46 protein-coding genes, 2 tRNA genes and 2 pseudogenes (1 of these 50 only partly in view) are annotated in these 57,498 nt (G+C 69.9%); 15 read left to right on the forward strand and 35 right to left on the reverse strand.

What is annotated here, in order from left to right; all coding sequences use genetic code 11:
• Positions 1-2,143, forward strand: a 2,143-nt coding sequence (locus tag D7Y21_RS42630) for an Ig-like domain-containing protein (protein WP_370038471.1), incomplete at its 5' end; no start/stop codon positions are given.
• 54 nt (positions 2,144-2,197) lie between these two features.
• Here the strand turns inward: D7Y21_RS42630 and chrA are convergent.
• Both chrA and D7Y21_RS11805 read right to left on the reverse strand, forming a co-directional pair.
• A complete protein-coding gene (gene chrA / locus D7Y21_RS11800; protein ID WP_121713218.1) occupies positions 2,198-3,358 on the reverse strand; it encodes a chromate efflux transporter in 1,161 nt (386 codons plus the stop codon).
• A gap of 187 nt (positions 3,359-3,545) precedes the next feature.
• Complete coding sequence (locus tag D7Y21_RS11805) at positions 3,546-4,325, reverse strand: DsbA family protein (RefSeq protein ID WP_121713220.1); 780 nt, start codon at positions 4,323-4,325, stop codon at positions 3,546-3,548.
• 99 nt (positions 4,326-4,424) lie between these two features.
• Here D7Y21_RS11805 and D7Y21_RS11810 point away from each other — a divergent pair, with 99 nt between their 5' ends.
• From D7Y21_RS11810 to D7Y21_RS11830, 4 genes are all read left to right on the forward strand, one after another.
• The gene (locus D7Y21_RS11810; protein ID WP_120568326.1) at positions 4,425-5,264 is read left to right on the forward strand and encodes a LysR family transcriptional regulator; all 840 of its coding nucleotides are present in this window, start codon (positions 4,425-4,427) and stop codon (positions 5,262-5,264) included.
• Positions 5,265-5,551: 287 nt separating this feature from the next.
• On the forward strand, positions 5,552-6,013 hold the full coding sequence (locus D7Y21_RS11815; protein WP_147443433.1) for a hypothetical protein: 462 nt from the start codon (positions 5,552-5,554) through the stop codon (positions 6,011-6,013).
• Positions 6,014-6,933: 920 nt separating this feature from the next.
• Positions 6,934-9,303 (forward strand): Ig-like domain-containing protein, encoded by a 2,370-nt coding sequence (locus tag D7Y21_RS42640; protein WP_233612067.1) that lies wholly within the window; start codon positions 6,934-6,936, stop codon positions 9,301-9,303.
• Positions 9,304-9,746: 443 nt separating this feature from the next.
• Entirely contained in the window at positions 9,747-10,736 is a 990-nt protein-coding gene (locus tag D7Y21_RS11830; protein WP_233612068.1) for an alpha/beta fold hydrolase, read from the forward strand.
• Positions 10,737-10,813: 77 nt separating this feature from the next.
• Here the strand turns inward: D7Y21_RS11830 and D7Y21_RS11835 are convergent.
• The 4 genes and pseudogenes from D7Y21_RS11835 to D7Y21_RS11850 all read right to left on the reverse strand — a co-directional run.
• Positions 10,814-11,293: pseudogene (locus D7Y21_RS11835) on the reverse strand (RCC1 domain-containing protein); the annotation flags it as partial.
• A gap of 52 nt (positions 11,294-11,345) precedes the next feature.
• A pseudogene (locus tag D7Y21_RS43615) lies at positions 11,346-11,453 on the reverse strand (hypothetical protein); the annotation flags it as partial.
• Positions 11,407-13,110, reverse strand: a complete 1,704-nt coding sequence (ltrA, locus tag D7Y21_RS11845) for a group II intron reverse transcriptase/maturase (RefSeq protein WP_233612069.1) — start codon at positions 13,108-13,110, stop codon at positions 11,407-11,409. The pseudogene D7Y21_RS43615 and the gene ltrA, both read right to left, overlap by 47 nt.
• Positions 13,111-13,949: 839 nt before the next feature.
• A complete protein-coding gene (locus tag D7Y21_RS11850) occupies positions 13,950-14,150 on the reverse strand; it encodes a hypothetical protein (protein ID WP_121713224.1) in 201 nt (66 codons plus the stop codon).
• Between the two features lie 157 nt (positions 14,151-14,307).
• On the opposite strand from D7Y21_RS11850, the gene D7Y21_RS11855 reads away from it, so the two are divergent.
• Complete coding sequence (locus D7Y21_RS11855) at positions 14,308-14,865, forward strand: hypothetical protein (protein WP_120567921.1); 558 nt, start codon at positions 14,308-14,310, stop codon at positions 14,863-14,865.
• 3 nt (positions 14,866-14,868) lie between these two features.
• Here D7Y21_RS11855 and D7Y21_RS11860 read toward each other — a convergent pair whose 3' ends face one another.
• The 14 genes from D7Y21_RS11860 to D7Y21_RS11925 all read right to left on the reverse strand — a co-directional run bounded on the left by D7Y21_RS11860 (position 14,869) and on the right by D7Y21_RS11925 (position 28,472).
• Entirely contained in the window at positions 14,869-15,750 is an 882-nt protein-coding gene (locus D7Y21_RS11860) for a DUF3014 domain-containing protein (protein ID WP_121713226.1), read from the reverse strand.
• A gap of 69 nt (positions 15,751-15,819) precedes the next feature.
• A complete protein-coding gene (locus D7Y21_RS11865; RefSeq protein ID WP_120567923.1) occupies positions 15,820-16,875 on the reverse strand; it encodes a hypothetical protein in 1,056 nt (351 codons plus the stop codon).
• 20 nt (positions 16,876-16,895) lie between these two features.
• On the reverse strand, positions 16,896-17,771 hold the full coding sequence (locus D7Y21_RS11870) for a ribonuclease H-like domain-containing protein (protein ID WP_120567924.1): 876 nt from the start codon (positions 17,769-17,771) through the stop codon (positions 16,896-16,898).
• On the reverse strand, positions 17,771-18,208 hold the full coding sequence (locus D7Y21_RS11875) for a (deoxy)nucleoside triphosphate pyrophosphohydrolase (RefSeq protein ID WP_121713228.1): 438 nt from the start codon (positions 18,206-18,208) through the stop codon (positions 17,771-17,773). Before D7Y21_RS11875 ends, D7Y21_RS11870 begins: the two co-directional genes overlap by 1 nt.
• Entirely contained in the window at positions 18,205-19,344 is a 1,140-nt protein-coding gene (locus tag D7Y21_RS11880) for a PQQ-binding-like beta-propeller repeat protein (protein WP_233612070.1), read from the reverse strand. The genes D7Y21_RS11875 and D7Y21_RS11880 overlap by 4 nt, the downstream gene beginning before the upstream one ends.
• Before the next feature lie 46 nt (positions 19,345-19,390).
• Complete coding sequence (locus D7Y21_RS11885) at positions 19,391-20,200, reverse strand: tol-pal system YbgF family protein (RefSeq protein WP_370038482.1); 810 nt, start codon at positions 20,198-20,200, stop codon at positions 19,391-19,393.
• Between the two features lie 95 nt (positions 20,201-20,295).
• A complete protein-coding gene (der, locus tag D7Y21_RS11890) occupies positions 20,296-21,705 on the reverse strand; it encodes a ribosome biogenesis GTPase Der (protein ID WP_120567927.1) in 1,410 nt (469 codons plus the stop codon).
• A 70-nt stretch (positions 21,706-21,775) separates the two neighbouring features.
• Positions 21,776-22,729, reverse strand: a complete 954-nt coding sequence (era, locus tag D7Y21_RS11895) for a GTPase Era (RefSeq protein ID WP_120567928.1) — start codon at positions 22,727-22,729, stop codon at positions 21,776-21,778.
• A gap of 83 nt (positions 22,730-22,812) precedes the next feature.
• On the reverse strand, positions 22,813-23,370 hold the full coding sequence (locus D7Y21_RS11900; RefSeq protein ID WP_120567929.1) for a peptidylprolyl isomerase: 558 nt from the start codon (positions 23,368-23,370) through the stop codon (positions 22,813-22,815).
• Entirely contained in the window at positions 23,367-24,035 is a 669-nt protein-coding gene (locus D7Y21_RS11905; protein ID WP_120567930.1) for a peptidylprolyl isomerase, read from the reverse strand. Before D7Y21_RS11905 ends, D7Y21_RS11900 begins: the two co-directional genes overlap by 4 nt.
• A gap of 67 nt (positions 24,036-24,102) precedes the next feature.
• Entirely contained in the window at positions 24,103-24,876 is a 774-nt protein-coding gene (rnc, locus tag D7Y21_RS11910; RefSeq protein WP_199735411.1) for a ribonuclease III, read from the reverse strand.
• A 14-nt stretch (positions 24,877-24,890) separates the two neighbouring features.
• A complete protein-coding gene (locus tag D7Y21_RS11915; RefSeq protein ID WP_199735409.1) occupies positions 24,891-25,754 on the reverse strand; it encodes a hypothetical protein in 864 nt (287 codons plus the stop codon).
• Complete coding sequence (locus D7Y21_RS11920) at positions 25,754-26,899, reverse strand: acyl-CoA dehydrogenase family protein (protein ID WP_120567933.1); 1,146 nt, start codon at positions 26,897-26,899, stop codon at positions 25,754-25,756. Before D7Y21_RS11920 ends, D7Y21_RS11915 begins: the two co-directional genes overlap by 1 nt.
• A gap of 43 nt (positions 26,900-26,942) precedes the next feature.
• The gene (locus D7Y21_RS11925; RefSeq protein WP_121713235.1) at positions 26,943-28,472 is read right to left on the reverse strand and encodes an acyl-CoA carboxylase subunit beta; all 1,530 of its coding nucleotides are present in this window, start codon (positions 28,470-28,472) and stop codon (positions 26,943-26,945) included.
• 216 nt (positions 28,473-28,688) lie between these two features.
• Here D7Y21_RS11925 and D7Y21_RS11930 point away from each other — a divergent pair, with 216 nt between their 5' ends.
• Positions 28,689-29,069, forward strand: a complete 381-nt coding sequence (locus D7Y21_RS11930) for a YtxH domain-containing protein (protein WP_014397058.1) — start codon at positions 28,689-28,691, stop codon at positions 29,067-29,069.
• 92 nt (positions 29,070-29,161) lie between these two features.
• Here D7Y21_RS11930 and D7Y21_RS11935 read toward each other — a convergent pair whose 3' ends face one another.
• Positions 29,162-29,938 carry an enoyl-CoA hydratase-related protein gene (locus D7Y21_RS11935; protein ID WP_014397059.1) on the reverse strand — a complete coding sequence of 259 codons (777 nt, stop codon included), beginning with the start codon at positions 29,936-29,938 and terminating at the stop codon, positions 29,162-29,164.
• 104 nt (positions 29,939-30,042) lie between these two features.
• Here D7Y21_RS11935 and D7Y21_RS11940 point away from each other — a divergent pair, with 104 nt between their 5' ends.
• Positions 30,043-32,037 (forward strand): TIM44-like domain-containing protein, encoded by a 1,995-nt coding sequence (locus tag D7Y21_RS11940; protein WP_121713237.1) that lies wholly within the window; start codon positions 30,043-30,045, stop codon positions 32,035-32,037.
• A gap of 24 nt (positions 32,038-32,061) precedes the next feature.
• Here D7Y21_RS11940 and D7Y21_RS11945 read toward each other — a convergent pair whose 3' ends face one another.
• The 5 genes from D7Y21_RS11945 to D7Y21_RS11965 all read right to left on the reverse strand — a co-directional run bounded on the left by D7Y21_RS11945 (position 32,062) and on the right by D7Y21_RS11965 (position 38,491).
• On the reverse strand, positions 32,062-33,036 hold the full coding sequence (locus D7Y21_RS11945; RefSeq protein ID WP_120567936.1) for a hydroxymethylglutaryl-CoA lyase: 975 nt from the start codon (positions 33,034-33,036) through the stop codon (positions 32,062-32,064).
• A 20-nt stretch (positions 33,037-33,056) separates the two neighbouring features.
• Positions 33,057-33,776, reverse strand: a complete 720-nt coding sequence (locus tag D7Y21_RS11950; protein ID WP_121713239.1) for a methyltransferase domain-containing protein — start codon at positions 33,774-33,776, stop codon at positions 33,057-33,059.
• Positions 33,777-33,789: 13 nt separating this feature from the next.
• On the reverse strand, positions 33,790-34,989 hold the full coding sequence (locus D7Y21_RS11955; RefSeq protein ID WP_121713241.1) for an aminotransferase class I/II-fold pyridoxal phosphate-dependent enzyme: 1,200 nt from the start codon (positions 34,987-34,989) through the stop codon (positions 33,790-33,792).
• 62 nt (positions 34,990-35,051) lie between these two features.
• Positions 35,052-36,032, reverse strand: coding sequence for a phosphatase PAP2 family protein (locus D7Y21_RS11960; RefSeq protein WP_199735410.1), 981 nt, complete (start codon positions 36,030-36,032; stop codon positions 35,052-35,054).
• Positions 36,029-38,491 carry an RND family transporter gene (locus D7Y21_RS11965; RefSeq protein WP_121713243.1) on the reverse strand — a complete coding sequence of 821 codons (2,463 nt, stop codon included), beginning with the start codon at positions 38,489-38,491 and terminating at the stop codon, positions 36,029-36,031. The genes D7Y21_RS11960 and D7Y21_RS11965 overlap by 4 nt, the downstream gene beginning before the upstream one ends.
• Before the next feature lie 430 nt (positions 38,492-38,921).
• Between D7Y21_RS11965 and D7Y21_RS11970 the strand changes: the two genes are divergently transcribed.
• Together D7Y21_RS11970 and D7Y21_RS11975 are read left to right on the forward strand one after the other, a co-directional pair.
• Positions 38,922-40,475, forward strand: a complete 1,554-nt coding sequence (locus tag D7Y21_RS11970) for an aminotransferase class I/II-fold pyridoxal phosphate-dependent enzyme (protein WP_120567940.1) — start codon at positions 38,922-38,924, stop codon at positions 40,473-40,475.
• A gap of 9 nt (positions 40,476-40,484) precedes the next feature.
• Positions 40,485-41,663, forward strand: coding sequence for an N-acetyltransferase (locus tag D7Y21_RS11975; RefSeq protein ID WP_120567941.1), 1,179 nt, complete (start codon positions 40,485-40,487; stop codon positions 41,661-41,663).
• A gap of 81 nt (positions 41,664-41,744) precedes the next feature.
• On the opposite strand, the gene D7Y21_RS11980 is transcribed toward D7Y21_RS11975, so the two are convergent.
• Positions 41,745-42,380: a phospholipid-binding protein MlaC gene (locus tag D7Y21_RS11980; RefSeq protein WP_121713245.1), complete on the reverse strand. Its 636-nt coding sequence runs from the start codon at positions 42,378-42,380 to the stop codon at positions 41,745-41,747.
• A gap of 66 nt (positions 42,381-42,446) precedes the next feature.
• Positions 42,447-44,246: a TolC family protein gene (locus D7Y21_RS11985; protein ID WP_120567943.1), complete on the reverse strand. Its 1,800-nt coding sequence runs from the start codon at positions 44,244-44,246 to the stop codon at positions 42,447-42,449.
• A 232-nt stretch (positions 44,247-44,478) separates the two neighbouring features.
• Here D7Y21_RS11985 and D7Y21_RS11990 point away from each other — a divergent pair, with 232 nt between their 5' ends.
• Positions 44,479-45,399: a class I fructose-bisphosphate aldolase gene (locus tag D7Y21_RS11990; protein WP_121713247.1), complete on the forward strand. Its 921-nt coding sequence runs from the start codon at positions 44,479-44,481 to the stop codon at positions 45,397-45,399.
• A 177-nt stretch (positions 45,400-45,576) separates the two neighbouring features.
• Positions 45,577-49,383: an ATP-binding protein gene (locus D7Y21_RS11995; protein WP_121713248.1), complete on the forward strand. Its 3,807-nt coding sequence runs from the start codon at positions 45,577-45,579 to the stop codon at positions 49,381-49,383.
• 83 nt (positions 49,384-49,466) lie between these two features.
• On the opposite strand, the gene D7Y21_RS12000 is transcribed toward D7Y21_RS11995, so the two are convergent.
• The 5 genes from D7Y21_RS12000 to D7Y21_RS12020 form a co-directional block, all read right to left on the reverse strand.
• Positions 49,467-49,539: transfer RNA gene (locus D7Y21_RS12000), tRNA-Ala, on the reverse strand.
• A 69-nt stretch (positions 49,540-49,608) separates the two neighbouring features.
• Positions 49,609-50,007 carry a hypothetical protein gene (locus D7Y21_RS12005; RefSeq protein WP_121713250.1) on the reverse strand — a complete coding sequence of 133 codons (399 nt, stop codon included), beginning with the start codon at positions 50,005-50,007 and terminating at the stop codon, positions 49,609-49,611.
• A gap of 60 nt (positions 50,008-50,067) precedes the next feature.
• Positions 50,068-51,447: an RsmB/NOP family class I SAM-dependent RNA methyltransferase gene (locus D7Y21_RS12010; protein ID WP_199724672.1), complete on the reverse strand. Its 1,380-nt coding sequence runs from the start codon at positions 51,445-51,447 to the stop codon at positions 50,068-50,070.
• Between the two features lie 15 nt (positions 51,448-51,462).
• Positions 51,463-52,128, reverse strand: a complete 666-nt coding sequence (locus D7Y21_RS12015; protein WP_121713252.1) for a response regulator — start codon at positions 52,126-52,128, stop codon at positions 51,463-51,465.
• Positions 52,129-52,220: 92 nt separating this feature from the next.
• Positions 52,221-52,306, reverse strand: a tRNA-Leu gene (locus D7Y21_RS12020).
• A gap of 99 nt (positions 52,307-52,405) precedes the next feature.
• Here D7Y21_RS12020 and D7Y21_RS12025 point away from each other — a divergent pair.
• From D7Y21_RS12025 to D7Y21_RS12035, 3 genes are all read left to right on the forward strand, one after another.
• A complete protein-coding gene (locus tag D7Y21_RS12025) occupies positions 52,406-53,152 on the forward strand; it encodes a M48 family metallopeptidase (protein WP_120567948.1) in 747 nt (248 codons plus the stop codon).
• A 539-nt stretch (positions 53,153-53,691) separates the two neighbouring features.
• Positions 53,692-54,648: a diguanylate cyclase gene (locus D7Y21_RS12030; RefSeq protein WP_120567949.1), complete on the forward strand. Its 957-nt coding sequence runs from the start codon at positions 53,692-53,694 to the stop codon at positions 54,646-54,648.
• 26 nt (positions 54,649-54,674) lie between these two features.
• Positions 54,675-56,411 carry a two-component system response regulator gene (locus tag D7Y21_RS12035; protein ID WP_121713254.1) on the forward strand — a complete coding sequence of 579 codons (1,737 nt, stop codon included), beginning with the start codon at positions 54,675-54,677 and terminating at the stop codon, positions 56,409-56,411.
• Between the two features lie 229 nt (positions 56,412-56,640).
• Here the strand turns inward: D7Y21_RS12035 and D7Y21_RS12040 are convergent, their stop codons facing one another.
• Together D7Y21_RS12040 and miaA are read right to left on the reverse strand one after the other, a co-directional pair.
• Complete coding sequence (locus tag D7Y21_RS12040; protein WP_233592069.1) at positions 56,641-57,234, reverse strand: HdeD family acid-resistance protein; 594 nt, start codon at positions 57,232-57,234, stop codon at positions 56,641-56,643.
• A gap of 181 nt (positions 57,235-57,415) precedes the next feature.
• Positions 57,416-57,498 carry the 3' end of a tRNA (adenosine(37)-N6)-dimethylallyltransferase MiaA gene (gene miaA / locus D7Y21_RS12045; protein WP_233612071.1) on the reverse strand. It continues 799 nt past the right edge of the window, so 83 of the gene's 882 nt are visible here — the last part of the coding sequence; its start codon lies beyond the right edge, outside the window — the gene reads right to left on this strand; its stop codon occupies positions 57,416-57,418.

Below are 57,498 nucleotides of genomic sequence, written 5' to 3' on the forward strand. Positions count from 1 at the left end.
GTGGGGTGGGGTGCTGGGCCAATTGCCAGCGGGCACCGGCCGCACCTTTAGCGCCCAGGCCTTCGATGCCTCCAACACCGTGCGCTACGCAGGCCAGGTGACGCCCGTCACCATTCTGACTGGCCAGACGACGGCTGTGACGCTGCTGCTGCAGGAGGTGAATGCGCCGGCGCCCTTCGACAACGCGGCCCCGCGGATTCTCTCGCTGGTGGCCAGCCCCGGCACGGTGGCTCCGGGTGGCCAGGTGGTCCTCCAGGCCACCATGGATGATCCGAACGCCGGGGACGTCCTCACCTCCGCCTGGACGACGGCCTCGGGCAGTTTCAGCGAGCCCTCCAGTCTCACCACCACCTGGACGGCCCCCGTCTCCGCGGGTCAGGTGATGCTGACGTTGACGGTGACGGACTCGAAGGGCGCCAGTGCCTCCCTCAGCGTCACCATCACGGTGAGCACCGGCAACGGCAGCGCTGCCGTCAACGTCTCCTTCAACACCTGGCCTCGGGTGGTCGGCGTGACGGCCCTGCCTTCCTCCATCGCCGTCGACCAGACCACCCAGGTGACGGCCTCCGCCAGCGACGCGGATGGGGACAGCCTCAGCTACCAATGGACGGCCAACTGCGCGGGCACGTGGACGAATGCCGCTTCCGCCAGCGCCAGCTTCACGCCCTCGGCCCAGCCCTCCGGCGGCATCTGCACGCTGACGGTCCTGGTGCAGGACGGCCGGGGCGGGCAGGGCACGGGCAGTCTCACCCTCTACGTTTCGACGTCGCCCACCACCGCGCTCTTCCCGCCCGAGGTGGTGGAGACGTTCCAGTCCGTTGCCTCGGTGCCCACGGGCGGCGGCACCGTCGTCTTCCGGGTGAAGGCGAAGGACCCGCAGGGCAGCGCGCTCAGCTTCACCTGGGCCTCCAGCGCGGGCTCGCAAGGCACTGCCACCAGCACCGCCACCACCAGCGAGGTCCTCTGGACGGCGCCCGCGTGCGTGCCGCTGGGCAACCCGCCCTCGATGACGGCCACTGTCACCAATGCCCTGGGCCTCTCCACCTCTTACGTCTTCTCGCTCCAGGGTGGCTCGGCCTGCGCTTCAAACCCCGGAGTTCATCTGGCGGCGGGCCACCATACTCTCGCCGTGAAGCAGGACGGCACCGTCTGGGCCTGGGGGAACAACGGCTTCGGCCAGTTCGGCGATGGGACAACCACGAGCCACCTCACGCCCGTGCAGGTGCCGAGCTTGACGGGCGTCGCGGCTCTCGCTGGTGGCTTCTACTACTCGCTCGCCGTGAAGCAGGACGGCACCGTCTGGGCCTGGGGCGACAATACCTATGGCCAGCTCGGCGACGGGACGAGGACGGAGCGCCATACGCCCGTGCAGGTGCCGGGCCTGACGGGCGTCACGGCCGTCGCGGGTTGCCTCTACCACTCGCTCGCATTGAAACAGGACGGCACCGTCTGGGCCTGGGGGAACAACGGCAGTGGCCAGTTCGGGGATGGGACAACCACGAGCCACCTCACGCCCGTGCAGGTGCCAGGCCTGACGGGCGTCGCAGCCATTGCCGCTGGCCGCGACCACTCTCTGGCGCTGAAGCAGGATGGCACCGTCTGGGCCTGGGGCTACAACGGCTTCGGCCAACTCGGGGATGGGACGACGACAGATCGCCACACGCCGGTGCAGGTGCAGGGCATGACGGGCGTCGCGGCCATCGCTGTTGGCGTCGACCACTCGCTCGCCTTGAAGCAGGACGGCACCGTCTGGGCCTGGGGCTACAACTTCAATGGCGAACTCAGCGACGGGACAGGCACGAACCGCCACACGCCCGTGCAGGTGCAGGGATTGACGGGTGTCGTGGCCCTCGCTAGCGGCCTTTCCCACTCGCTCGCCTTGAAGCAGGACGGCACCGTCTGGGCCTGGGGCTACAACGGCTATGGCCAGCTCGGGGATGGGACAGGCACGAACCGCCACACGCCCGTGCAGGCGCAGGGATTGACGGGCGTCGCGGCCCTCGCGGGTGGCTACGCCCACTCGCTCGCCGTGAAGCAGGACGGCTCCATCTGGGCCTGGGGCGACAATACCTATGGCCAGCTCGGGGATGGGACAGCCGCGCACCAGGTCACGCCGGTGCGGGTGCCGGACCTGAGCCCCTGACGAGGCGCTGGGCGCTTGCGTTTGGCAGGCGCCCTTGGGCGGTACATTGGCTTGTCACAGGGCCCGCAGCAGCCCGACTGCGGCACCGCCCAGCACCAGCCATGCCGAGTTGACCCGCCAGCGGAGCAGCAACACCGCGCCGAGCACGGCGAGAGCCACCGTCCAGCCATCCACCAGGGCCGCGCGGCCCAGCTGCCACGTCACCACGGTCATGAGGGCCAACGAGGCCGCGTTGACGCCATCGAGCACCGCGCCCGCGGTCCTGGACCTGCGAAGCCGGGGCACCAGGGGGCCACTGAGCGCCACGAAGACGAAGGCGGGCAGGAAGATGCCCAGCGTCGCGAGCCCCGCGCCGGGCACGCCGCCCACGAGATAGCCGATGAACGTCGCGGTGGTGAAGACGGGGCCCGGGGTGAACTGGCCCACGGCCACCGCGTCCAGGAGCTGGGCCTCGGTGAGCCAGCCCCAGCGCTCGACGAGGTCCGCGCGGAGGAAGGCCAGCAGCACATAGCCGCTGCCGAACAGCACGCTGCCGACCTTGAGGAAGAACAGGAACATGCCCCCGAGGCTGAACGGGGCGGACGCCGTGGCGGTGACAGCCGTCACGCCATGCAGGGCCAACGGCGACAGCGCGAGCATCGACGTGGGAGCGGGTGCCGACCGCAAGTGGAGCCAGGCCGCCAGGGAACCTCCGGCCAAGGCCAGGATGAGCAGCTCGTTGACCCCAAGCGCGCTCGCCACGGCCGCGCCGACTGCCACGATGGCCCGGGGGCGAGTCGTGAGGGCCGTCTTTCCGAGGCCCCACAGGGCCTGGAGCACCACGGCCAGGATGACGGGTTTGACGCCGTACAAGAGGGCGCCGGCTTGCGGCAGGGTACCGAAGCGCACGTAGGCCCACGCCGCCGCGAGCGTGAGGAGCATCGCCGGGACGATGAAGCACGCGCCGGCCACGAGCAGCCCGGGCCAACCAGCACGCCGGTGGCCCAGGTGGATGGCCAGCTCGGTGGAGTTGGGGCCGGGGATGAGGTTCGTGGCGCCCAGCAGGTCGAGGAACTCCTCACGGGGCAGCCAGGCCCTCCGGCGCACGACTTCGTCTTCCATCATCGCGATGTGAGCAGCAGGCCCCCCGAACGCGGTCAGCCCCAGCCGGAGGAAGACCCGCGCGACCTCGCCGAGCGAGCCTCGAGTGACGTCGCCGGAATGCGTTGAGTCCATGCGCCGCGGGAGCCTCGTGATGAACCGGAATCGCGGTGGATGGTGCCACAGCGCCGGGCAGGGGACAGGCCCCAATGAACCCCAGCCAGTCTCCCTGGAAGGTCAGGCCGCGACGTCAATCCAGAGCCGAGCGCCGCGAACCCCAACAGCTGGGCGCCGCCGCGCACCATCGCACGGCGACCGAGCTTCACGCCTCGCCCCTTACCGGCTTCGTCGCCCGAGCAAGCGCCTCGACCATGCCCGGTCCGGTCATGAAGCCGCTCGCGAGCACTTCAAGGCCGGCGCTGCCACGGAAGAGCACGGTGGGGAACCCGCTCACGCCCAGGGCCCTGACCTCCTGGAACTCGTTCGCCGTCGCCCGCTTCGCGTCCGCATGGTCGAACCGGCTCAGGAACACCTTGAAGTCGAGTCCGTGCGCGGCGCAAACGCTCTCGTAGAAGGACGCCACGGTCGGGTCCTCCCCATCGGCGTAGAACTTCCGCTGGATGGAGGCAAACACGTCGTACGCGCGCGTCTCCGGTCCCGGCATTTCCTTGAGCATCCCGCGCATGACGAGGAACGCGCGGCACGCAGGCTCGGTGTCGTAGTTGAACTCCGCCCGGTCGAGGAACCGGGTGGAGAACGGCTGTCCGGTGCGCGCGGCAATCTCTTCCCAGTGGTGGCGCAGGAAGCCTTTGAACCGCTCGTTCCAGGGATCCCCGCCTCCCGCACGGAGCCCGCCCACCAGGACGCGGAAGGGGATGCCCCTTCGGTTTGCCTCCGCCTCCAATTGGCGGAGGCCGGGCGAGCCTCCCCAGCACCAGGAGCACATCGGGTCCCCCACATAGAGCACCTCTCCCACGGGCCCCTCGGCGCTCGACCCGGCGCTCTTCTGCGCCGCGCCGGGGAGCGCGCACGTCCCAGTCTCGGGGTCGCACAGCGCCTGCACGTCAGGGGGCGTCTCGTTCTCGTTCCTGGGGGTCTTCATGGCCATCTCCGGGTGGCGTCACCGCACTGCCACGCCCCGAGAGATAGCCCCAGCCCCCTGCGTTGACGACTCCCGCGGACGCGCACAGCATGTGCGTTCATGCACATCGCCTGGGACGACCTGCAGACGGTGGAGGCGCTGGTGCGCACGGGGAGCGTCGTGGGCGCGGCGCGCGAGCTCTCGCTGCGCCACTCGTCCATCTCGCGACGGGTGGACGCCCTCGAGCGCGCGCTCGGGGTGCCGCTCTTCCTGCGTGGGGCGACGCTGCGCCCGACGCCGCTCGGCCTCGCCATCGCCGAGCGCGCGGGCCGCATGCACCCCCACGCCCTGGATGTGGGGGCACTCATCGAGGAGCAGCGCCGGGCGCGCGCAGGCCGGCTCGTCATCACCACGAACGAAGTGCTGGCGTCACTGCTGTTCGGCGCGCTGCGCACGTGCGGCTTCACGCAGCGGGTCCAGGTGCGCATCTCCGAGAGCGAGCTGGCGCTGGAACCCGGGGTGACGGATCTGGCCTTGCGGCCGAGTCACACGCCGGGCGGTGCGCTGCGGGGACAGCAACTGGGGAAGCTGCGGCTCGGAGTGTTCCGGGCGCGGGCAGCCAATCAGGACACGGCGGCCTGGGTCCTGCCATCAGGGAACCTGCGCACCCGATCCTCCATGCGCTGGTGGAAGGCTGTCCCCGAGGACGCGGAGTCCCTCGTGGAGTGCGACACGCTGCTCGGCATCAGGGATGCCTGCGTCGCGGGCTTGGGGAGGAGCGTGCTCCCGGCGCTGCTCGCAGAAGGGGACCCGCGCCTGGTGCTGGAGAAGGAGCTCCCGGGCGGCCCACCGGTGTGGCTGCTGTCCGCCGCCACCCGGCGCGCGGACGCGGCCCTCCGGCGGGCGCGGGAGTCACTCGCCGAAGCACTCCGGAGCGCCCCGGGCGTGTGGGAGACATGAGGTCCTTGTTCAGCCAGGGCTGCAAAATATAGCAAACGCCAGTGCAGCAGCCGGCGCAGGAGCCGTCGGCGTATCCGGAACCCTGGCATGACTCCACCGAGGGCACTTACGGTGGGCAGCGGATTCCCTTGCATCAATTTCCACCGCGCGGGCTCACCTCCGTGAGTGACGGTGCGTGCTCCGAAAGGGGGAGTCGCCATGCACCGGCAGCACTGGCCCGAAGACCCATGGGGGGCGATTGGGCTGGCATCCGTGCTCCGCGCGGCTGGAGCTCCTTGGAGGCAAAAATGAAGCACTTCGGATTGTGGGTTGGACTCGTCATCACGGGGTTGGTGGTGGGGTGCGGTCCCGTTGGAACGGAGGGCCCGGGAATGGAGGACTCCGCCGAGGCGCAGCGCTACACCCCGGAGCAGGTCAATGCGCTGCTGGCAGAGACGCCGAAGCCGGACGAAGCGATGCTCCAGGCGCTCGCCGCGGCCTGCCAGCCCACGAACACCAACAGCTGCGTGAATGCTGGCTACGGCGCCTGTGGCAACTGGTCCGCGTACGCTGCCTGTGGCGAGCTGTCCTCGTGTAATTTTGCCGGCTGCCGGACCCGCGTCTGCGACAATGGCCCCTGCTATTTCGAGTACCTCGGTTCGGAGACCCAGGGCAACAACCGTTACCGCGTGTGTTTCAACGCCGTGGGCCAGTCCTGCACGGAGTTCGAGCAGACCACGACCACCGTCTGCGGCTGCGCCGAGTTGTAATCTCGTCCGTCGGCCCTGTTCGCGGCCCGGCTCCTCGCACGCGGGGCCGGGCTGTCTTTATTCCAGGCCGAGGCCAGGATGACGGGTTTCACGCCATCGCGAGGCATTCAACTCAGGCAGGGCGGTTACATATAGCAGAAGCAAGTGCAGCAGCCGGCGCAGGAGCCGCCGCTATACCCGTTACTCTGGCATGACCGGTCGCAGTTCTCTTTGCACTCATACGGCGCCGCCGGCGCCGCCTCGGACGTGGCAAATGCCTGGGTGGCACCGAACGACACGACAAAACCAGCGGCGACGGCGAGCAGCAACTGTCCTGCCTTCTTCGCGGAACGAATCACTGTGACCTCTCAGGGTGGGATGTCAGCCATTTGGAACGGCGCGGGGACTACACCACGCCTGCCCATCCGGGTTCAAACGGGCCACTCCTGACTCTATGCAGAAGCCAACGCCTTCTGCGGTCGCTGGAGCTGAAGCGGCTTGAGCAGACTGAGCTGGCCATCCACCTGGGCCACCAACGTACCGGCTGGCCCGGGCTGCTGGTGGCCGGAGTGTGCTTCATCGTCCCGGCAATGCTCCTGACGCTTGCGGCGGCCTGGGCCTACGTGCGTTTTGGCACCCTGCCGGCGACCGTTTCGAAACCTACGGCCGTGAGGGGCTGCTACCTAAAGCCTCACGAAGTGGTTGTCATGGATAACCTCAGCGTCCATCACCGGCCGGCAGTCGAGCAACTCATTCGCAGTCGCAAGGCCGCGCAGGAAGGAGGTCCGCGCGGACCACCGTGGCGTGGGCCCTGACTCAGGAGCAGGTGCACGGGCCCTGCTTGTAGAGTCCTGCGCTCCTCTCCTGGCACAGCACTCGTCCGCGTCGGCGCGGATTGCCATTCGGGGAGGCCCATCCAGTTGCAGACGGGGGAGAAGTCCATGAGGCAAGAGAATCGAAGCAGGCTGGCGTGTCTGGCGTTGGGCCTGGTGCTGGCGTTGGCCGGCTGTGGTGGGGCGCAGCAGCCCGAGGAGGCGGAAGGCAGCGCGCAGGCGGTGGTGACACTGCCGCAGGCCCTGAGCGCCAGCGACGTGGCGCGGGTGGAACTCACGGTGTCGGGCACCGGCATGACGACGCGCACCGACGCGCTGGTGAAGACGGGTGGGCAGTGGGGTGGGGTGCTGGGGCAGTTGCCCGCCGGCACCGGCCGCACCTTCAGCGCCCAGGCCTTCGATTCCTCCAACACCGTGCGCTACGCCGGCCAGGTGACGCCCGTCGCCATCCAGGCCGGACAGACGACGGCGGTGACGCTGCTGCTCCAGGAGGTGAATGCGCCGGCGCCCTTTGAGAACGTGGCTCCGCGGATTCTTTCGCTGGTGGCCAGCCCCGGCACGGTGGCCCCGGGCGGCGTGGTGGCCCTGCAGGCCACCGCGGAGGACCCCAACGCGAGCGACACCCTCGCCTACGCCTGGACGGCCAGCACGGGCAGCTTCAGCGCCGCCTCCAGCCTCTCCACGGCCTGGACGGCACCGGCCTCCGCCGGCCCGGTAGTGCTGACGCTGAAGGTGACGGATTCCAAGGGCGCCAGCACCTCCCTGAGCGTCACCGTCACGGTGAGCACCGGCACCGGGAGCGCGGCGGTGAATGTCACCGTCAACACCTGGCCACAGGTGGCCACAGTGACAGCCCTGCCGTCCTCAGTGGCGGTGGGCCAGTCCACCGCAGTGACGGCTACCGCGAGCGACAACGACGGGGACAGCCTCAGCTACCAATGGACGGCCTCGTGCGTGGGCACGTGGACGAATGCCACCTCGCAGAGTGCCAGCTACACCCCTTCCGCCCAGCCCTCCGGCGGGACCTGCGCCCTGACGGCGACGGTGCAGGACAGCCGCGGTGGGCAGGGGACGGGGACGCTCACCGTCCACGTGGGCCCGCCCACCACCGGGCGCTTCCCGCCCGAGGTAGTGGAGACATCCCAGTCGGTGGCCACGGTGCCGACGGCGGGCGGCACCGTCGTCTTCCGGGTGAAGGCGAAGGACGCCCAGGGCAGTGCCCTCAGCTTCTCGTGGGCCACCAGCACCGGCACGCTGGGCACCGCCTCCAGCACCGCCACCACCAGCGAAGTCCTCTGGACGGCGCCCTCCTGCGTCCCCTCGGGCGCGACGGCCTCGGTGACGGCCACTGTCACCAACGCCCTCGGCCTCTCCACCCGCTTCGCCTTCGCCCTCCAGGGCGGTGCCACCTGCGCCGCGAGCAGCGGGGCTCGTCTCGCCGCTGGCCAGTTCCACACGCTGGCCTTGAAGCAGGACGGCACCGTCTGGGCTTGGGGAAACAACGGCGAGGGCCAGCTCGGCGACGGGACAACCACCGACCGCCTCACGCCCGTGCAGGTGCCGGGATTGACGGGCGTCGCGGCCCTCGCTGCTGGCCTTTCCCACTCGCTCGCATTGAAGCAGGACGGCACCGTCTGGGCCTGGGGTCACAACGGTCACGGCCAGCTGGGCGACGGGACAACCATCCGGCGCCTCACGCCCGTGCAGGTGCCAGGCCTGACGGGCATCACAGCCCTCGCAGGGGGCGGTTCCCACTCGCTCGCTTTGAAGCAGGATGGCTCCGTCTGGGCCTGGGGCTTCAACAGCCAAGGCCAGCTCGGCGACGGGACCGTAACGCACCGCCTCACGCCGGGGCAGGTGCCGGGCCTGACGGGCGTCGCAGTCCTCGCCGCTGGCACCTACCACTCGCTTGCCTTGAAGCAGGACGGCACCGCCTGGGCCTGGGCGATCAACGGCAATGGCCAGCTAGGCGACGGGACCACCACCCAGCGCCTCGCGCCCGTGCAGGTGCCGAGCTTGACGGGCGTCGCGGACCTCGCCGCTAACAACCACCACACGCTGGCCGTGAAGCAGGATGGCACCGTCTGGGCCTGGGGCTACAACAACAATGGCCACCTCGGCGACGGGACCACCACCCAGCGCCTCACGCCCGTGCAGGTGGCGGGTTTGGCGGGCGTCGCGGACCTCGCCGCTGGCAACCACCACTCGCTGGCCGTGAAGCAGGACGACACCGTCTGGGCCTGGGGCAATAACTCCTACGGGCAGCTCGGCGACGGGACCACCATCCAGCGCCTCACGCCCGTGCAGGTGGCGGCTTTGGCGGGCGTCGCGGACCTCGCCGCTGGCAACCACCACTCGCTGGCCGTGAAGCAGGACGGCACCGTCTGGGCCTGGGGCAATAACTCCTACGGGCAGCTCGGCGACGGGACCACCACAAACCGCCTTACGCCGGTGCGGGTGCCGAGCCTGAGCCTCTGACTGGAGACGGTCGGCGAGGAGTACCACGCCGCGATGACGAAGCTGGAGACGCGCTACCGGCTCGCCTTGACGACCGCGGCCCCCGCGAAGCTCAACCCGGTTAGTTGACCGTTAACCGGCCAATCCGCCCGCTGGCGTCTGCGCAGAAGGGCCCAGGGGGAGGGAAGGGCGAGCCTGGGCCGACCCAGGGGACACTCACGGTGCTTGTGGGCAGTGCTTCCTGCAGTCGTTGTCCGGGCGCCCGGTCCACGCGATGCTCAATCGCGAGGGGCGTGCAAACCCACCCCATCGGGTCGTCACGCTCCCGTCCAGCTCCGACTGACACCACCGCGCCCATCGAAGCCGGGCGGGGGCTCATCCACGCCCCGTCCAGATGGGGCGCGGCGAGCTGTTACCCATGGGCTTCCCTGGTGGTCTCCGCATTCCTGTAGTTGCGTCAGTCCATGCGAAAACTCCTCCTCCTCTGCTTGCCGCTGTTCGCCTGTGTGACGACGAAGTCCGTCCCGGTCCCGGCTTCTGCCGACTCCAGCGCGTTGCATCAGGTGAAGCGGGTGAAGGTGGCCGAGGGGGTCGAGCTCGAGCTGCTCGACTTCGGAGGCCAGGGACCCGCGCTCGTCTTCCTGTCGGGCCTGGGCAACACGGGCCACGTGTTCGACACCTTCGCGCCGGAGTTCACCGCGGCCCATCACGTCTACGCCGTCACCCGCCGGGGGTTTGGCTCGTCGAGCTGGCCCGAGCAGGGCTACGACACCGCCACCCTGGGCGAGGACGTCGTCCGGGTGCTGGAGGGGCTGGGAATCGCGAAGGCGTCATTCGTGGGCCACTCCGCCGCCGGGCCAGAGCTCACCTGGGTGGCAACCCATCACCCGGAGCGCGTGGAGAAGGTGGTCTACCTGGACGTGAGGACCGACGGTGACCTGCTGGCGGAGTTCCTTTCGGTCCTGCCCATGCCTCCTCCGAGCGAGCCCGCTCCCGAGGACGTGGCCTCACGCGCCGCGCTCGCCGCCGCGGTCGCGCGTGACGTCGGAGGAGCGTTCCCCGCGCACGAGATCGACGAGGCGAACGAGTTCGATCCGAAGACCGGGCACTACCTGCGCGACCGCAAGTGGCCGCACGCGGAGGAGCGGGTGATGAAGGGTTTCTCGCAGGTGGACTTCGCGGCCGTGACGGCGGCCGTGCTCTTCCTCTACGTGGATCAGCCTCGGTCCGGGCGGGCGGAGGACCTCCCAGGCTTCTCCCAAATGGACCTTCCCGTGCAGGAGAAGTTGAGGACCCTGAGCGCCAGGGCGCTCCAGCGGGACGCCGAAATGCTGAGCGTGATGAGCATGCCGAACTGGAAGGGCATCAAGCTCGAGCACGCGCGGCACTACGTCTGGCTCACCAACCATGATGAGGTGCTGCGCGAGATGAAGACCTTCCTCGAGCCATTTTGAAAGGGCGGCGAAGGCGCGCTGGATGAGCGCATCTCCTTCGCCCCGTCCAGACGGGGGTGAGGAGGCGCTTGTCAGAGACTCAGGCCCGGCACCTGCACGGGCGTGAGGCGCTGGGTGGTGGTCCCGTCGCCGAGCTGGCCGTAGGGATTCCAGCCCCAGGCCCAGACGGTGCCGTCTTGCCTCAAGGCGAGCGTGTGGTTGTGGCTAGCGGCGAGGGCCGCGACACCCGTCAAGCCCGGCACCTGAACGGGCGTGGGGCGGTTCGTGACGGTCCCGTCGCCGAGCTGGCCCTCGACGTTGCGTCCGCAGGCCCAGGCGGTGCCGTCCTGCCTCAAGGCGAGACTATGATACCCGCCCGCCCCGAGACGAGCCCCGCTGCTCGCAGCGCAGGCGGCGCCGCCCTGGAGGGCGAAGGCGAAGCGGGTGGAGAGGCCGAGGGCGTTGGTGACGGTGGCCGTCACCGAGGCCGTCGTGCCCGAGGGGACACAGGAGGGCGCCGTCCAGAGGACCTGGCTGGTGGAGGCGGTGCTGGTGGCCGTGCCCAGCGTGCCGGTGCTGGTCACGGGGCAGCCACCGGCGCCGCCGCACGAGCTCATCTTCCATCATGGCGATGTGCGCGGCAGGGCCCCCGAAGGCTGTCAGCCCCAGCCGGAGGAAGACCCGCGCGACCTCACCAAGCGAACCCCGGGTTACGTCGTCGGAATGAGGGGAGTCCATGCGCCGAAGGAGCCTCGTGATGAGCCGGAACCGGCGGAATCGCGGTGGATGGTGCCACGGCGCCGGGCAGGGAACGGGCCTCAACGAACCCCACCTGGGACCCCAGAGGCTTGTCGGGATAGGGGGGCGACCCAGACGGCTTTAGAGAGGCCCTTGGCTGTATCCGGCGTTTCCGCCTTCGTGCCCGGATAGGGTCGCTCATGGCAGCAGGGTGCTCCCCCTCCCACAGATCCGGACGTGCGGATTTCCCGCATCCGGCTCTTCGTGTCACGGCTTCGCTGCACGCAGCACCGAGTGAACCGCACGCACGGGAGGCAGTGGATGGCGCTTCAGCATCGCTGAGAACTTCCGCCAGGGCATCGACTGTCGCTGAGAGCCGACGGTTGAGCCACTTCCTCCAGATGAATGCCACCTCGTGACGAAACCGCGCGAGCGCCTGCGAGTTCCCGGTGATGCCGTAGTACCCGTAGTGCCCGAGGAGCTTCGACGACAAGGTGCGGTGCTGCTCTTTGACGGAGGCGTGCCGCACGTCCTTGCACCACAGCGTGATGCGCTGCAGTGCCCGGGTGAAGCGCCCCTTGGCCGTCTTTCGCTTGATGACCCAGCTTCCCTTCAGGCTGCGGCTCCAGAAGTGCGTGAAGCCCAAGAAGTCGAAGCTGGCCGGCTCAGGCATGTAGCTACGGTGCCTGGGCTGGAAGGGGAGTAGCCGGGTTTTCTCGGGGTGCACCGTGAGGCTGAATCGCTCCATCCTCTTTGGCAGCACCTCGTTGACCCGCCGCGCGTCTGCCTCGCTGGAGAAGCCGATGACGAAGTCGTCCGCGAACCGCACGATGAAAGCCCGGCCTTGGAGCCGGGGCTTCACGGTGCGCTCGAACCACTCGTCGAGCACTCCATGCAGGAAGATGTTGGCGAGCAACGGAGAGATGACCCCGCCTTGAGGGGTTCCGGCCTCGGGCCACGACAGCTGGCCTTCCTCCATCACCCCGGCGTTGAGCCACTTCCCAATCAGGCGAAGGACGACCCCGTCCTGCACCCGCTGGCGAACGGTTTCCTGCAGCTTCCGGTGGTCGAGCGTGTCGAAGAACTTCCGCACGTCGACCTCCAGAACCCAACCGCCTCCCATGGACATCATCTGCTTCCAGAAGCTCTCCAGCGCGGTGTGCGGTGAGCGGCTGGGCCGGAACCCGTGCGAGCAGTCGAAGAACTCCTGCTCGTAGAGGGGCTCCAACAGCATGGCCACCGCTCGCTGCAGCACCTTGTCCTCGAGGGTGGGTATCCCGATGGGGCGGGTTTCGCTCCCGGTCCCTTTGGGAATGTGCACCCGGCGGACGGGAGGAGCCCGGTACGTCCCGGCTTTGGCGCGAATGAGCAGCTCCGCGAGGTTGCCCTCGAGGTTCTCCTCGTATTGCTTCGCGGTTTGGCCGTCGACGCCCGCGGCGCCTCCTTTGCGCGTCCTACGGAAGGCCTCCTTCAGCCAGTCGAGGTCCATGAGGTGCGACAAGTTCCGGACGGGCTGTCCAGGTGTCCGTCGCGCCAGCATCGCTATCCGCTGGTGTTTCGTTGAGATGGAAATGGAGCTCTGTGTCCCCGGCATCTTTCCCTCCAGCGGTTCCGTGACCCGGCACTCCCTTTCCTCGACTGGCTCCCGTTCGGGCATTGGTTCGCCAGCGTCGTCGGTACTACGGAGTGCTCCGACTTCCCGACCTCCGTCCCACCCAGCTGTGGATTTCCCTCGCTCGGTGGTTTCCACCCCCAGAAGGGCGGGCGGAGAGGGCGGGACCTCCCAGGTTCCTGGGGAACCCATGTACGAGTGCCGCGCTTCACAGACTCCGGTGGTGCGGTAGGTCCTCGCTGTAGCGGACCCACTGCTGCGGCCTTCCGGGTAAACTAGCCCGTCGGCAACCACGGGTAATTACTCTCGAAGCTCCTTCACGCGGCCCTCGGACTCGCTGTCTACGCTTCGCAGGGTGAGTCGCCTCACCGCCACGCAAGACTCGCTTCCGGCCTGCGGGCTGCCGCTTTAGCCGGGCAGGGCTTGCACCTGCTGGGTCCCAGCTTCGAGTTTCTCAAGACGACGGCATCTTGTTCCTCCCGAACCAGGCTTTTGCAGCTCCCTGGCGCACAGTTTACATAACGCTTCTTATCAGACGTTTTGACTGGGGATTCCCCAAGGATTCCAGGCGCTTCCCCGGCCCGCCCAGAACCTCCACGGACGTCCGCGTAACCGGCCCGGGTCCGTCGTTCACGTGTCGTCGGGCTCATCCACGTGTCGTCGGGCTCATCGACGTGGTCCAGTCCTCAAGCACCTTCCGGGCCCCGGCCTTGTCCCCGCTCGCCTTGAGCGAGTCGGACGCTCCGAATGCCCGCCCGAACAGGTCATTCCCACCTGGGGAGCCATCCTGCGCAGCAGCTCGGGCATCCCGGGGTCTTGCGGCAGCTCCGCGCCGTTCGCGAGCGCCAGGCCCAGGTCGATCACCCTCCGCCAATCATCGGACGTCACCGCGCCCCCAGGCCCGCACATGTCGAACGGCCATTGCCGCCATACACGCCACCGTCGGCCACCAACCTCCGGCCGCCATGCCCTGGAATCTCGTGCTTCCCGAGCCCGGTGGGAGCCATCCTGCGCAGCAGCTCGGGCATCCCGGGGTCTTGCGGCAGCTCCGCGCCGTTCGCGAGCGCCAGGCCCAGGTCGATCACCCTCCGCCAATCATCGGACGTCACCGCGCCCCCAGGCCCGCACATGTCGAACGGCCATTGCCGCCATACACGCCACCGTCGGCCACCAACCTCCGGCCGCCATGCCCTGGAATCTCGTGCTTCCCGAGCCCGGTTCCGGAACGTACCTTGCCGCCCCATGCGCCTCTTCCGACGAACCGGACTCGCCGCGCTTTGCGGCCTCACCGCGGCCCTGCTGACGGGCTGTCCCGACAAGACGCCCCAGGCCCCCGTGGACGGCGGCGTCACCGGCGCCACGGCGGCCCCGGACTCGGGCCCCGAGGCCGTGGTCTTCACGCTCCAGTACCTGTCGCCAGACGGCGGCTCCGCGCTCATCCCCCTGGCACTGGAGGAAAAACCGCTCGTGGAGCCCACCTCCGACCTGGAGCTGCGCAGCACCCTGGGCCTCAAGAACTACCGCGTCCGGCTCATGGACGAAGCCGACCGGGCCATGGTCTCCGACGACTCCGTGTCCGAGGCCGATGACGGCCTCGTGTACCGCATCCACCTGCCGCAGCCGCTCAAGACCGGCTACTCGTACACCCTCGTCGTCGACTCGCAGACCGGCTCGTCGTTCCAGGACTCGCGCGGCCGCGACGTCGAGGACCTCCGGGCCTCGTTCCAGATCATCGGCGACAAGGAAAAGCCCAAGCCGCCTCCGGCGCCCGCCAAGGGCGGCAAGAAGAAGTCCAAGTAGCCGTCATTCCTGGGTTTCTGACTGCCCCGGCGCTTGATCCGGCAACGGTTCGGGCGTGGCCGGCGCTGGGGTCGGCAGGTTCAGCGCCGTGCGCAGCTCCCGCAGCTTCGCCTGGATGAGCCGCATGTTCCCCGGGCCCATCCGCAGCAAGTGCTTCTGGGCCTTGCTCAGCCCCTCCAGCTCCGGCGACGCATAGACATACAGCGCGCCCTTGGGCTCCACCTCCACCGGCCCCCGCGGCACCGGCACCGCCAGCAAGTGCTGGATGGCCCGGCCAAACGCCGTCTCGAACCCCTGGTCCGGCGGCGCGATCTCCCGGTACGCCTGGTCGATGAGCGGCTTCAGCTCCCGGTACACCATCGCCGCGCCGGACGCGTCCATCGAACCCAACACCCGGGCCACCAGGTCGTAGCGCGCGTAGCTCAACGGCGCGATCTCCGAGCGCCCGCTCGCCCCGGCCGCGCCCACCTGGAACGCCCCCACGGGCGCCATGAACAACAGCGAGGCCCGAGGACTCTCACCGTCAGCGATGTTGCTCACGGACGCGGTGAACCGGCGCGCCAGGTCGCGCTCCTGGAGCCACTTCGCCAGCTCCGGGTCCACTGACAGCTTGCCCACCAGGTCGCGGATGCGCCCGTCGCTCTCCGGCAGCGACACCTCCGCAGGCACCTCCGCCACGCCCGCGTCCACCACGGGCGGCGCCGTCACCAAGGGCGGCGCCTCTGACTGGCGCCTCAGGCCGAAGTACGAAGCCACCACCCCCACCACCATCAGCGCGATCAGGATGCCCAGGACCTTGCCCCGCGACGGAGCCTTGGGCGGCTCGGCCTCCGGCGGTGGCGGAATGGCTCCAGGGCCCTGATTCACGAAGTTCGGATCGCTCATGGTCCCGGACCTTACAGACAGGCCTCCGAGCCATTCCACGCGCGCGTGAACAATCCGCGCCGTCTGTGTTCACCGCGCGGAGAGGAGCTCGTCAGGCAGGCGCCAGAGCTGGCCGTCCTCCGGCGACAGAATGAAGCCGCCGGGCAGCAGGTGCACCGACGTGACGGCCTCCGTGGACAACGGCAGCTCCCACGCGCACACGGGCCGCAGCGAGTCCGGGTCCAGTTGAAGCAGGTACCACTCCCCCGCCTCCAACAGGTCCTCCACCGCCACCAGCACCGCGCGCTCCGTCACCAGCCCGCTGTACCCCGTGGCGAGCGTGCCCTGTTCCGGCAGCAGGAACTCCGCCGCCAGCGTGGCCTCCGGGTACGTCCAGCGCCGCACCCACGTGCCGCCCACGCCGATGAAACCCGAACCGTCCGGAAGGAACCCCGCCGGATAGAACGGCGCCTCCACCGAAGCCACCGCCGCGCCACGCACGAGCCCCGCGGCGCCGCGCTCCACGAACGTGAGCCACGTGCCCTCCTGGCCCAGGCTCACCGCCACGCCCATCACCGGCAGGCTCGGATGCGGCATCCATTCGTGCAGCCCGTCCAGGTCGTCCTCACCCAGCGCCGGCGTGCCGAGCTCGAGCCCCGCCTCCGTCCCCGCCACGTCTGATAACGTTCGGGCATCCAGGACGCGAAGCGACGCCCGCCCATCCTCGACGCCGCTCGTCCACAGGCCCTCGCCGGTGACGTCGAACCCCAGGGCCTGCGTGTTCCGCGTCCAGGCCCGCGCGGGTGTCTCCACCGGACTCCCATCCAGCGCCCGGCCCACCACCTCGATGCGCCCCGGCCCCAGCACCGCCGCGCACCCGAGCGACGGATGCAGCGCCACGAGCCCCGCGGTCCGAGGCAGCTCCAGCGCGCGCCCCGGCGGCCAGGACTCAAGCGCTCCGAGCACGGCCAGGCGCCGCACGCCCACGGCCAACCCCACCGCGGCGTCCGAGCCCGAGCCCGAGGGAGGCAGCACGAAGCCGTCGCCCGCCCACTCCGCGTCCGTCACCGGCAGCGTCGTGATGCGAGTGAGCGCCACGCGGCGGCTGGGAATGCCCCACGGCGTGCCGGGCCGCGGCCTGCCCACCCAAGGCACGACCTGGCCGCTCAGGAATCCTGCTCCATGGCCCGCACGCGCGCGAGCGTGTCCAGGTCGCGCTCGGTGGGGCCCAGCTCCAGCAGCAGCCGGCTCACGTCGTAGAGCAGCTCCCCGCGCTCGAACACCTTCAGCCGGGGGACGTCCAGGTTCAGGTCGTCCGCGCCCTTGTTGTACGCAAGGTCCATCAGCGACCGGAGCTGGAACGAGTCGTAGAGGTTGTACTCCACCAGGTAGCGCAGGGCCTCCACGTCGCCGCGCCGCAGGTACGCGCGCCACAGCAGCACCGCGTCGTAGCCGTTGACACCCTTCAGGTGCGGCGGCCGGCCCACGCCCAGCTTGTCTTCAATCTCCTTCAGCCCGCCGCCCATCCCCAGCCGCCGCGTGACGAAGCGCAGGTCGATGTGCGCCTCCGGCACCGGGAAGTGCTTCTCGCCGAAGTACTCCTTCAGCACCGGCACGTCGAAGCACGAGCCGTTGAACGTCACCCACAGCCGCCGCTTCGCCATGGCCTCCGGCAGCGCGTCCATGTTCCGGCCCTGAATGAAGACGTGCAGCCCCGCGGCGTCGAACAGGCTCACCACCGTGGGCACCTGCGTCTGGCTGCCGTCCGTCTCGATGTCGAAGTAGACGGCGTCGTCCTGGAACACCGGGAACAGGCGCCAGTGCTCGCGCGGCGGCACCATGCGGGCCAGGTCCTTCAGGTCCCTCCGGGCCAGCGCCGCCCGCGCCTCCGCGATGCGCTCGCGGGCCGCCGTGTCCGCCTTGCGGCTGATGACGATGCCGCCGTCCGGGAAGTCATCCCAGGTCCGGATGCCCTTGGACCACAGGTCCTTCTCGCGCCACGGCCCCACGCCGGGGATGAGCTGGAACGTGTGCAGCAGCATCAATCGAGCGCACCCAGCCTTCCCGCCAGCAGATCATCCAGGAGCGGCACGTCCGCCTCGCAGAACGGCAGCGCCTGCATCTCCGTGGGCGTGTGGAACGCCAGCTGGTGCGCGCCCAGCGGCTTCGGCTCTCCGGACACCAGCGTGGCCGCGAACAGCACCAGCTCCACCGTGAGGTCCGGGTACGTGTGCCGGCCCTCCCACAGGCGGCGGCCCACGGACAGCTCCACGTCCAGCTCCTCGCGGCACTCGCGCGCGAGGGCGGCCTCGTCGGTTTCGCCCGCCTCCACCTTGCCGCCGGGGAACTCCCAGAGGAGCGCGCGGCTCCCACCGGGCAGGCGCTGCTGGACCAGGTACCGCGGCCCGCCGTCTTCCGGACCGGGCCGGGGAATCAGCGCGGCCACCACCCGCACCGTCCGGGGCACGGCGCGCGTCACCCGCGCGGCCCCTTCTTCACGTCGTTCATGTCCAGCGCGTACAGGTACGCGTTGTTGGACAGCACGTACACCCGCGAGCCCACCACGAACGGCGGCGCGGAGATGCCCACGCCCGGGTTCCACGCCATGCGCGACTTGCCCGTCGTCGGGTCCACGAACAGCAGCGCACGCTCGTTGGGCACCAGCAGCATTCCCCTGGCCAACACCGGAGCGAGCGCCGTCCTGTTCTTGAGAGGGAGCGACCAGATGAGCTTTCCCGTCTCTCCCAGGTAGGCGTCCACGCGGCCGTCGCCGGTGGCGAACACCACCTCGCCCCGCGCCAGCAGCGACGTCAGGCCGCCCACGCTGGCGTTCCAGATGACGGCGCCGGAGTCCGCCTCCAGGGCGTACAGGCCGTTCTTGTACGATGCGACATACAGCCGCCCCGCCGAGTCGATGGCGGGCGTGGTGTCCACGTCCAGGAACTCCGTGCCCGAGCCAGACAGGGACTTCTCCCAGACGACGCCGCCGTCCTCCACCTTGAGGGCGACGAGGAAGCCGTCGGAGAAGCCGACGTACGCGGTGCCCTGGTCCACCCGTGGCGCGGAGGCACCCCGGACGGTGAAGCCCGACGGCGGGTCGCGCCGGTACTGCCACGCCCACGCGCCATCCGTCGCCTTCACCGCGAACACCGTGTCGGTGTCCGAGGTCACCAGCACCAGGCCGTCCGCGAGCACCGGCACCGTGGCCAGGGACTCGCTGGTGGCGTACTTCCACTTCACCGCGCCGGTGCGGCCGTCCAGCGCGTACAGCACGCCGTCACCGCCCGGCAGGTAGACGACGCCCTCACTGACCAGGCCGCCCGCGAGCGCCCGGGCCCCCGTGCGCAGCGACCAGGCTACCTTCCCGTCCGGCCCCACCGCGCGCACGTAGCCGTCACGCGTCTGCACGATGACGTTCCGGCTCTCCGGGTCGTACACCGGGGAGGCGGGCTCGCGCGGCGAGTACTCCAGCAGCGGGACCTTTTCGACGAGCCCCGTCCACCAGTTGACCTGGAAGTAGTCCACCGGCGGCTGACGGGGCGCCGCGGGCAGCTCCGGGTTGCCGTACAGCGGCGCCGTCGCACACCCGGCCAGGAGCCCTGCCCCGGCCACCATTCCCACCCACCGCTTCCACCGAGCAAGCCGCATGGTCATGAGCGCGCTACGGCTGCCCCGAGTCCGTGGCCGGCGCGGCGGGAGGCGCCGGCGTGGGCACCTTCACGCCCTCCGCGGCCAGCACCGCCATGCGCTCGGTGGCCTGACGGGCCGCGGCGCTGCTCGGGTGGTCCGTCGGAATCTTCGACAGCACCTGCGCGGCGTCGTCCTTCTTGCCCTGGAGAATCAGCATGCGCGCCTTGTGGTACGCGCCCATGCCGACCAGGTACTCGCCGGTGTCCGCCTTCTCCATCGCCTCGAAGGAGGTGCTGGCCTGGGCGTAGTCACCCTTGGCCTCGTAGGCGTAGCCCTGGCCCTCCAGGGCGCTCGCGCGCAGGGCGTCGTTCTCCGGGGCGCCCTTGAGGAAGACGTCCAGGGACGCCAGGGCGGCGTCGTTCTGGCCCAGCCGGAACTCGGCCTTGGCCTGCGGCAGGGCGGCCGTCGTCGCCGAGCGGGTGCCGCCGTGCTCCTTGCGGAAGGCGGCCAGCTGCTTCACGACCTCCTCGTCGCGGGCCTGCTCCGTGGGGAACGGGGGCTCCGTGGCGGACGGGTCCACCGGGTCCACGCCCGTCACGGGGCGGTCCAGGACGGTGAGGGCCTGGCCCAGGGCCATGGAGGCAGTCTCCTCGCCGCGCCTGGAGACTTCACTGGCGATGGCCACGCCCACCGCGCCCAAAACCAGCACGCCCGCGCCGATGGCGAGGAACTTCTGGCGCTGCATCAGCCAGTCGCGCGCATCCGCGCCCACCTTCTGGAAGGCGTCCGGCTGACGAAGCTCCTGCTGGCGAATCTTCTCGGTCTTCTGCTGGGCCACGATGAAGGGACCTCTCTCCGGCTCGACGGTGCTCTTCGCTCTGGGAAAGCGGCGCACTGTAAAGAGCGCCCGCTGGGAGTGTCAACGCGTGTGCGCGGTCAGTCGCGCCCTGCCCGCTTCCCACCCTTGCCACCCTTGCCCGCAAGGTGCGGGTTCTTGCGCGCCTCGCGCTTGGCCTTGCCTGGCCGCTCGCGGAAGAGCAGCCGGATGGGGACCCGCAAGTCGAACGTCTTGCGGATCTGGTTGGTGATGTACCGCTTGTACATGTCCGGCACACCCTGCGGTTCGTTGCAGGTGAGGGTGAAGGTCGGCGGGGCCGCCGCCACCTGGGCGATGTAGTACAGGCGCAGCGGCTTGCTCTTCACAATGGGCGCCGGGTTGTTGTCCACCATGTAGTCCAGCAGCTTGTTGAGCTGCGGGGTGGGCGCCCGGAAGCGGAACTGCTTGGCCAGCTCCACCGCCACGTCCACGACCTTCTCCACCTTGGAGCCGTGCAGGGCGGACGTGAAGATGACCGGCGCGTAGCCCACGAACTTGAGGGCGATCTTGAGGTCCTCGCGGAAGGCCTCCTGGCGGCGCTTGTCCTCCGCGATGAGGTCCCACTTGTTGACGACGATGACCAGCGCGCGGCCCCGGTCCATGGACAGGCCCGCGAGCTTCGCGTCCTGATCCACCGCCGGCTCCGTGGCGTCCATCAGGAGCACCGCCACGTCGCTGCGCTCCAGGACCTTCAGCGCCGCGATGACGGAGTACTGCTCCACCTGGTGCGCGATGGTCTTCTTGCGCCGGATGCCCGCGGTGTCCGTGAGGATGAGCTGATTGCCCTTGTACGTGACTTCCGAGTCGATGGGGTCACGCGTGGTGCCGGCGACCTCGCTGGTGACGACGCGCTTCTCCTTGAGGATGGCGTTGACCAGGGTGCTCTTGCCCACGTTGGGCCGGCCGATGATGGCCACGCGGATCTTCCCGTCGTCCGGCGGCGCCTCCGAGTCCTCGCCCTCCTGCTTCTCCGGGAGCTTGGACACCACGGAGTCCATCAGGCTGCCCATGCCCAGGTTGTGCTCGGCGGACATGGCGTTCACGTCGCCCAGGCCCAGGCGGAAGAACTCGCCGGCCAGCGACTGCATCTGCCCGGACTCGTTGTCCAGCTTGTTGGCCGCCACGACGACGGGCTTGCCCGACTTGCGCAGGTAGTTGGCGACAGCCTCGTCCGCCGTCGTCATGCCCGCGCGGGCGTCCACCACGAAGATGATGACGTCGCACTCCTCCACCGCGAACTGCGCCTGCTCGCGCACCTGCTTGAGCAGCGTGTCCTTCTCACCGGGGACGAAGCCGCCCGTGTCGATGAGGGTGAAGGCGCGGCCCTCCCACTCCGCGTCGGAGTAGTGCCGGTCGCGGGTGACACCCGGCTCGTCCTGCACGAGCGCGATACGCCGGCCCACCAGGCGGTTGAACAGCGTGCTCTTGCCCACGTTGGGGCGACCGACAATGGCGACCAGCGGCTTCATGGAGTCTCTTTCGACAGCGACGACGACTTCGAATGCAACGATGTCAGCGACACGAACTTCCGCGGCGACATCACTCGTAACCCAGCTTCCTCAAACCCGCGGCGCGCTCGCTCCAGCGGGCCTCCACGCGCACGCGCAGGTCCAGGTACACATGCGCGCCCAAGAGGCGCTGCACGGACTTGCGAGCGTCCGTGCCAATGAGCTTCAGCATCTGCCCCTGCTTGCCAATCAGGATGGCCTTCTGGCTGTCGCGCTCCACGTAGATGGACGCCGCGATGCGGATGAGGCCGCCCAGTTGGCCGGGGGGCGTGCCGGGGCGCGGCTCGCGCTCGGATTCATCGAACACGTCCACCAGCACCGCGGTGGAGTACGGGATCTCCTGGCGGCAGTGCCGCAGCACCTGCTCGCGGATGTACTCCGCCACCAGCACGCGCTCCTGCTGATCCGTGAGCATGTCCTCCGCGAAGAGGGGCTCGCCCTCCTGCATGTGGCCCAGCACGACCTGGAACAGGTTCTCCACGCCGTCCTTCTCCCGCGCGGAGATGGGCACCACCTCCGCGAAGGGGAACTGCTGGCCGTAGAGCGCGATGAGCGGCAGCAGCTTCGCCTTGGGGATGGAGTCGATCTTGTTGATGACCAGGAAGGTGGGCTTGCCCACCTTCTGCAGCCGCTCGAGGATGGCGCGGTTGCCCGGCGTCACGTCCAGCGTCTCGCCCTGGGGGGGCTCGATGAGGAAGAGGACCAGGTCCACCTCCTCGGCCGCGGAGAGGGCGGCCTCCACCATGTAGCGGTTGAGCTCTCCCTTGGCCTGGTGGATGCCGGGAGTGTCGATGAACGCCACCTGCCCTTCCGGGCGCGTCACCACGCCCAGGATGCGGTTGCGGGTGGTCTGCGGCTTGGGCGAGACAATGGCGATCTTCTCGCCCGTGAGCACGTTGAGCAGCGTGCTCTTGCCCACGTTGGGCCGGCCAATGAGCGCGGCGAAGCCAGCGCGAGGGGTCTTCTTCTGGGACTGAGAGGCCATACTTCCGGAGATGATCAGTGGGCCTTCCAACCTCGACGACGGGAAGACCCCGGGGGAACTGCCAGGGTACGGCGGCGGACTGCTTACGAAGGCCGCGCCGTGGAGATGGTCAACGTCTGGATGCGCACGTCCCGGCGGGGACGGTCGCTTGAATCCTTGGGAAGCTCGTTGGCGATGCGGTCCACCACGTCCTGCCCTTCCACCACCTCGCCGAAGATGGTGTACCGGTTGTCCAGGTGGGGCTGCGGCGCCGCGGTGATGAAGAACTGACTGCCGTTGGTGTTGGGGCCGGTGTTGCCCATGGCCAGCACACCCTTCTTGTCGAAACGCCGGCCACCCTGGAACTCATCCTCGAAACGGAAGCCCGGGCCGTTGTTGCCCCGGCTGGTCGGGTCCCCGCCCTGGATCATGAAGTCCTTGATGCAGCGGAAGAAGAGCGTCCCGTCGTAGAGCGGGCGGCCGTGCTGGGGCTGGAACGTCACCGGGTCCGTCCAGGGCTTCTCCCCGGTGGCCAGCCCCACGAAGTTCTCCACCGTCCTGGGCGAGTCCTTGGAGAACAGGCGCACCACGATGCGCCCCTCCGTGGTCTGGAAGGTGCCGAACAACTCCGTGCCCGCGCGGGCCTGTTCCATGAAGCTCATTGCGGGGTGCTCTTGGGGGCGGCGGGCTTGGGCGCGGCCGGCTTCTTCGGGGCCTTTTCACTCAGCGTAATCGTTTCCAGGACCACGGGCGTCTGCGGGCGGTCCTGCGCGCTGCGCGGCACGTTGCCGATCTTCTCCACCACGTCGTAGCCGGTGACGACCTCGCCGAAGATGGTGTGGCGGCCGGTGAGGTTCGCGGGCGTGGAGGTGGTGATGAAGAACTGGCTGCCGTTGGTGTTGGGGCCCGCGTTGGCCATGGCCAGCAGGCCCTGCTTGTCGAAGCTTCGGCCGCTCTGGAATTCGTCCGCGAAGCGGTAGCCCGGGTCGCCCCTGCCGGTGCCGGTGGGGTCGCCGCCCTGAATCATGAAGCCAGGGATGACGCGGTGGAAGACGGTGCCCGCGTAGAGCGGCTTGCCCTTCACCTGCTCGCCCGTCGTCGGATCCGTCCAGGCCTTCTCGCCCGTGGCGAGGCCCACGAAGTTCGCCACCGTCTGGGGCGCGTCCTTGGAGAAGAGCTTCACGGTGATGACACCCTGGCTCGTCTTCAGCGTCGCGTAGAGGTCCTTGCCGGCCTGGACCTTCTTCGTCCACGGGCCCGCGGCGGGCTCGGCGGCCAACGCCGCGACGGCGGCGAGCGCCACGGTGAGACCGAGAAGACGGTGCATACGGGACAGGCTCCAGGGCAGGAAGGCGCGGACCCTACCCCCCACCCCCCTCCCGCTCCAAGGGCTTTCACGCCGGAGGGTCGTCCGGTGAAGGACCTCCCGGGACGGGCGCCACGACATCCGGGGATGCCACGACAGCCGCCTCCTCCTTCAGGCGCTCCAGCGTGGTGCGAGCGGCTGCCTGCTCGGCCTCCTTCTTGTTCCGGCCGGTGGCCCGGGCGTACACGGACTCCCCAATGCACACCTCCACCTCGAACACCTTGGAGTGCTCCGGGCCAGTCTCCGCCACCACGCGGTAGCGCGGCGACAGCTTGAGCTTCTCGTGGGCCAGCTCCTGGAGGAGCGTCTTGTAGTCCAGGCGGCCCGCGCCGGAGGCCACCTCCTCCACCAGCTCCCCGAAGACGCGGTCCACCAGGGCCAGCGCCGGCTCCAGGCCGCCGCTCAGGTACACCGCGCCCAGCACCGCCTCCATCGCGTCCGCGAGCAGCGAGTTCTTGTCGCGGCCTCCGGACTGGGACTCGCCCCGGCCCAACAGGAGCAGCTCACCCAGGCGCAGGCTCCGGGCCACGCGGGCCAGGCCCTCCTCGTGGACGATGCGGGCTCGCATCTTGGTGAGCTCGCCCTCGGGGACGCCCGGGCAGCGGTCCATCAGCCGGTGGCTCACCGCCAGGTCCACCACGGCGTCGCCCAGGAACTCCAGGCGCTGGTTGTCCTTGAGGTTCTGGTCGCGGTTCTCGTTGATGTACGTCTTGTGCGTCAGCGCCTCCAGGGCCAGGTCGCGCTTGGAGAACTGCACGCCCAGGCGGGCCTCCAGGGCCTGCACCCGCTCGGCCAGGGTCATCTTCTCCACGCGGCTCACTCCTGGGGTGCGTCCGGGCCCACGAGTCGCACGGCCTCGGGAGCGACCTTCAACAGCTCAGCCACCAGCTGCACGACGCCGGGGAACTCATCCAGTTCGAAGCGGCCCGCCCACACCTTGCCCTGGGTGCCCGCCAGCAGGCCCCGGAAGGTGCGCCCGGCGATGCGCGCTGCCGCGAAGCGGTAGGCCTTGCCCTCCACCTGCAGCTGCGCCAGCAACTCCAGGCTGCTGCGCGGCGGCACCAGCGACTGCGGGCCGAACTTCTCTACAATCTCCACGAAGCGCACCGGCTCCGCGCCCGACGACGCCTGCGGCGCGCGCGCCACCGGCTCGCCGAGCAGCGCGGCCAGGTAGCCCGTCAGCGCGGCCTTCTCGCGGAACTCCGACAGCTCGATGACGTGCCCGGCGGCGGTGGCCAGCTCCTCCCGCCCGCGGATGGCCTGCGCGATGCGGAAGTTGCCTTGCCGGTCCGCCACCAGCTTCACCGCGAGCTGGCCCTCCCTCACGTCCGTGGACAGCTCCAGCGACTGCGGATCCACGTCCGCGGGCAGGCCCAACAGCTGTAGCTCCTCCGAGCGGCGCTGCAGGTGGAAGACGTGGTCGCTGAAGGTGTCCAGCAGGAGCGCCTGCATCTCCTCCGCCGCGTCGATGGCGGACAGGAGGATGGGCGTCATGCCCACCACGGCTGGCGGCGCGATGGGGATGAGCCTGTCCCCCATCGCCTGGAAGGTGATCTCGGTGATGAAGTCCTTGGTGATGGGGTTCACCAGGGACGCGGCTTCCAGGTCCAACACCACTTCGACGCCGGACGGCTCCTCACGGACCTGGAGCCCCAGCTCTCGCAGCCGAGCGGTATCCATCAGGCGCCTTTGAAGGTCTCGCGAGCGATGATGGTCCGCTGGATCTCGCTCGTGCCCTCGCCAATCTCACAGAGCTTGGCGTCGCGCAGGTAGCGCTCCACGGGGAACTCGCGCGTGTAGCCGTAGCCGCCGTGGATCTGCACGGCCTTGTTGCACCCGCGCATGGCCGCCTCCGACGCGAACAGCTTCGCCATGGAGGCCTCCTCGGAGTACGGCTGACCCGCGTCCGCGAGCCGCGCCGCGCGGTGCACCAGCAGTCGCGCCGCCTCCAGCTCCGTCTTCATGTCCGCCATCATCCAGCGCAGACCCTGGAACTCGCCAATGGGCTGACCGAACGCGGTGCGGTCCTTGGAGTACGCCACCGACTCCTCCAGCGCCCCACGCAAGAGGCCCACCGACAGCGCGCCGATGGTGATGCGGCCCTTGTCGAGGATCTTGAGCGTGTCGATGAAGCCGCGGTCGACCTCGCCCACGATGGCGTCGTCACCGACCTCCACGTTCTCCATGATGAGTTCGGCCGTGTCCGACGAGCGCATGCCCAGCTTCCCGTGGATGGAGCGCTGGCTGAAGCCGGGGATGCCCTTCTCCAGCACGAAGGCGGTGATGCCCTTCTGGCGCTTCTCCGGCGACGTGAGCGCCAGCACCACGAACACGTCACCCACCGTTCCCTGGGTGATGAACATCTTCGCGCCGTTGAGCACCCACTTGTTGCCCTTGCGCACGGCGGTGGTGCGCATGCCGGACGCGTCCGAACCGGATCCCGGCTCGGTGAGGCCCCACGCGCCCAGCCACTCACCGGAGGCGAGCTTGGGCAGGTAGCGCTGGTGCTGCGCCTTGTTGCCGAACACGCGCACGTGGCTGGTGCCCAGGCCGTTGTGGCTGGCCACCGTGAGCGCGAGCGAGCCGTCGTAGCGGGCGATCTCCTCCACGGCCACCGCCACGGCGAGCGAGTCCATGGCCGCCCCGCCGTACTCCTCGGAGACGAGCATGCCCAGCACGCCCAGCTGCCCCAGCTCCTTCACCACTTCCATGGGGAACTTCTCGTCCTTGTCCCACTCGCGCGCGTACGGCTTCACGCGGCGTTCGCAGAATTCACGGAGGGAGGCCTGCAGGGCGCGGTGGCTTTCAGGAAGTTCGAAGTCCATGGTCGGGTGCGGAATCTAGAGCGTGAATGCTGGTGGGGGAACTTCAGACGGGGTGGACGCCGTGCTTCTTCTCCGCACGGGGCTGGAACCGGTCCGCATAAAGCGAATAACGCTGCATCAATTCCCCGCGCAGGGAGTCGCCGGGGACCACGGCGTCGATGATGAGCTCGCTGGCCAGCTTGAAGATGTCCACGTCCTGCTTGTACTCGTCGCGGAGCTTCTGGACGAAGGCCGGCCGCTCGGCCTCCGGCAGCTCTTGAATCTTGTTGAAATAGACGGCGTTCACCGCCGCCTCCGGGCCCATCACGGCGATCATCGCCTGGGGCAGCGCGAGCGTCGCCTCCGGGGCGAAGCCGGGGCCGCTCATGGCGTAGAGGCCGGCGCCGTAGGCCTTGCGCACCACCACGCAGATGCGCGGCACGCTGGCCTCCGACACCGCGGAGATCATCTTCGCGCCCGCGCGGATGATGCCCGCGCGCTCCACCTTGGTGCCGATCATGAAGCCCGGCACGTCCGCCAGGTACAAGAGCGGGATGTTGAATGCGTCACACAGCCAGATGAACCGGGCCGCCTTGTCCGCGCTGTCCACGAACAGCACACCGCCCTTGTACTTGGGCTGGTTCGCGACGATGCCCACCGGCCGCCCGCCAATGCGCGCCAGGCCCGTGATCAGCTCCTGCGCGAAGAGCTTCTTCACCTCGAACCAGCTGCCCTCGTCGATGAGCTCCGCGATGAGGGCGTGCATGTCGAACGGCTTGTTCTGATCCGGCGGGACGATCTCGTCCACGCGCTTGCCGCTGTGCTTGGGCGCCTTCAGTTCGACCTGCGGCGGGGCCTTGGAGAAGTTCTCCGGGAAGAAGGCCAGGTACTGCTTCGCCGCGGCGATGGCGTCCTGCTCCGTCTTCACCAGCACGTCGCCCACGCCGGACACGGAGCAGTGCATCTTCGCGCCGCCCATCTCCTCCAGGGTGACCTTCTCCCCGATGACCATCTCCGCCATGCGGGGGCTGCCCAGGTACATGGAGGCGTTGCCCTCCACCATGATGACCAGGTCGCAGAACGCGGGGATGTACGCGCCGCCCGCGGCGGACGGACCGAAGAGCAGACAGATTTGAGGGACGAAGCCCGACAGGTGGACCTCGTTGTAGAAGATGCGGCCCGCGCCACGGCGGCCGGGGAACATCTCCACCTGGTCCGTGATGCGCGCGCCCGCGCTGTCCACCAGATAGAGCAGCGGGCAGCGCAGCGCCTTCGCCGTCTCCTGGATGCGGAGGATCTTCTCCACCGTGCGCGCGCCCCAGCTGCCCGCCTTCACCGTGGAGTCATTGGCCATGATGGCCACCGCGCGCCCGTCGATGCGCCCGACACCGGTGATGACGCCGTCGGAGGGCAGCTCCGGGTCCAGGTTGTTGGCGAGCTTGCCGTCCTCCACGAAGGAGTCCGCGTCCACGAGCAACCGGATGCGCTCACGCGCGAAGAGCTTGCCCGTCTCCGCGTTCTTCGAGTGGTACTTGGGCGCGCCGCCCTTCTCCACCTGGGAGACCTTCTCGAGCAGTTTCTGATCTGAGGACATGGCCGTCGTCCCATACCAAGAAACCCCTGGCCTGGCTGCCTTCTTGCCAGCCGAAGCACCGGCCGTGCCGTCCAAAGGACGACGCATGGGGCCACGGCGGAGCGCTTCGGGGGGTGTCGCCTGGGGCCTCCCTGCCTACCTTCATGTTGCACGGGGGGTGTGCACCCAGGCGGGCCACACTCGCCCCGTGAACCGCATCCGGCCCAGGAGGGACCCATGTTCAGAGCGAAGAAGGCGACGTGGCAGGCGAAGGCTTTGGCCAAGAGCAAGCTGTACCGTCAGTTCCTGGCGCACCAGTTGCTCGACCAGCTGCCTGACTACGCGGACAAGGCAGGCAAGGTCGCGCGGAAGTCCTGGGACAACTTCGACCCGGACGACGCGCTGCGCTATGTGGGATTGACGACGTACAAGCCGGCGCGCGCGGGCATGGGCGGCCTGGGGGCGTTCCTGCTGGGCGCCGCCGCGGGCAGCATCGTGGCCCTGCTGATGGCCCCGAGCCGCGGCACGGAGCTGCGCACCACCGTCAAGGACAAGGCGATGGGCTACATCAACAAGCAGGGCGTGAACATCGGCGGCGAGAAGACCGCGAGCGCCTGAAGCTGACCTGAAGCTGAGTTGAGGGAAGCAGGCGGGGGCAGCAGGGTCCGCGGGCAACCGCGGGCCTGCCGCCCCTGTCGCTTTCGGCGGGCCTAACGGCCTTTATAGACAGGGGGACGCTTCTCCGCGAACGCGCGGAGCCCTTCCAGCCGGTCCTCCGTCTTGAGCACCTCCTCGTACTTCTTGAGTTCCAGCGCCAGCGCGTCGTCCAGCTCCAGGCCGGTGCCCTCGTCGATGGCGTGCTTGGCGGTGGCCACGGCCACGGGGGCGTTCTCCACCACGGCCTCCGCGAGTTGGAAGGCGACCTCCAGCAGGTGCCCTTCCGGGGCCAGCCGGTTCACCAGGCCGATGCTGAAGGCCTCCGCCGCGTTCACGCGCCGGGCCGTGAGGATGAGGTCCTTGGCGCGCCCGGGGCCGATGAGCCGCGCGAGCCGCTGCGTGCCGCCGCCGCCGGGGATGATTCCCAGCTTCACTTCCGTGAGGCCCATCTCCGTGGCGGGCGAGGCGACGCGCAGGTCGCACGCCAGGGCCAGCTCCGTGCCGCCGCCGAAGGCCGCGCCGTTGATGGCGGCGATGAAGACGCAGTCGCTCTTTTCGATGGAGCGCAGGGTGACACGCAGGCCGTTGAGGAAGGCGCGCACCTCGTCTTCCGACATGGTGGTGCGTTCCTTGAGGTCCGCGCCCGCGCAGAAGGCCTTGTCGCCCGCGCCGGTGAGGATGACGGCGCGCACGGCGCGGCCGGAGGACACGCGGGACACGAGCGCGTCCAGCTCCTGGTGCATCGCGCGGCTGATGGCGTTGCGGCGGCTCTCCCCGTCGATGGTCCAGATCTCGATGGCCCCTCGGGCCTCGACCTTGAACTCCGGCATCTTCGCTCCCCGTGACGGGCCGCGCTGGGCGACCCGCGTGAATGGCGCGCAGCCTGAAACCTGTTCCCCAGTCTGGCAAGCCGTAAACGGATAGGATCCTGCCCATGCCTTCGTGCTCAACAGCGAAACGCCCGTGGCGGTGGCTGCCCGGCCTGCTCACCGTGTCCGCCCTGCTCGTGCTCGCCCTGCCGCTCGTGGCCCTGGCACGTGGCGGTGGAGGCGAGCACTACACGTCCGGCCGAGACCGCGGGAACGGCGGTGGCGGGGGCGACGGCCTGCCCATCTGGCTGCTCTTCGATTTGATCCGCCTCATCTTCCTCTACCCGAAGGTGACCGTCCCGCTGCTGATTATCGGCGGCGTCGCCTGGTGGTTCTACAAGCGCAATCTGCACCCGACCGCCACCACCCAGCGCGCGTTGGATCAGCGCGAGGCCGAAGTGCGCACGGAGGTGTCCGGCCGCGACGTGTCGGGCTGGGTGAACGCGCTGAAGCTCAAGGATCCGTCCTTCGAACTCGAGCCCACGCTGCAGAAGGTGCGCTGGCTCTTCATCGAATTGCAGAAGTCGTGGTTCCGCCGGGACATGACGCCGGTGCGCCCCTTCCTGTCGGACGCGACGTGGCAGCGCTTCAACGTGCAGCTCGGGCTGATGCAGGCGCAGGGCGTGCGCGACGCGCTCGCGGACATGAAGGTGCTGGACGTGCAGCTCATCGGCCTGCACCAGACCGAGTGGTACGACAGCATCCACGTGCGCGTGCGCGCCAGCATCCGCGACACGGACGTGCCCGCGAACCAGACGGACGCGCAGGCCATGGCCGCAGCCAGCAAGGTGGCGCCGGAGACGTTCACGGAGGTGTGGACCTTCGTGCGCAAGCCCGGCGCGCAGACGCGCATCGGTGAGGACCTGTTCCAGGGCAAGTGCCCCAACTGCGGCGCGCCCTACAAGGGCGGCGCGTCCAATACCTGCGAGTTCTGCAACGCGGTGGTGAACTCCGGTAACTACGACTGGACGCTCTCCGAAATCACGCAGGGCGTGGAGCACGTGCGCCACCACAAGCAGGTGGACGGCCTGATGCAGGCGCGCGCGGACGACCCGGCGCTCAACCTGGAGATGCTGGAGGACCGCGCGTCGCTCTTGTTCTGGAAGTGGATCGACGCGCAGAGCCGCAACGAGACGCAGCGCCTGTCCAAGGTCGCCAACGCGGACGCGCTCACGAAGCTGGACGCGGAGCTGGGCCAGCTGGCGAAGCAGGGCCGCCGTCGCGTCTTCCTGGAGTGCGCGGTGGGCGCGGTGGACGTGCGCGCGCTGGAGGTGCGCCCCGAGTCCTTCGACGAGGCGCAGGTGGAGATCCGCTGGAGCGCCCGCATGGGCATTGGCCCCGCGAACGAGAAGCCGCCTGGCCTGCCCACGGTGCCGCAGCGCTGGGTCTTCACGCTGCTGCGCCGCCACGGCGCGAAGACGAACACGGACACCGGCATGTCCACGGACCGCTGCCCGCAGTGCAACGCGCCCACCACGAACAGCGCGGCCAACACCTGCGAGTTCTGCGGCACGGTGCTGGGCAACGGCGAGCGCGACTGGGTGCTCGCGTCCGCCCTGCCCTTCGAGTCCTGGAACGTGCACCACGCGCAGCGCACGTCCCGGAACGCGGCCCGCTACCAGGAGGCCCGCCGGGCCGAGCGCGGCACTGTCGCGCCCCCGCCCGTGGACGTCGGCGGACATGGCAATGGCCAAGGCCATGACGACGGCGACCGGGTGGTGACGGACGTGAAGGAGCGCGAGCGGCTGCTCTACATGATGGCGTCCATCGCCGCCGCGGATGGCGAGGTCTCCAACGCCGAGCGCCGCCTGCTCAAGCTGTGCGCGGAGCGCTGGAGCGTGTCGTGGGCCAACGTGGAGATGGCCCTCAACGCCGGGCCCCAGCTCTTCGAGCGCCTGGTGCCGCGCGGCAGCCCGGAGGCGGAGGTGTTCCTGCGCCACATCGTGGAGATGGCCCTGGTGGACGGCCGCATCGACCGCAAGGAGCGGAAGATGCTGCAGATCGCCGCCCAGCACCTGGGCCTGGAGGAGAAGCTCCCGGCGCTGATCGGGGACCACTGAGACAGTGGTCCCCGGTGGTACGGCTCAGGTCTGCGCGCGGCGGGTGGCCTTCTTGTCCCGCTCGCCGAGCGCGGCCTGGAGGTACTTGCCCGCGAGCTTCCGGCCGATGAGCTCCTGGGCGATCTCCCCGGCCTCCACCAGCTTGTCCAGGTCGATGCCGGTGTCCACGCCCATGCCGTGCAACATGAAGACGGCGTCCTCGGAGGCCAGGTTGCCCGCGGCGCCCGGCGCGTAGGGACAGCCGCCCAGCCCGCCGATGCTCGCGTCGAACGTGGTGACACCCGCGGACAGGCCCACCAGCGCGTTGGCCAGCGCCGTGCCTCGCGTGTCGTGCAGGTGCAGCGCCAGCGTGTCCACCGGCATGTGCTGGAGGAGCGCCGTGAGGATCTCCTCCGTTTGCCGGGGCGTGCCCACGCCAATCGTGTCGCCCAGGCTCAGCTGGTAGATGCCCGCGTCCACCAGCTGGCGGCAGATGTCCACCACGCGCTCCACCGGGACGTGGCCCTCGTAGGGGCAGCCCCACACGGTGGACAGGTAGCCTCGCACGCGCATCCCGGCCTTGCGGGCGGCGGCCGTCACTTCCTTCGCGCCCGCCAGCGCCTCCGCGATGGTCTTGTTGATGTTCTTCTTGGAGTGGGCCTCCGACGCGGAGATGAACACCGCGGCCTCCTCCAGGCCCGCCGCCTGTGCGCGCTCCAGCCCCTTGAGGTTGGGCACCAGCGCGGAGAAGACGACGCCGGGGCGGCGGCCCACCTGCTTGAGCAATTCCTCCGCGTCCGCCAGCTGGGGGATCCACTTGGGTGACACGAACGACGTCACCTCGATGCGCTTCTCCCCAGCGGCGACCAGGGCGTTGATGAGCCGCGCCTTGTCTCGGGTGGGCAGCGTGCGGAGCTCGTTCTGCAGGCCGTCGCGGGGGCCGACCTCGTACACGTCGACCCGGCGGGGCAGTTGCCCCAGCAGGCCGACCCGCGTTCGCGATGTCTCTTTCGGATCCACTGGACGTGTCCCGGGCTCCGTCACCGGCGCCCGGCTCCCACGATGAGGTCGGTCGACTCGGGTGTCATCGGCGCGGAGTCCAGGCCGCCGTGCACCCACTGCACCGAAAAGCCCGTGCTTTCCAACAGCCCCTTCAGTTCCGCAAGAGGATAGTAACGAAGCGTGTACGCCGCTCGCAGCACGCGACCGTCCGGCAAGGTGAGCTGACGCTGCCCGACATCCCTGCCACGCGTCGCGTCGAAGCGGCTCTCCTCCTCCAGGAGACTCCCATCCGGTAACCGCTCGCGGAACGACGCGCCCGGACTTCCGGCCAGCCGCTCGTAGGGAACCGTCTGGAACACCAACCGTCCGCCGGGCTTGAGCGCCCGCGCCACCTCGCGCAGCACCTGGACGTGTTCCGCGTCGCTGAAGGCGAAGAGTGTCGAATACCAGGCGTAGGCGCCCCCCAGGGTCGCGTCCTGGAAGGGCAGCGCCCGCAGGTCGCCCCGCACCACGGGGAAGCCGGGGCGGCGCAGGCGCAGGGACAGTGGATCCAGCTCCAGGCCCACCACCCTGCCGGCGAGCGCGCCCTCGGTGTTGAGCCGCGCCGCGTGCCGGCCGTGGCCACAGCCCAGGTCCACCACCGGGCCCTCCACGTCCGCGAACGCCCGGGACAGGTACTCGACTTCCCGGGCCGTCACCGCCTCGGAGAGGTACGGCAGCGTGCTGCGCAGGTACAGCTCTCCGAAGAAGTCGCTCACGGCCGTGCGCGCCTCAGCGCTTGAGGGCGGGCAGCTTCTCGCGCAGGCGGCGCACGGCTTCGTCCAGCACGCCCTCCGTCTTGCAGAAGGCGAAGCGCGCGAAGCGCTGTCCCAGGTGCCGGTGCTCTGGGCCGTAGAAGACGCTGGGCGGGATGCCCGCCACGCCCACCTCCGTCACCAGGTGCCGGCAGAACGCGACGTCGTCCGCGAAGCCGTAGCCGCGGATGTCCGCGAGGATGAAGTAGCTGCCCTCCGGCGAGTACGCCTGGAGCCCCGCCTCGCGCAGGCCCGTGAGCAGCCGCTCGCGCTTGGCGGTGTAGAGCGCCGTCAGCTCCTGGAAGTAGCTGTCCGGCAGCCGCAGCGCCACGGCCATGGCGGCCTGGAACGGCGACGCGGTGGCGAAGGTGACGAACTGGTGCGCGCGCTGCACCGCGTCCCGCAGCGGCGGCGGCGCGATGATCCAGCCGATCTTCCACCCCGTCAGGCTGAAGGACTTGCCCGCGCTGCTCACCGTCACCGTGCGGTCCGCGAGCACCGGCACCGTGGCCGCGCGGAGGTGCTTCGCGGGGGCGAAGACGATGTGCTCGTAGACCTCATCCGCCAGCACCTTCACGTCGTGCTCGGCGCAGAGGTTGCCCAGGAACTCCAGCTCCTCGCGCGTGAAGACCTTGCCCGTGGGGTTGTGCGGCGAGTTGAGGATCAAGAGCCGCGTCTTCGGACCGAAGGCGGCGCGCACTTCGTCCCGGTCGAACCACCACGTCGTGTGCTCCGCGTCCGGCGGGCGCAGCGGCACGTAGCGCGGCGTGGCGCCCACGAAGGCGATGTTGGCGTCGTACGAGTCGTAGAACGGCTCGAAGGACACCACCTCGTCGCCCGGATCCACCAGGCCCAGGATGACGTCGAGGATGGCCTCCGTCGCGCCGCTGGTGACGGTGACCATCGTGTCCGGATCCACGGCGTGGTTGTAGAAGCGCTGCGCGTGCTCGGAGATGGCGTTGCGCAGGTCCTTGGCGCCCATGCCCGGGGCGTACTGGTTGACGCCGCCCTGGATGGCCTTCCACGCCGCTTCCTTGATGGCGTCCGGCCCGTCGAAGTCCGGGAACCCCTGCCCCAGGTTCACGGCCTGGTGCTTCAGGGCCAGCGCGCTGAACTCGGAGAAGACGGTGGTGCCGAAGCGGGAGACGCGTTGCGCGAGCACGGGCCGGGGCGACATGGGTCAGGCCTCTGGAGGCCAGCGCACGTCCACCCCGAACCCCGAGGCGACCGGCTGGCGGTTCAGGGCCGGACGATAGCGTCCGCGGGCACGGAACGCGCGCCTTGTTCCACCGCGCGCTGACGGGCGGAGCGGGACAGGGCCAGCGCCAGCCCCGTCACCACCATCACCAGGGGCACCGCGCAGATGAGGTCGATGGCGTAGTGGAACCGCCCCGCCAGCGTCGCGAAGATGAGCCCCATGCCCGGGAAGAGCATCACCCAGAAGAAGCGCCGGGCGAACCGGAACGCGTAGAAGAGCACCACCAGCATCACCCCGGTGTGCCCGGACGGGAAGCAGTCCCGGGTGTACACCGGCGTGCGCATCATGGACTCCAGCAGCGGCGTGAGGATCCACCCCTGCGTCGCCGGCCCGTCGAACGCGCCGATGAGGAAGTACCGGGGCCCCACCGCGGGCACCAGCGAGTACGCCGCGTAGTTGAAGCCCAGGAGCAGGCCCAACCCCAGCAGGTACTCGTCGAAGCCGGGCGTGGCCCCCCTGCCCCGGGCGTACAGGTAGATGCCCAGGAGCAGCGGCCACATGAAGTGCCCGTAGTAGCAGAGCATCAGCACGTCGTTGGCCCAGGGCGGAATCACGTGCGCCAGCGCCACCGCGGCCTGGAAGCCGAACAGCTTCTGATCCACCGCGATGAGCTGGGCGTCCTTCACCACCGGGTTCATCCAGTCCACGATGGGACCCAGCCACCCGTGGGCCAGCGCCGACACCGGCAGGAGCCAGAAGTCCGCCACGATGGCGATGAGCGGCTGGCGCGGGAAGCGCGCCTCCAGCATGCGCATGGCAGGCAGGCCCAGCGCGAAGAAGAGGAAGAGGAGCGCGTTGCGGCCGGAGTGCGGCGCCCAGCGGGCCGGCCCCACGCACACCAGGGCGGCCACCGAGCAGGCCACCATGAGGACGAGGTCCACCTGCCGGAAGCGCACGAGCGCTTCGTCCGACGACGTCACGACGGGCCGCACGCGGCCTTCGCTGAATGACCAGATGCTCACGCCGATTTGCGCTCCCCCGGCGACTCGGCCGGCAGCTCGCCGGCCCCCCCGAGATTGAGGCTCCGCACCACTGCGCCCGACTCCGGCGCCACCGCGGACCGCCGCCCCTTCCACCGCTCCAACAGCGCCAGCATCGCCGGGAAGAACACCGTCGTTCCCAGGAAGGTGCTCACGACCCCTAGTAGGGCAATCTGTCCGATGCTGCGCAAGCCCTGATGGTTCGCCACGAGGAGCGCTCCGTAGCCCGCCGCGTTGGACAGGGTCGCCACCACCGCCGCGAAGCCGGTGTTGCGCACCACCCGGCCCAGCGACCCGGGGCCCTCCTCCTCGTACCGGTGGAACAGGTGCACCGAGTTGTCCACCGCGATGGCCAACAGGTTGGGCAGCACCACCGCGTTGATGAAGTTGAGCTGGACGTCGAACAGGTACATCCCGCCCGCCAGGCACGTCATGCCCAGGAACAACGGGCCCGCCACCAGCAGCGCGCGCTTGAAGCTGCGCAGGCTGGCGAGGATGACCAGGAACACCACCACCGCCGCGGACCAGAGGATGAACGGCCCGTCCATGCGCACCAGCGAGAAGATGCGCGCGGCGATGCGGTTGCTGTCCAGCACCGCCAGGTCGATGCCCTTCGCCTTCGCCCCGGCCACCACCTCATCCAGCTGCCCCGCCCAGCGGTTCAGGTCCTGCGTGTCGTAGTTGGACACGGACGGGAACAGCAGGAGGAACATCCCCTTGCCATCCAGCGCCTCGAAGCGGCGGCGCGCCTCCACCGGCAGCTGATCCAGGCCGTAGGGCTTCGCGTCCACCATCTCCCGCAGGTCCTTCACGCGCGGGTCCTCCTGGGCGGACTTCGGCAGCCCGTCCAGCAGCGCCCGGATGCGGCCCATCTCCGCCTCGTGGCCCGCCACGTCGGAGGGCACCAGGTCGCTCAGCGACGCGGTGCGCAGGAACACGGAGTTGGCGCCGTTCTTCGCCTTCACCTGGGCGATGACGGCCTCCACCTCGCGGACCTGCTCCAGCGTGTCCACCGCGAGGATGGCCGGGTTGAGCGGAGAGCCGATCTGCTCCGTGATGTGGTCGTCCAGCCGCGACGCCGGCGAGTCACCCTTCAGGTTGCGCAGGTTGGTCTCGAAGCCCAGCCGGGGCGCGATGCCCACCGAGTACGCCGCGAAGCCCACCACCGACAGCGCCACCGCGACGATGACGCCCGTGGGCCAGCGCCGCCACTCCTTCGCCGGAGCCGCGACGGGAGGCGCGGAGGCCTGGGCGGTGGACGCCGCATCGCGGCGGAACGGCCGGATGCGCTCCGCGATGGCGAGCAGCGACGGGCCCAGCGCGTACGCGGACAGCACCGCCATCAGCACGCCCACGCCCGCGAGCAGGCCGAACTGCTGGAAGGCGTGGAACTGCGCCAGCACCAGCACGAAGAACGCCGCCGCGTTGGTGAAGGCGGACGTGAGCGCCCCGCTGAAGGTGCCGCGCACCGCCGCCGTGAGCGCCTCCTTCACGCCGTGCCGCTCGCGCTCCTCCCAGTAGCGCATCGCCAGGTGGACGCCGTACTCGATGCCCAGGCCGATGAGGATGGCGACGAGGAAGCCCGTCACGATGTTGAGGTGGCCGATGGCGCCCTGCGCGAACGCGAACGTCAGCATCAGCCCCACCATCACCGGCACGCCCACCACCGCCAGCGCGGAGATGCGCCGGGTGGCCAGCAGGATGAGCCCTACGGCAATGAGCGCGGACAACAGGCCCGCGTTGGACAGGTCGCGGCGCATCACCGCGTCCTCCTCGATGCGGTTCTGGAAGTTACCCGTCGCCTCCAGCGTCACGCCCGGGTACTTCTCCGCCGCGAGCTGGCGGCCGGTGTCGAACACCGTGGCCACGAAGTTCCGCGCGAACTCCAGGTCCCCCGCCGTCCCCGACGGCTTGATCATCAGGTAGACCTCGGTGCCCTCCTTGTTCGCCAGCGTCTCCGGCAGCGCCGTCGTGTCCGGGGTGTGCTTCTTCGCGATCTCCTCGAAGGTGGGCGGCGCTTCTTCCGTTTCCAGGTCCACGAAGAGGGGGCTGGCGCGCTCCTTCTCGTAGCGGATGCGGGCCTCCAGGTCCTGACGCAGCGAGGCGACCTCCGCCGTGGGCAGGAGAAGCAGGCCGTGGCGGCGGAAGAAGGCCACGTCATAGTGGTGCTCGACGTAGCGGACCATCGGCAGGGCCTCCAGGCGCTTCTGGAATTCCGTGGCGTAGGCCTTCAGGGCCTCCGGGGCCGTCCCCTTGGCCATGATGACCAGGTAGCCGTCTCCACCCGCCTTCTCTGACACGCGTGTCAGGTCCCGGACCTCCGGGGCACCCTCCGGGAGGAGCTCCACGAAGGACCCCCGGAACTCCAGACGCGAGGCGAAGAAGCCCGCGGCGGCTGTCACCAGGGCGACAGCGAGCAGCACCTGCCAGGGGCGCGACATCGCTGCCTGGATGAAGCCCTCGAACCACCGCTGCCGTCGTGCTTGAGACACCGTCTGCTCCTCTGATGCTGGCCGGCGAAGCAATAACCCAGCCATGATCCAGGCCCCCGGAACAGACGGCCCCTCTCGACCCATTCCCCGTGTGAACCCATGTGTGCCCTGGGTGCAGAAGCATCCACTGGCGAACGAAGGTCCGGGGGCGCGGCGTGCCACCAATGCGGCATGACTGTCAAGGCGCGCCCTGACACGGATGCCCCACACCCGGTGCAATGGGACCGTCCCCGCCTTGACAGTGCGGTTTTCCCTCTTTATTGACCCCCTCGCGTCGTCCCCCTGGGTGTTCGCGCGGCCGGGCAATCCGAACCTGGAACGCGCCCTGCACATGGAAAGCGGCTCGGATCACACCCTCCGACGCGTAAGAAAGACCACCATGAGCGACGTGTTCGACAAGTGCCGTACCTGGAAGGACTACCGCATCGCCAAGGCCACGGGACTGTACCCGTACTTCCGGGCCATCGAGGCGTCGCACGGTTCCACGGAGGTGGAGATCGAGGGACGGCGGGTCATCATGGTGGGTTCGAACAACTACCTGGGCCTGGCGGCGGATCCGCGCGTGAAGGAAGCGGCCATCAAGGCGACGGAGAAGTTCGGCACCACGTGCTCCGGCTCGCGCCTGCTCAACGGCACCCTGGCGCTGCACGAGGAGCTGGAGGCGCGGCTGGCGAAGTTCCTCAACCGCGAGGCGGCCATCGTCATCTCCACCGGGTTCCAGACGAACCTGGCGCTGGCGTCCATCCTGGGCCGGCACGACATCGTGTTCAGCGACCGCGCGAACCACGCGTCGCTGGTGGACGGCGTGCGCCTGTCGTTCGCGACCGAGCGCAAGTTCCGCCACAACGACATGGAGCACCTGGAGCAGCTGCTCGCCGCGGCGGAGCCGGGCGCCGGGAAGATCATCGTCACGGACGGCGTGTTCTCCATGGAGGGCGACGTCTGCAACCTGCCCCGCATCGTGGAGCTGTCCAAGCAGTACAACGCCCGCGTGATGACGGATGACGCCCACGCCATGGGCGTGCTGGGCGAGCTGGGCCGGGGCACCTCCGAATACTTCGGCCTGGAGAAGGACGTGGACCTGGTGATGGGCACGTTCTCCAAGAGCTTCGCGTCGCTGGGCGGCGTGCTCGCGGGCCCCTTCGAGGTCATCAACTACATCCGCCACAAGGCCCGGTCGGTCATCTTCTCCGCGTCCATGACGCCCGCGTCCATCGCGGCGGCGCTGAAGGCGACGGAGATCATCGAGGCGGAGCCGCAGCGCCGCGAGCGCCTCTTGGACATCGCGGAGAAGATGCACAACGGCTTCCGCGCCATGGGCTTCGACACGGGCGTGTCGGTGACGCCGGTGGTGCCGGTGCACATTGGCGACCAGGTGAAGTGCTTCCGCTTCTGGCGCGCGCTGCACGAGGCGGGCGTGTTCGCCAACCCGGTGATTCCGCCGGCGGTGGAGGCGGGCCACGCGCTCATCCGCACCAGCTACATGGCCACGCACACGGACGCGCAGCTGGATCAGGTGCTGGACACCTTCGAGAAGATCGGCCGCAAGCTCAACGTCATCCCGGAGACGCGCCCCACGGTGTACGAGCCGGTGAAGATCGCCCGGCCGGGCAGCGCGGTGCGCAGCAACAAGGCGAGCGAGACGTGGGCGGCGGGCAGCGCGGGCCTGCTCGCGGACAAGGGCTTCTCCCTGGAGCAGCTGTCGCGGATGTCTTCGCGGGAGATGGCCGGGAAGTTCTTCGACGCGGTGGAGCAGCTCACCTGGCGCGCGGCGAACCTGCAGCCGGAGGACCTGCGGCGGCTGGGCGGCGCGCCCAAGAAGCTGTGGGAGAAGCGCAGCGAGCTGGGTGGCGTGCTCCTGGAGAAGGGCGCCCAGCTCTTCATGCGCAACGGCAGCGACAGTTCCGACGGCAACCAGGCCGAAAGGAACTGAGCCCCTCTCATGGCCCACCCAGCCAAGCACGAAGCGTCCTCCCCTGCTTCCTCCATGCCCTCCGACGTGCAGGTGACCCCTGTGCGCGGCGCGGCGGACCGGACGGCGTTCATCCGGCTGCCGTACTCGCTCTACCGTGACGACCCGAACTGGGTGCCGCCGCTGGAGATGGAGCGCCGCGACTTCCTGGACCCGAAGAAGAACCCCTTCTTCGACTACGCGGAGGTGGAGCTGTTCCTCGCGCGCCGCGGGCAGGACGTGGTGGGCCGGGTGGCGGCCATCAAGAACCCGCGCCACATGGAGTTCCACGGCACGAAGGAGGGCTTCTTCGGCCTCTTCGAGTGCGTGAACGACGCGGGCGTGGCCCGGGGCCTGCTGGACGCGGCCAGCGCGTGGCTGAAGGCGCGCGGCATCGACACCGTGCTGGGGCCGGCCAACTTCTCCTCCAACCAGGACTGGGGCCTGCTCGTGGAGGGCTACGAGAGCCCTCCCGCGCTGATGATGCCCTACAACCCGGCGTACTACGCGGGCCTGCTGGAGACGTGCGGCTTCACCAAGGCGAAGGACCTGTTCGCCTTCGAGCTGTCCGCGTCCACGCCGCCGCCGGAGAAGGTGGCGCGCATCGCGGAGAAGATCCGCCAGCGCGAGGGCGTCACCGTGCGCCCGGTGAACCTGAAGGACTTCCCCGCCGAGGTCGCCCGCATCAAGCAGATCTACAACGCGGCCTGGGAGAAGAACTGGGGCTTCATCCCCTTCACGGACCGCGAGTTCGAGCACATGGCCAAGGAGATGAAGGCCATCGTGCGTCCGGAGCTGGTGCTCATCGCGGAGGTGAAGGGCGAGCCCGTCGCCTTCTCCATGACGCTGCCGGACGCCAACGCGGCGTTCAAGGCGGCCAACGGACGGCTCACGACGTTCGGCCTGCCCATTGGCCTGGTGAAGCTGGTGCTGGCGTCGCGCAAGCTCAAGCGGCTGCGCCTGCTCACGCTGGGCATCAAGGAGGGCTACCGGCGCCGCGGCCTGGACGCCATCCTCTACCTGGACACCCTGCGCACCGCGAAGGAGCTGGGGTACACGGGCGGGGAAATCTCCTGGACGCTGGAGGACAACCACCTGGTCAACCGCGCCATCGAGTCCATGGGCGGCCAGCGCTCCAAGACGTACCGCGTGTTCCAGCGGCCCGTCTGACGTCCCGAAACACTTCCGCCCGGGCGCTGGTGGCACCCGGGCGGAAGGTCACTGCTTGAAGCCGTTTGGAAGCGCCCTGCCCTACTTCGCCTGCGGCGCGGCGCCGGAACCCCCGGCGGCGGACTCCTTCACGGAGGCCGCGCTGGTGTTGGCGTTCTCCTTCTCCAGCTGGGCGCGCTTGGACTTGAGCGTCGTCAGCAAGCCGTCAAAGCCCTTGGTGGAGAGGATCTTCTTGAACTGGCCGCTGTAGGTGTCCACGAGGGACACTTCGTCGGTGATGACGTCGTAGATGCGCCAGTCGGCCTTGGGCGTGGCCTTGTAGAGGCGGTAGTTCACGGGCACCTGGTCCGTCTTCACGGTGAGCTCCGTGTCGACCGTGGCCTCGCTCCCCTGCACGCTCTCCTTGCCGTACTTCACGTCCGCCTTCGCCTGGCCGATGGCCTTCTGGGCGTACGAGGCGCGCAGCAGGCCCGTCATGGTGTCGGTGAACTCCTTGCGCTGGGCAGCGGTGAGGCCCGTCCAGGCCTTCTCGCCCAGGGCGCGCTTGGCGAGCTCCTCGAAGTCCACGAAGGACTCCACGACGGTCGCCAGGGACTGCACGCTGGCGCCAGGGGCGTTGGCCGCCTTCTGCACGGCGGCGTTGCCGTTCTTCACCACGTTGAGCGGGCTCACGGGGGCGGCGGCGAGCAGCGTGGCGGCAAGCAGGGAAGCAATCATAGGGATGAAGCTCCGGGTTGAAGTTCAGGTGTGACGACACCTGTGAGGACTGGCAGCCTGGAAGGGTTATTCATCCGCCGTGGGGACGGCACCGGTGACGCGGGCGAGTGACGCCAATCCGACGCGCACGTCGTGCCAGCTCTTGCCGCGCTCGGCGGAGGCCTGGGCCAGCGCGGTGAAGGCGTCCACCAACTCACGCGTGTCGCCGGTGCCCAGGTCGAAGGCGGCGTAGGCGGCGGTGGCCCAGCGCTTCGCGTTCTTCTCCGCCTCCGTGAAGGACTTCGCCCGCGCGTAGGACGCGGCGAGCTGGCTCTGCACCTGCGTGACTTCCAGCCGGATGCCGGCCTTCAGCGTCAGCTCCTGCGCGTGCATCTTGTCCAGCTCCGCGCGGGCCTGCTCCAGCTGCGCGTCCTTGATGGGGATGTCGAAGGTGCCTCGGATGACCAGGCCCAGGCCCGCGGTGCGGTCGTTGAATGGGTCGTACGCGAAGGGGCTGCGCTGGCGCGTGGCGCTGCTCGTCCAGCGCACGTCGTAGTAGCCCGCGAGCCCCAGGTCCGGGTAGTAGCTGCGCTCGCGGATGATGACCTCCTGCTCGCGCGCGATGATGCCCGCGGCGATGGCCTTCAGCTCCGGGCGGCGCTCGTTGGCCTGCTTCAGCGAGGTCTCCAGGTCGGGCACGTTCACGTCGCCCTGGAGCGGCAGGTCCTCCTCCATCACCTCCACCTGCTCGTCCGGGCCCGCGTTGGCGAGGAGCCGGATGGCGGTGAGCGCGAACTGCTCGCCCTGGATGGCGGTGGCGCGCTGCGACTCCACCAGCTGACGGAAGTACCCCAGCTTGTAGGTGTCCAGCTTCGTCACCTGATCCGAGTCCTCCTTGAGGAGCGCGTCGATCTTGTCGCCCGCGTCCTTGAGGCGCTTGGCCACGTCCTCCAACTGCTTCAGCCCGGCCCGGGCCAGCTGGTAGCCGTAGTACGCCTGGGCGGCCTGGAAGCCGGCTTCCGCGCGCACGCGCTCGCGCAGCGCAGCGCCCACCTTGGGGCCCTGCTCGCCCGCCTTCTCCAGCGCGGAGAGCTTGCCGAAGGTGTACAGCGGCAGCACCGCGTTGCCGGTGGAGAACACCGTCACGCCCATATTGCCGAAGTTCCAGTCGCCCTCCAGCGACGCCTCCGTGGTGGGCGGGCCGCCCAGACCGTTGTTGCGCGCCTCGGGGACGGGACCGCCCGCGCCCAGGGTGATCTCGAACCGGGGGAACCAGGCCCAGCGGGCCTGATCATAGAGCGCCTGGAACTTGCGCAGCTCCGCGGAGGCCTCCGCCACGCGCGCGTCCTGCGTGCGCGCCCGCGCCACCAGCTGGGCCAGGGTGATGGGCCCCTTCAGGGGCTTCGTGGCCTGGGAGGTGCCCGGGGCCTGGGCCTCCTCCGGAGGGCCCCTGGGAGCGCCAGGGGTGAGGTCGCCCCGTGCTCCGTCACCCGAACCGGGGGCAATGGGGGACGTGCCCAGGTCCTGCGCGCCCGGGGTGGCGGCGGCCGGCCTGGGCGTGCCGGTGGTGGCGCCCTGGGCGGCGTTGCCCGGCTCGGCGGCCGGACCGGGGTTCACGGCGGCGGGGCCAGGCAGCGGCGCGCGTGTGCCAGGGGTGGGGTTGGCGGCGGAGGACCCGGTGCCGGTGGGGCCGGGGGCCGGGGTGGTGCCGGGCGAGGGCGCGGGCACGGTGCCCGGTGACAGGCTGCCGGGCGAGGGAGCCGCGGTCCCCGGCGCGCCCGTTCCAGGAGCATTCGAGGGAGCCGTCGTGGGCGAGATCTGCGCGCCCGCCACGCCACCGGTGAGCATCATTGCCACTGCGACGACCTTGCCGACTTCTGTGCCCATGCTGTGGTCCGCCTCGTGTGCGGCCGGGCATATCCGGAAGCCCGCGACGGCGCAGCATTTCTGTGCACCTTCCCGGGGGTCCGGATGTCGGCTTCCCTCCAGTCGGCTCGCGCGGCAAGGCGCGTAGAGGGCGTGACAGTCGCGGACATTCCGTTCAGACAAAGCTTGGTGGGCGCGGGCAAGGAACGCAGAATCCCGCGCCAGTTTCGACGCCTTCCTTCAAGGAAAACCCATGGCCTACACCGACCGCGTCAAGCAGATCCTCTCCTGGTATCCCTCCGACAATCCCGGCACGCTGACGAACCTGGCGCGCCTCTTGAACCACGGCACGCTCGCCGGCACGGGCAAGCTGGTCATCCTGCCGGTGGATCAGGGCTTCGAGCACGGCCCCGCGCGCTCCTTCGGTCCCAACCCCGCGGGGTATGATCCGGACTACCACGCGCAGCTGGCCATCGACTCCGGCTGCAACGCGTACGCGGCGCCGCTGGGCTTCCTGGAGGCCGTCGCGGGCAAGCTGGCCGGTGAGATTCCCCTCATCCTGAAGGTGAACAACTCCGACTCGCTGGCCAAGACGGCCGCGCCCATGTCCGCGGTCACGTCGTCCGTGAAGGACGCGGTGCGCCTGGGCTGCGCGGCGGTGGGCTACACCATCTACCCGGGCTCCGCGGCCCGCAACGAGCAGTATGAAGACCTGCGCGACATCATCGCGGAGGCCAAGTCCTACGGCCTGCCCACGGTGCTCTGGGCCTACCCGCGCGGCGCGCTGTCCAAGGAGGGTGAGACGGCCATCGACGTGGTGGCGTACGCGGCGCAGATCAGCGCGCAGATGGGCGCGCACATCATCAAGGTGAAGCCGCCCTCGGACTTCCTGGAGCAGGCGGAGGCGAAGAAGGCCTTCGAGAAGGCGAACATCTCCACCAAGACGCTCGCGGACCGCGTGCGCGAGGTGGTGCGCTCCGCGTTCAACGGCAAGCGCATCGTCATCTTCTCCGGCGGCGAGGCGAAGGAGACGTCCGCCCTCATGGAGGACATCAAGCAGATCCACCAGGGTGGCGGCTTCGGCTCCATCATGGGCCGCAACGCCTTCCAGCGTCCCCACGGCGAGTCGCTCAAGCTGCTCAAGGACGTGATGAACGTCTTCGCGGGCAAGTAGTCCTCCGCGCGTGTCATCCGTGGCGTGGCGCCCTTCCCGGCCTGGCTCTTCGCGGGACGGGCGCCATCGCTCGGGAGCGTTTCGCCGTGAACGCTGGCGGGCTGCCAGGCGCTGACGCGGCCGGCGTCCCGCGTTCCTCCCCTGGCCTCCCAGAGGGGCTTCGATTACGGAACGAGCATGAATCACGGCTCCAGGACGTCCGGTGGGCACGGCGCGGACGCACCCGCGCCGCTGCCGGACGACGCCGACCGCGCGGCGGCCCAGGACGTGCTCGCCGGGGGCGGCGAGATGGGCGTCCTGATGCGCTCCATGGACTGGTCCAAGACGCCGCTGGGTCCGGTGTCCTCCTGGCCGCAGTCCCTGCGCACCATCGCCAGCGTCTGCCTGAACTCGGGCTTCCCCATGATGGTGTTCTGGGGGGCGGACGCGGTGAAGCTCTACAACGACGCCTACCAGCCCATCCTGGGCAACAAGCACCCCTTCGCCCTGGGGCGGCCCGGACGCGAGGTCTGGACGGAGATCTGGGGAGAGATCGGTCCCTGGGTCGAGCAGGTCCGCCGCGAGGGCCGCGCCATCATGGCGGAGAACCAGTGCCTCTTCATGGAGCGCAACGGCTTCCTGGAGGAGACCTACTTCACCTTCTCCTACAGCCCCGTCCGCGACGAATCCGGGGCCGTCAACGGCGTGCTCGACACGGTGGTGGAGACCACCAGCCAGGTGCTGGACGCGCGCCGCCTCCGGACGCTGCAGGAGGTGGCTTCACGCGCGGGCGGGAGCCTCCGCGTCCACGACGCCGCCACGCGCGGCCTGGAGGCGCTCGCCACCAACCCCGCGGACCTCCCGTTCGCGCTGCTCTACCTCGTGGACGCGGACGGCCTCCGGGCGCGGCTGGAGGGGCGCATGGGCCTGGAGGGGGACTGCCCCTTCTGCCCCAAGGAGGTCGGCCTGGAGCCGGGCGAGGCCTCTCCCTGGCCCCTGGCCCAGGTGATCCGCTCCGGGCAGGCCGAGCAGGTCCAGGGACTCGAGGCCCGCTTCGGTCCCCTCCCCCTGCGAGAAGGCGTGCCGCAGCCGGGCTCCGCGCTCGTCGTGCCCATGTCCCGCCCCGGGGAGCCGACTCCCACGGGTGTGCTCGTGCTGGGCATGTCTCCGCGGGTGCCCGCGGATGCCTCGTACCGTTTCTTCCTGGAGCTGACCGCCAGCGGGCTGGGCGCGGCCATCGCCGGAGCCCGCGGGCACGAGGAGGCCTGGCGGCAGACGGAGGCCCTGGCGGAGCTGGACCGGGCGAAGACGGCCTTCTTCTCCAACGTCAGCCATGAGTTCCGCACGCCGCTGACGCTGATGCTGGGGCCGCTGGGGGACGTGCTCGCGGACAGGGAGCACCCGCTGGAGCCCGTGCACCGCGAGCGGCTGGCGCTCGTGCAGCGCAACAGCCAGCGGCTGCACAAGCTGGTGAACAGCCTGCTCGACTTCAGCCGCCTGGAGGCGGGCCGCATGCGGGCCACCTTCGAGCCCACGGACCTGGGGCCGCTCACCGCGGGACTCGCGAGCGCGTTCGACTCGCTGGTGAAGCGGGCGGGGCTGCGGCTCCAGGTGGACTGCCCTGCCCTGTCCACCCCCGTCTGGGTGGACCGCGATCTCTGGGAGAAGGTCGTCCTCAACCTTCTCTCCAACGCCTTCAAGTTCACCTTCCAGGGCACCCTCACCGTCCGGCTCCGCGAAGAGGACGGCCGGGTGGAGTTGTCCGTCAGTGACACGGGCACGGGCATCCCCACCCACGAATTGCCCCGCGTCTTCGACCGCTTCCACCGGGTGGAGGGCGCGCGGGGGCGCAGCCATGAAGGCAGCGGAATCGGGCTGGCGCTCGTGCGGGAGCTGGTGGAGCTGCACGGCGGCCACGTCTCCGTGGAGAGCACGCTGGGCAGGGGCAGCACCTTCACCGTGTCCCTGCCCACCGGCACGGCGCACCTGCCGCCCGAGCAGCGGAGGGACTCCTCGCGGGAGGCCGTCCGGGCGCCGAATCCGGAGATCTTCGTGCAGGAGGCGGCGCAGTGGCTGACGGACGCGGACGCCGCAACCGTGCCCGCGCCCTTCCCGGAGGCGCCCCCGGGAGTCGTGCGGGGGCACGTGCTCGTGGCGGACGACAACGCGGACATGCGCGAATACGTGCGGCGGTCGCTGGAGGGGCGCTTCCAGGTGACGACCGTGGCGGACGGCCACGCCGCGCTGGAGCTGGCACGGCAGCACCCGCCGGACGTGGTGCTGTCGGACGCGATGATGCCGGGGCTGGACGGCTTCGGGCTCATGCGCGCGCTGAAGTCGGATCCGCGCACGGCCCCCGTCCCCGTCATCCTCCTGTCCGCGCGCGCGGGTGAGGAGGCGAAGGTGGAGGGCCTCACCGCCGGCGCGGACGACTACCTGGTGAAGCCATTCGGCGTGCGCGAGCTGGTGGCCCGCCTGGAGGGAACGGTGAACGCCGCGCGGGCCCGCGCCCAGCGCGAGGAGCTGCTCAAGGCCCTCCAGCTGTCGGAGGCACGCTACCGGCTGGCCACCCGGGCCACGAAGGACGCCGTCTGGGACCTGGACCTGAGCACCCAGGAGGTGACCTGGAGCGAGGGCATCCACACCCTCTTCGGCTACGCGCCCGGCACGGTGCCCCCCGAACTGGACTGGTGGACGGACGCCGTCCACCCGGAGGACCGCGCGCAGGCCATCGAAAGCCTCCACTCCATCGCGGCCGCACCCGGCGGCAAGGACTGGCACGCCGAGTACCGCTTCCGCAAGGCGGATGGCACCTATGCCCAGGTGGAGGACCGGGGCTGGGTGGTGCGCGATGCCGCCGGCACGGCGCTGCGCATGGTGGGCGCCATGCAGGACGTCACCCTGCGCAAGGCAGCGGAGGACGCCCTGCGCCGCAGCGAGGAGGAGTTCCGCACGCTCGCGGAGGCGCTGCCGGAGGCCGTCTTCGTCACCGCTCCGGACGGCTCGGTCACCTACGTGAACGGCGTGCTGACGGAGCAGACCGGCGTGAGCGCGGAGACGCTGTTGGACCGGGGCTACCGGCACGTCATCCATCCCGACGACCTTGCCTCCAGCGGCCGGGCCTGGGTGGAGGCCCTCACGCAGGGAGAGCGCTTCCAGTCCGAGCACCGGGTGCGCTACCGGGACGGCCTGTACCGCTGGCACCTGGTGCGCGCCCTGTCCGTGAAGGACGCGGAGGGCCGGGTCATCAAGTGGGTGGGCACGTCCATGGACGTCCACGAGCTGCGCCAGGCCCAGGCCCAGCAGCAGCAGCGCGCGGACTTCGAACAGCAGCTCATCGGCATCGTGAGCCACGACCTGCGCAACCCCGTGAGCGCCATCCTCCTGGGCGCCGCCAGCCTGATGCGCCGCGAGGAGCTGGACGAGCGCAGCACCAAGGCCGTCAGCCGGATCCAATCCGCCGCGGAGCGGGCCCACCGGCTGATCCGCGACCTGCTCGACTTCACCCAGGCGCGCCTGGGTGGCGGGCTGCACATCCAGCGGCGCGCGTCGGACCTGCACGAAATCGTGGACGGTGTGCTGGAGGAGATCGAAGCCACGCACCCGGACCGGGAGATCCGCCGGCGCCGGAGCGGCAACGGCCTGGGCGCGTGGGATCCGGACCGGCTGGGGCAGCTGGCCCAGAACCTGGTGACCAACGCGCTGAAGTACAGCCCCCGGGACACCGCCGTCCTGGTGGAGACCCACGGAGGGACCGACGCCGTGACGCTGTCCATCCACAACGCGGGGGCTCCCATCCCCCCGGAGCGGATGGGCCGCCTCTTCCAGCCGCTGCAGCGCCCCAGCGGCGAGGTGGACCACAGCAGCCGGAGCATCGGCCTGGGGCTCTACATCGTGAAGAAGCTGGTGGAGGCCCACGGGGGCATCATCACCGTGGAGTCCACCGCCGAGGCGGGCACCACCTTCACCGTCCGGCTGCCCCGCGACGTCCCGGCGAACCCGTAGCGAGGGCGCCGGGGCGCTCTGGCCGACGCCCCAAAAGCGAAAGGCCCGCGAGATTTCTCTCGCGGGCCTCTCTCAATTCAGTGTGGAGCTAACCGGGATCGAACCGGTGACCTCTTGAATGCCATTCAAGCGCTCTCCCAGCTGAGCTATAGCCCCGTCTTGCTGCTGCTGCGTGCTGCCCGGTCCGCCGTGGGGGGCGGTCCGTGCCGTGAGGCGGCGCGACTTCTACGGCTTCTTCGTCCCGGACGCCACAACTTTTTGCGGCCTCGCGACGGTTTTTACCTTCAAACGATCCGCCACCTCTTCTCCTTCCCGGAGCAGGTCGGTGAGGGACGCGGCGTGGTCCGCCGCCGCCTTCTCCGCCGCCGCGATGTTCTGGAGCAGCCGGGCGAAGCTCGCGGGCAGCTCCAGCCGGCCTGCCTGGACGGACTGCCAGACGGCCTCGCCCAGCTCGCGGTGGGTCTGCTCCTTCTTGTCCTTGAGGAAGGCCGCCTTGCCGTTGGCCCGCGCCAGCTCCGTGTTGCGCTCGACGGCCTCCCGCAGCTTGGCCAGCCTGGCCTCGGCCGCCTGGAAGGCTTCGTTGATCTGCCGCATCACTTCAGTCTGCTTCGGATCTGCCGCCACGGCTGTCACCCTCGGGAGAGGAGAAGGTCGTTCGTGCGTAACGTGGCGGCTCGGCGACTGTCAACCCGCCTTGCGGACCAGCCGGGCGGCGAAGAAGCCCCCGCCGGGGACCCGGGGCGGCAGGGCGCGCAGGTAGGGACCGTCCACTCCCACCTGGAGCTCCGGCGCCCAGCCCTCCCCCACCGGCTCCAGCGCGAAGCCCGGGTGCTTCTGGAGGAAGCCCTCCACCACCGCGTCGTTCTCCTCCGGCAGCACGGAGCACGTGGCGTAGACGATGCGCGCCCCGGGCTTCACCTGCGCGGCCACTTCGGCGAGCAGCTTGGACTGCGTGGCCTGGAACTCCGTGATGGCCTTCGCGGACAGCTTCCACTTCTGATCCGGCTCGCGCGCCAGGGAACCCGTGCCGCTGCACGGCGCGTCCACCAGCACCACGTCCACCGCCTCCAGCGGCACCGGGTGCGGGAACGCCACCTGCTTCAGGCCGAACTCGCGCACGCGCTCGCGCGCGTCCGAAAGCCGCCGCTTGGAGCGGTCCCCCGCGAGCACCTTCCCCTTCGCGCCCACCAGATCCGCGAGCCCCAGCGTCTTGCCGCCGGCCCCCGCGCACACGTCCGCCACGGTGAGCCCATCCAATGTCGCCCCGGGAGGCAGGCACGCGAGGACGATGAGCTGACTGCCCACGTCCTGCACCTGGAGCCGCCGGGCCTTCATCGTCCGAGACTCGAAGATGCGGTGGCTGGAGTCCGCGACCCGCAGCGCGTCCGGAGCGCAGGGCACCGCCTCCACCGCCACGCCCTCCTCCGCCAGCGCCGCGAGCACCGCGTCCCGAGTGCCCGGGGGCCGCGCGCGGAAGTGCAGCGACGGCTCCTCGTCCAAGGACGCCATCAGCCCCGCGAGCGTCGCCTCCGGATACACCTGCGCCAGCCGCTGCGTGAGCCAACCGGGGAACGAGTACCGGGTGGCCAGCCGCTCGACGACAGCCTCCGAGCCCTCCGCCGCGGCGGGCTCCGCCAGGGGCTTCGTCGCCAGCCCCTCCAGCACCGCGTCATGCAGCGTGCGCGGCCGCACCGGCCCCGGCAGCTTCACCTCCGGCCCGATGCGCGCCCAGCCCTCGCCACAGAAGAGGCGCCGCCAGAGCGTGTAGCGCACCAGCGCCTGATCCTCCGTCAGCGCGTGCTTGCCGGGGGAATGCCCCAGCTGCCGCGCCGCCAGGTCCAACAGCCGCGTGTGCCGGGACAGCTCGCGCGCCGCCAGGGCCACGAAGCGCCGCTCCTGCCCGCCCAGCCCTTCCGCCTCCCGCAGCGCGGTGGCGAGCGCGGCCTTCAGCGGCTCGCCCTTGAGGACGGCGATGTGCGTCTCCACCGCCGCGGTGGCCGCGCGCCGGGACGGACGCCCCAGACGTGACGGCTCATGCGGCGTGGGCCAGAGGGGAATGTCCACGGATGACCTCTTCGCCTAGCCGCGCAGCGGAACGCACACGGCCAACGCACCGGCCCGCGTCTTCACCTGGGGCGACGCGCCCTGGGAGAGGAACAGGTAGCACGGCGCGGCATAACGCTCGCCGTCCAGCTCCAGGTCGCCCTCCAAAAGGAGGACCCCATGGGCGGACCGGGAACGGCTCCAGGGGAAGGCCGCTTCGGCGGCCAGCCGCATCCAGGTCCGGGCGCTGTCCGGATCCGAACCGGCCCCCTTCACTCCGGGTGATAGTTCAATCCACTCCGAGGAGTCCCCGGCCACGGGCTCCCGGGCGGCGGCGACCACCTGGCGCTTGAGCTCCAGGAAGCGCTCCACCAGCTCCATGATGTCGTCCACCTGGAAGGGCTTGATCAGCAGCGCGTCCGGCACCGAGGGGTGCAGGACCTGGGCGACCTCGTCCGAACTGGCGGCGCTGACGATGGCCACCGGGTGGCGCTGCCGGCGCGCGGCCTCCAGGACGCCCCGGCCGTCCGTGTGGCCTCCGGCGATGCGCATGTCGGTCATCACCAGCTCGAAGCGGTCCGCCGCCAGGGCGCGCAGCGCTTCGTCGAGGGTGCCCACCGCCTGCACGTCCGCCAGCTCGGAGACCAGCTCTCCCATTCCTTCGCGGAGGCTCGGATCATCCTCGACCAGCAGGACCTTCATCGCATCTTCCAGCGCGGGGGACAGGGGAGCGCTTTCACGTTCGGGCGGCCCGGAAGGGACGGCATCTCGGGCGCCGGGTCTGCGTTTGAAGATGGCCCTCCCCGGACTCGAACCGGGACGCGGGGTCAGCCGCAGCGGATTTTGAGTCCGCCTCGTCTACCAATTTCGACAGAGGGCCCCTTGGGTGTGAGCGAGGCGGCCGAACGTATATCGCGCCTTCGGTTCGTGTGCATCCGAAGATTGCGGCTGTCCACGCACACCGCTAAAGGGGCAGCGCATGTACAACCTCCTCATCTCCCTGGCCATCGGGCTGGCGGTCGGCGTGCTGGTGAAGTTCGCCGGCGGCTTCTCCTGGTGGGCCGGCATCGTGCCCGGCGTCATCGTCTTCTTCGCCACCTACATCGTGCTCGCCCGCCGGGTCTCCACCCGGGTCCAGGCGCTGATGACGACGGTACAGAATGATCTCCAGGGCCAGCCCGCCAACCAGAAGGAGGCCCAGGGGCGCGTGGACCGCGCCGTCAAGACGCTGGAGCAGGGCCTCGTCTGGGACAAGTGGCAGTTCCTCATCGGCCCGGAGATCCACGCGCAGATCGGGATGCTGAAGTACATGGTGAAGGACCTGGACGGCGCGAAGCCCCACCTGGAGAAGGCCAGCGGCCGCAACTACATGGCCAAGGCCATGGCGGGCGCCCTGCACTTCCGCCGCAACGACGTGCCCGCCATGAAGACCTCCTTCGAGGCCGCGGTGAAGAGCGGCAAGAAGGAGTCCATCGTCTGGGCCGTGTACGCGTGGTGCCTCCTGCAGCTGAAGGACAAGGACAGCGCCCAGCGCGTGCTCGCGCGCGGCGTGGAGCTGAACCCCTCCGACGAGAAGCTCAAGGGCAGCCTCGCCCAGCTGCAGAACGACAAGCGCCTGAAGATGAAGCCCTACGAGCCGCTCTGGTGGCAGTTCGGCCTGGAGGCGCCGCCGATGATGCCGCCCCAGGGCGGCGGGCGTCGCGTGCAGTTCACGAACCGGCGCTGAAGTCCCGGCGGAGTGACGGCCCGGCGCCAATGCAATGGCGCCAGGGCCCCCTTCCGCTGCTCGCAGCAACCCCGTCGAGGCGCCGCCAGGTGCGCGCTTCCGGGGAGTTTCCAACGGATCAGCCGCTCCATCCCCCCTCGGGGCGCGCGTTCGCGAGCGGCCCGCGTCCGGCAATTCCTACCGTGCGCGTGGGACCCACGCTGCAACGTCTTCCGGCTGTCTTGTTGGCTGTCTCACCGGCCCCCATGCAACCCCCTGAAAAGAGGCAGCCCCGCGTGTGAAGCGCGGGGCACAGGGCTTGCTCTCGGGCAGGGGCACGCGGGCAATCGGAACAGCGGGTTCCCAAAGCCCCCGCGGAGGCGGACGGGCTTGGCAGCCGGAGGTCTCGGGTGAAGTTTGGATGGGTGGGTGGGTGCTTGCAGGACGAGGCGGCGGCGGGTGCGCGTGGGGCGCAAGGGCGTGGGGAGCACCTGGAAGGGCGTGGCGCCCGAGACTTTCGGCCTGCCATTTCGGGTCAGGCGAGCGGAGCGAACCAGTTCATGGAACGGCACGGCCGCAGCAGTGAGCGCGCGCTCCTGCTCATCATCGAGGACGACATCGGCGTGCGCGAAGGCCTGATGGACCTGCTCGCCCCGCGCTTCGACGTGCTGGCCGCTTCGGACGCGGACGCGGGCGTGGAGCTGGCGCGCGAGCACCGCCCGGACCTGGTGCTGTTGGATCGCTTCCTGCCCTCCGGGGATGGGCTGGCGGTCCTGGAGACGCTCCAGGGCGACGTGCGCACGGAGATGGTGCCGGTCATCTTCCTCACGGGGGACGCGGACGAGGCGACCCTGGAGCGATGCCTGGAGATGGGCGCCGTGGACTTCATCCACAAGCCGGCGAGCTCGCGCGAGCTGCTCGCCCGCATCGACCGCGCGGTTCGCCAGAGCGAGCAGCAGCGCAAGCTCCAGGTGCTGGCGCAGACGGACGCGCTCACGGGCCTGGCGAACTTCCGGGCGCTGTCCGTGCGGCTGGAGGACGAGTTCAAGCGCGCCCAGCGCTACGGCTACGCGCTGAGCGTGGTGGTCATCGACCTGGACCACCTGAAGGCCATCAACGACGGCATGGGCCACGACGTGGGCAACCGCGCCATCCTGGCCCTGGCCACGCTGATGCAAGGCAACCTGCGCGAGTCCGACTTCGCGGCGCGCTTCGGCGGGGACGAGTTCGTCGTGCTGCTGCCGCACCAGACGTCGCTGGAGGCCGCGGTGTTCGCGGAGCGCCTGCGCTCGGAGCTGCGCGGCGTGAACGTGCAGCGCGGTGACGGGCGCCCGGCGCCCTTCGGGTTGAGCATCAGCGTGGGCGTGGCGGACCACACGGCCGACTCCCCGCGTGAGAGCACGGAGGCCTTGCTGAAGGCGGCGGACGCCGCGCTCTACGAGGCCAAGCGGGAGGGGCGCGACCGGGTGGTGGTGTACGGCCAGTCGGCCCACTCACCGGCGGCGCAGCGGCACTGACGGCGGGAAGGGAACGAGGGCGCGCGATGAGCGGGACCAGCAAGCTGGCGAGTGGTTCGAGGGTGGCGATCGTCGGCGGCGGCATCGCCGGGGCGGGGCTCGCGGCCTCTCTTCTCTTCAACGGCCGCGCGCGGGGCGTGGCCCTGGACGTGCGCGTCTACGCGGGGGGCACCGAGGAGCGCACCGCGCCCCCTGCCCTGCTCACGCCGGAGTGCCGCTCGCGGCTCGCCGCGCTGGGCTGCCGGATTCCCCCGGAGTGGCGCGCGCACGAGCTGCGCGGCGTGGAGGTCATCTCCCAGGGTGAGCGCGAGCTGCTGCCCTGCGCGGCCGGCGGCCTCTGGGTCGTGGATGGCTGGCCCCGGGGCGAAGGCGGCCTGGACATGGTGCGCCACGTGCTGTCCACGGCGGCCAGCGCGCAGGGCGCCCGGTTCGTGAACCGCCACGTGGAGCGCGTGGAGCGGCAGGCGCCCGCCCCGGACGCGCCCACGGCGGTGCGCAATGCGGGCCCCCTGGTCGTCCGGGCGCAGGGCAGCGGCGAGCGCTTCCACGCGGTGGCGATGGCCGCGGGCGCGGGGCCGCTGTTGGGTGACGCCTTCTTCAAGGGCTTCAAGCCGGCGCCGTCCATGCCGGCGGTGCAGGCGCGCATCCAGGGCGGGATGCCGGGCCGGGACCTGGCGCCGGTGGCGCGGCTGTGGGTGGCGCCGCTGCCGACCGTGGATGCGCTGTTCCTCATCCCGGGCGCGTCGTCCGTGTACGCGCTGGCCTTTGGCGCGACGGTGACACCCGCGGACCTGTGCCAGGTGCTGATGATGGCCGCGCGCGACGGCCTGCTGGAGGAGGGCTTCGAGCTCACCACGCTGGAGACAACGCGCCTGCCCTTCGGCCCCGGCCGCACGCTGGTGGCGCCCGGGCAGCTGGCGGTGGGCCCCGCGGCCTTCGGCCACCCGCTGCAGGTGGGCCTGTCGGAGACGCTGGCGTCGTGCAGCCGCGCCGCGGTGGCGCTGCTGGATGGCGGCCTGGACGCGCCGTCGCTGGAGCGCCGCTACGTGCGCGACGGGCTGGGCGAGCTGATGGAGGACGCGGCGGCGGGAGCGCGCTCCCTCACCTGGCTGCGCCGCGCGGGCAAGCGGGCTCCGGCGGCGTTCGTCGCGGCGCGCGCGAAGCACTCGGCGGGCGGCGTGTACGGCGGTGGCGTGCTGGGCTTGAGCTCCCCCACTCCGCTGGGCCTCTTGTCCGCGGCGCGCTGGTCGGGCGTGCGGGAAGTGGTGGGCTCGTGGCTGCGCACGCCCATCGAGCCCGTGCCCACGCTGGTGCCGGAGGTGGAGCCGGACCTCTACTACGTGGTGGACGACGACGCGGACACGCGCGAGGCGCTCACGCTGCTGTTGGAGAGCACCGGCGCGCGCGTGGTGTCCTTCGCCGACGAGCTGGCGCTGTTCTGCGCGGTGGCGCGCCGTCCGCCTACCGCGATCCTGTTGGACGTGGTGCTGCACTGGGTGGACGGCCTGCGTCTGTGTGAAGGCCTCAAGCAGCACCCGCTCACCCGCGACACGCGCGTGCTGGTGATGAGCGGCCTCAACCGTCCGCACGTGCGTCAGCGCGCGCTCGACGCGGGCGCGGAGGCCTTCCTGCCCAAGCCGGTGAACCCGGACCGCCTCCTGTGCCAGCTCACCGGCCGCGTGCCGGACCCGCTCGGCTCGCCGCGCGACGTCATCCGGCACCCGGTCGTGGATGCATTTGGCGAAGACCGTTTTGCGTCCTGACACCTGACTGCACCACCCGGCGCGCGACACGAAGGGCGGGGACGTCTTCAACCAGTTCGGTTCCTGGCGGACGTCGGCGTGGATTCGCGACCAGGCCCGGCTTCACGGAGGAGGCCGCGCGCGGGTCCGGCGCCAGGCACCGGCGCCGGTCCCCTCGGCCGAGACTTCACCCGCCGATATCCCTACTTCACCCCAAGTGAAACAACGCCAGGGGGTGTCGTCCTGGCGCTCAAGCCTCCACGCGATGCAGTCCCCGCCGCAGGATGAGCGAGCCGGACATCATGGAGATGCCTCGGAAGAAGACGGCGAGCCCCACCATCGTGCCCACGAGCCACACGGAGGACGCGGGCCATTTGGCCATGACGCTGAGGCCCAGGACCAGGGAGATGAGGCCATAGGCCAGGTCCCATCCCCACTGGAAGTAGCGGTCCATGACGGAGGTGATGACGTGGAAGAGGCCGCTGGCGAAGAAGTAGCCGGCGATCAGCAGCGTGAGGGAGGCAAGCCCCGCGGCCGGGTACATGACGGTGAGGATGCCGACCACGGTGGTGAGGACGCCTCCCAGCATGAAGGACCAGAAGGCGCTCCGGCTTTCGCTGCGTGAGCGGACGGCCGCGGCGATCTCCAGGACGCCGCCAATCACCAGCATCATCCCCACGAAGAAGACGGTGACCATGCTGGTGAAGAACGTGGCGCCCAGCAGCACGACCCCCGCGATCGCCGTCAACAGGCCCAGGATGAAGGGGCCGCCCCACATGGCGGAGGCTCCCCGGGGGGGACGGTCCGGCCGGGTCTCCGGCGCGCGTTCAACGTTCGTTCGCATGGCGATCTCCACGGTGATGGCTGCCCGCCTCGGGCCCTCGGCCGCCTGTCGGTCCGGGAGTGGACGTGGTGGGGGTAGCGCTTCCTCGTGGAAGATGGGAGCGCGACCGGGCGCGAACAATCGGCGCCGACCGACGAAATGAGGCGGAACACCAAGCAGGGGCCAGGGCGGCCTGCCGCGCCTAGAGGGCAGGACGGGTGTACGGCGGCGCCAGGAACACCGCGCCGGGCTCCTTGCGGAACCAGGTGAGTTGCCGCTTGGCGT

The sequence above is a fragment of the Corallococcus sp. AB045 genome, from assembly GCF_003668895.1.
Classification (GTDB): domain Bacteria; phylum Myxococcota; class Myxococcia; order Myxococcales; family Myxococcaceae; genus Corallococcus; species Corallococcus coralloides.

Bases quoted from the DNA above. Each gene is read 5' to 3' on its own strand.
- D7Y21_RS11935 (WP_014397059.1), bottom strand. From the start codon at position 29,938: ATGCCGGAGTTCAAGGTCGAGGCCCGAGGGGCCATCGAGATCTGGACC.
- D7Y21_RS11940 (WP_121713237.1), top strand. From the start codon at position 30,043: ATGCCTTCGTGCTCAACAGCGAAACGCCCGTGGCGGTGGCTGCCCGGC.
- der (WP_120567927.1), bottom strand. From the start codon at position 21,705: ATGAAGCCGCTGGTCGCCATTGTCGGTCGCCCCAACGTGGGCAAGAGC.
- D7Y21_RS11815 (WP_147443433.1), top strand. From the start codon at position 5,552: ATGAAGCACTTCGGATTGTGGGTTGGACTCGTCATCACGGGGTTGGTG.
- D7Y21_RS11920 (WP_120567933.1), bottom strand. From the start codon at position 26,899: ATGGACTTCGAACTTCCTGAAAGCCACCGCGCCCTGCAGGCCTCCCTC.
- D7Y21_RS12030 (WP_120567949.1), top strand. From the start codon at position 53,692: ATGGAACGGCACGGCCGCAGCAGTGAGCGCGCGCTCCTGCTCATCATC.
- D7Y21_RS11965 (WP_121713243.1), bottom strand. From the start codon at position 38,491: ATGTCGCGCCCCTGGCAGGTGCTGCTCGCTGTCGCCCTGGTGACAGCC.
- D7Y21_RS11990 (WP_121713247.1), top strand. From the start codon at position 44,479: ATGGCCTACACCGACCGCGTCAAGCAGATCCTCTCCTGGTATCCCTCC.
- D7Y21_RS11985 (WP_120567943.1), bottom strand. From the start codon at position 44,246: ATGGGCACAGAAGTCGGCAAGGTCGTCGCAGTGGCAATGATGCTCACC.
- D7Y21_RS12035 (WP_121713254.1), top strand. From the start codon at position 54,675: ATGAGCGGGACCAGCAAGCTGGCGAGTGGTTCGAGGGTGGCGATCGTC.
- D7Y21_RS11995 (WP_121713248.1), top strand. From the start codon at position 45,577: ATGAATCACGGCTCCAGGACGTCCGGTGGGCACGGCGCGGACGCACCC.
- chrA (WP_121713218.1), bottom strand. From the start codon at position 3,358: ATGGACTCAACGCATTCCGGCGACGTCACTCGAGGCTCGCTCGGCGAG.
- D7Y21_RS11900 (WP_120567929.1), bottom strand. From the start codon at position 23,370: ATGAGCTTCATGGAACAGGCCCGCGCGGGCACGGAGTTGTTCGGCACC.
- D7Y21_RS11870 (WP_120567924.1), bottom strand. From the start codon at position 17,771: ATGCTGCTGCACACGTTCCAGCTCATCCCCGGCGTGGGGCCGTGGCGC.
- D7Y21_RS11925 (WP_121713235.1), bottom strand. From the start codon at position 28,472: ATGTCCTCAGATCAGAAACTGCTCGAGAAGGTCTCCCAGGTGGAGAAG.
- D7Y21_RS11855 (WP_120567921.1), top strand. From the start codon at position 14,308: ATGCGCCTCTTCCGACGAACCGGACTCGCCGCGCTTTGCGGCCTCACC.
- D7Y21_RS11880 (WP_233612070.1), bottom strand. From the start codon at position 19,344: ATGGTGGCCGGGGCAGGGCTCCTGGCCGGGTGTGCGACGGCGCCGCTG.
- D7Y21_RS11830 (WP_233612068.1), top strand. From the start codon at position 9,747: ATGCGAAAACTCCTCCTCCTCTGCTTGCCGCTGTTCGCCTGTGTGACG.
- D7Y21_RS11805 (WP_121713220.1), bottom strand. From the start codon at position 4,325: ATGAAGACCCCCAGGAACGAGAACGAGACGCCCCCTGACGTGCAGGCG.
- ltrA (WP_233612069.1), bottom strand. From the start codon at position 13,110: ATGCCCGAACGGGAGCCAGTCGAGGAAAGGGAGTGCCGGGTCACGGAA.
- D7Y21_RS12040 (WP_233592069.1), bottom strand. From the start codon at position 57,234: ATGCGAACGAACGTTGAACGCGCGCCGGAGACCCGGCCGGACCGTCCC.
- D7Y21_RS11915 (WP_199735409.1), bottom strand. From the start codon at position 25,754: ATGGATACCGCTCGGCTGCGAGAGCTGGGGCTCCAGGTCCGTGAGGAG.
- rnc (WP_199735411.1), bottom strand. From the start codon at position 24,876: ATGACCCTGGCCGAGCGGGTGCAGGCCCTGGAGGCCCGCCTGGGCGTG.
- D7Y21_RS11930 (WP_014397058.1), top strand. From the start codon at position 28,689: ATGTTCAGAGCGAAGAAGGCGACGTGGCAGGCGAAGGCTTTGGCCAAG.
- D7Y21_RS11970 (WP_120567940.1), top strand. From the start codon at position 38,922: ATGAGCGACGTGTTCGACAAGTGCCGTACCTGGAAGGACTACCGCATC.
- D7Y21_RS11860 (WP_121713226.1), bottom strand. From the start codon at position 15,750: ATGAGCGATCCGAACTTCGTGAATCAGGGCCCTGGAGCCATTCCGCCA.
- D7Y21_RS12015 (WP_121713252.1), bottom strand. From the start codon at position 52,128: ATGAAGGTCCTGCTGGTCGAGGATGATCCGAGCCTCCGCGAAGGAATG.
- D7Y21_RS11810 (WP_120568326.1), top strand. From the start codon at position 4,425: ATGCACATCGCCTGGGACGACCTGCAGACGGTGGAGGCGCTGGTGCGC.
- D7Y21_RS12025 (WP_120567948.1), top strand. From the start codon at position 52,406: ATGTACAACCTCCTCATCTCCCTGGCCATCGGGCTGGCGGTCGGCGTG.
- D7Y21_RS11975 (WP_120567941.1), top strand. From the start codon at position 40,485: ATGGCCCACCCAGCCAAGCACGAAGCGTCCTCCCCTGCTTCCTCCATG.
- era (WP_120567928.1), bottom strand. From the start codon at position 22,729: ATGGCCTCTCAGTCCCAGAAGAAGACCCCTCGCGCTGGCTTCGCCGCG.
- D7Y21_RS11955 (WP_121713241.1), bottom strand. From the start codon at position 34,989: ATGTCGCCCCGGCCCGTGCTCGCGCAACGCGTCTCCCGCTTCGGCACC.
- D7Y21_RS11980 (WP_121713245.1), bottom strand. From the start codon at position 42,380: ATGATTGCTTCCCTGCTTGCCGCCACGCTGCTCGCCGCCGCCCCCGTG.
- D7Y21_RS42640 (WP_233612067.1), top strand. From the start codon at position 6,934: ATGAGGCAAGAGAATCGAAGCAGGCTGGCGTGTCTGGCGTTGGGCCTG.
- D7Y21_RS11905 (WP_120567930.1), bottom strand. From the start codon at position 24,035: ATGCACCGTCTTCTCGGTCTCACCGTGGCGCTCGCCGCCGTCGCGGCG.